General features: G+C 74.0%; 61 protein-coding genes (1 of these 61 running past the window's edge). 50 read left to right on the top strand and 11 right to left on the bottom strand.

What is annotated here, in order from left to right:
- Positions 1 to 96: 96 nt before the first annotated feature.
- Positions 97 to 558: a tRNA (cytidine(34)-2'-O)-methyltransferase gene (locus ACFTZA_RS14595; RefSeq protein WP_378196530.1), complete on the bottom strand. Its 462-nt coding sequence runs from the start codon at positions 556 to 558 to the stop codon at positions 97 to 99.
- A gap of 126 nt (positions 559 to 684) precedes the next feature.
- Between ACFTZA_RS14595 and ACFTZA_RS14600 the strand changes: the two genes are divergently transcribed.
- Positions 685 to 1,179 (top strand): hypothetical protein, encoded by a 495-nt coding sequence (locus ACFTZA_RS14600; protein WP_378196262.1) that lies wholly within the window; start codon positions 685 to 687, stop codon positions 1,177 to 1,179.
- Entirely contained in the window at positions 1,176 to 1,553 is a 378-nt protein-coding gene (locus ACFTZA_RS14605) for a YybH family protein (protein WP_378196265.1), read from the top strand. The genes ACFTZA_RS14600 and ACFTZA_RS14605 overlap by 4 nt, the downstream gene beginning before the upstream one ends.
- A 3-nt stretch (positions 1,554 to 1,556) precedes the next feature.
- Here ACFTZA_RS14605 and ACFTZA_RS14610 read toward each other — a convergent pair whose 3' ends face one another.
- Positions 1,557 to 2,882, bottom strand: coding sequence for an RNA polymerase sigma factor (locus tag ACFTZA_RS14610; protein ID WP_378196533.1), 1,326 nt, complete (start codon positions 2,880 to 2,882; stop codon positions 1,557 to 1,559).
- Positions 2,879 to 3,298: a YciI family protein gene (locus tag ACFTZA_RS14615; RefSeq protein WP_378196268.1), complete on the bottom strand. Its 420-nt coding sequence runs from the start codon at positions 3,296 to 3,298 to the stop codon at positions 2,879 to 2,881. The genes ACFTZA_RS14610 and ACFTZA_RS14615 overlap by 4 nt, the downstream gene beginning before the upstream one ends.
- Before the next feature lie 197 nt (positions 3,299 to 3,495).
- Between ACFTZA_RS14615 and ACFTZA_RS14620 the strand changes: the two genes are divergently transcribed.
- Entirely contained in the window at positions 3,496 to 4,170 is a 675-nt protein-coding gene (locus tag ACFTZA_RS14620; RefSeq protein WP_378196271.1) for a DUF6518 family protein, read from the top strand.
- A gap of 16 nt (positions 4,171 to 4,186) precedes the next feature.
- Here ACFTZA_RS14620 and ACFTZA_RS14625 read toward each other — a convergent pair whose 3' ends face one another.
- Together ACFTZA_RS14625 and ACFTZA_RS14630 are read right to left on the bottom strand one after the other, a co-directional pair.
- Positions 4,187 to 4,852: a class I SAM-dependent methyltransferase gene (locus ACFTZA_RS14625; protein WP_378196274.1), complete on the bottom strand. Its 666-nt coding sequence runs from the start codon at positions 4,850 to 4,852 to the stop codon at positions 4,187 to 4,189.
- A 55-nt stretch (positions 4,853 to 4,907) separates the two neighbouring features.
- Complete coding sequence (locus ACFTZA_RS14630; protein WP_378196277.1) at positions 4,908 to 6,854, bottom strand: phosphoenolpyruvate carboxykinase (GTP); 1,947 nt, start codon at positions 6,852 to 6,854, stop codon at positions 4,908 to 4,910.
- Between the two features lie 135 nt (positions 6,855 to 6,989).
- Between ACFTZA_RS14630 and ACFTZA_RS14635 the strand changes: the two genes are divergently transcribed.
- Positions 6,990 to 8,474, top strand: a complete 1,485-nt coding sequence (locus ACFTZA_RS14635) for a helix-turn-helix domain-containing protein (RefSeq protein ID WP_378196280.1) — start codon at positions 6,990 to 6,992, stop codon at positions 8,472 to 8,474.
- 55 nt (positions 8,475 to 8,529) lie between these two features.
- On the opposite strand, the gene ACFTZA_RS14640 is transcribed toward ACFTZA_RS14635, so the two are convergent.
- Complete coding sequence (locus ACFTZA_RS14640) at positions 8,530 to 9,600, bottom strand: hypothetical protein (protein ID WP_378196282.1); 1,071 nt, start codon at positions 9,598 to 9,600, stop codon at positions 8,530 to 8,532.
- A 188-nt stretch (positions 9,601 to 9,788) separates the two neighbouring features.
- Between ACFTZA_RS14640 and ACFTZA_RS14645 the strand changes: the two genes are divergently transcribed.
- The 14 genes from ACFTZA_RS14645 to ACFTZA_RS14710 all read left to right on the top strand — a co-directional run bounded on the left by ACFTZA_RS14645 (position 9,789) and on the right by ACFTZA_RS14710 (position 23,537).
- Positions 9,789 to 11,063: a hypothetical protein gene (locus ACFTZA_RS14645; protein ID WP_378196285.1), complete on the top strand. Its 1,275-nt coding sequence runs from the start codon at positions 9,789 to 9,791 to the stop codon at positions 11,061 to 11,063.
- 126 nt (positions 11,064 to 11,189) lie between these two features.
- Complete coding sequence (locus tag ACFTZA_RS14650; RefSeq protein WP_378196288.1) at positions 11,190 to 11,414, top strand: hypothetical protein; 225 nt, start codon at positions 11,190 to 11,192, stop codon at positions 11,412 to 11,414.
- Positions 11,411 to 11,686 (top strand): hypothetical protein, encoded by a 276-nt coding sequence (locus tag ACFTZA_RS14655; RefSeq protein ID WP_378196291.1) that lies wholly within the window; start codon positions 11,411 to 11,413, stop codon positions 11,684 to 11,686. The genes ACFTZA_RS14650 and ACFTZA_RS14655 overlap by 4 nt, the downstream gene beginning before the upstream one ends.
- A 181-nt stretch (positions 11,687 to 11,867) precedes the next feature.
- Positions 11,868 to 14,207 carry a chemotaxis protein CheA gene (locus ACFTZA_RS14660; protein WP_378196293.1) on the top strand — a complete coding sequence of 780 codons (2,340 nt, stop codon included), beginning with the start codon at positions 11,868 to 11,870 and terminating at the stop codon, positions 14,205 to 14,207.
- Positions 14,204 to 14,614, top strand: coding sequence for a chemotaxis protein CheW (locus tag ACFTZA_RS14665; protein ID WP_378196297.1), 411 nt, complete (start codon positions 14,204 to 14,206; stop codon positions 14,612 to 14,614). The genes ACFTZA_RS14660 and ACFTZA_RS14665 overlap by 4 nt, the downstream gene beginning before the upstream one ends.
- Before the next feature lie 53 nt (positions 14,615 to 14,667).
- A complete protein-coding gene (locus tag ACFTZA_RS14670; RefSeq protein WP_378196300.1) occupies positions 14,668 to 16,290 on the top strand; it encodes a methyl-accepting chemotaxis protein in 1,623 nt (540 codons plus the stop codon).
- A 140-nt stretch (positions 16,291 to 16,430) separates the two neighbouring features.
- Positions 16,431 to 18,026: a methyl-accepting chemotaxis protein gene (locus ACFTZA_RS14675; RefSeq protein WP_378196303.1), complete on the top strand. Its 1,596-nt coding sequence runs from the start codon at positions 16,431 to 16,433 to the stop codon at positions 18,024 to 18,026.
- A gap of 85 nt (positions 18,027 to 18,111) precedes the next feature.
- Positions 18,112 to 19,842 carry a methyl-accepting chemotaxis protein gene (locus tag ACFTZA_RS14680; protein WP_378196305.1) on the top strand — a complete coding sequence of 577 codons (1,731 nt, stop codon included), beginning with the start codon at positions 18,112 to 18,114 and terminating at the stop codon, positions 19,840 to 19,842.
- 82 nt (positions 19,843 to 19,924) lie between these two features.
- Positions 19,925 to 20,992, top strand: a complete 1,068-nt coding sequence (locus tag ACFTZA_RS14685; protein ID WP_378196308.1) for a chemotaxis response regulator protein-glutamate methylesterase — start codon at positions 19,925 to 19,927, stop codon at positions 20,990 to 20,992.
- The gene (locus ACFTZA_RS14690; protein ID WP_378196311.1) at positions 20,989 to 21,801 is read left to right on the top strand and encodes a CheR family methyltransferase; all 813 of its coding nucleotides are present in this window, start codon (positions 20,989 to 20,991) and stop codon (positions 21,799 to 21,801) included. Before ACFTZA_RS14685 ends, ACFTZA_RS14690 begins: the two co-directional genes overlap by 4 nt.
- Complete coding sequence (locus ACFTZA_RS14695) at positions 21,798 to 22,181, top strand: response regulator (protein ID WP_378196314.1); 384 nt, start codon at positions 21,798 to 21,800, stop codon at positions 22,179 to 22,181. Before ACFTZA_RS14690 ends, ACFTZA_RS14695 begins: the two co-directional genes overlap by 4 nt.
- Positions 22,178 to 22,648, top strand: coding sequence for a chemotaxis protein CheX (locus ACFTZA_RS14700; RefSeq protein ID WP_378196317.1), 471 nt, complete (start codon positions 22,178 to 22,180; stop codon positions 22,646 to 22,648). Before ACFTZA_RS14695 ends, ACFTZA_RS14700 begins: the two co-directional genes overlap by 4 nt.
- Complete coding sequence (locus ACFTZA_RS14705; RefSeq protein ID WP_378196320.1) at positions 22,645 to 23,007, top strand: response regulator; 363 nt, start codon at positions 22,645 to 22,647, stop codon at positions 23,005 to 23,007. The genes ACFTZA_RS14700 and ACFTZA_RS14705 overlap by 4 nt, the downstream gene beginning before the upstream one ends.
- A gap of 38 nt (positions 23,008 to 23,045) precedes the next feature.
- Positions 23,046 to 23,537 (top strand): hypothetical protein, encoded by a 492-nt coding sequence (locus ACFTZA_RS14710; protein ID WP_378196323.1) that lies wholly within the window; start codon positions 23,046 to 23,048, stop codon positions 23,535 to 23,537.
- 108 nt (positions 23,538 to 23,645) lie between these two features.
- Here the strand turns inward: ACFTZA_RS14710 and fliW are convergent, their stop codons facing one another.
- From fliW to ACFTZA_RS14730, 4 genes are read right to left on the bottom strand one after another with little or no spacing between them, the layout of a single operon-like run.
- Positions 23,646 to 24,011 carry a flagellar assembly protein FliW gene (fliW, locus tag ACFTZA_RS14715; RefSeq protein WP_378196325.1) on the bottom strand — a complete coding sequence of 122 codons (366 nt, stop codon included), beginning with the start codon at positions 24,009 to 24,011 and terminating at the stop codon, positions 23,646 to 23,648.
- Positions 24,011 to 24,886: a flagellar hook-associated protein FlgL gene (flgL, locus tag ACFTZA_RS14720; RefSeq protein WP_378196329.1), complete on the bottom strand. Its 876-nt coding sequence runs from the start codon at positions 24,884 to 24,886 to the stop codon at positions 24,011 to 24,013. The genes fliW and flgL overlap by 1 nt, the downstream gene beginning before the upstream one ends.
- Positions 24,887 to 24,916: 30 nt before the next feature.
- Positions 24,917 to 26,338 (bottom strand): flagellar hook-associated protein FlgK, encoded by a 1,422-nt coding sequence (gene flgK / locus ACFTZA_RS14725; RefSeq protein WP_378196332.1) that lies wholly within the window; start codon positions 26,336 to 26,338, stop codon positions 24,917 to 24,919.
- An 11-nt stretch (positions 26,339 to 26,349) separates the two neighbouring features.
- Positions 26,350 to 26,838, bottom strand: coding sequence for a flagellar protein FlgN (locus ACFTZA_RS14730; protein ID WP_378196334.1), 489 nt, complete (start codon positions 26,836 to 26,838; stop codon positions 26,350 to 26,352).
- 209 nt (positions 26,839 to 27,047) lie between these two features.
- On the opposite strand from ACFTZA_RS14730, the gene ACFTZA_RS14735 reads away from it, so the two are divergent.
- From ACFTZA_RS14735 to csrA, 32 genes are all read left to right on the top strand, one after another.
- Positions 27,048 to 27,848, top strand: a complete 801-nt coding sequence (locus ACFTZA_RS14735; RefSeq protein WP_378196337.1) for a sigma-70 family RNA polymerase sigma factor — start codon at positions 27,048 to 27,050, stop codon at positions 27,846 to 27,848.
- 138 nt (positions 27,849 to 27,986) lie between these two features.
- On the top strand, positions 27,987 to 28,850 hold the full coding sequence (locus tag ACFTZA_RS14740; protein ID WP_378196340.1) for a flagellin: 864 nt from the start codon (positions 27,987 to 27,989) through the stop codon (positions 28,848 to 28,850).
- Positions 28,851 to 28,987: 137 nt separating this feature from the next.
- Positions 28,988 to 29,848: a flagellin gene (locus ACFTZA_RS14745; RefSeq protein ID WP_378196343.1), complete on the top strand. Its 861-nt coding sequence runs from the start codon at positions 28,988 to 28,990 to the stop codon at positions 29,846 to 29,848.
- A gap of 193 nt (positions 29,849 to 30,041) precedes the next feature.
- Positions 30,042 to 30,878, top strand: a complete 837-nt coding sequence (locus tag ACFTZA_RS14750) for a flagellin (protein ID WP_378196346.1) — start codon at positions 30,042 to 30,044, stop codon at positions 30,876 to 30,878.
- A 138-nt stretch (positions 30,879 to 31,016) separates the two neighbouring features.
- The gene (fliD, locus tag ACFTZA_RS14755) at positions 31,017 to 32,390 is read left to right on the top strand and encodes a flagellar filament capping protein FliD (RefSeq protein ID WP_378196349.1); all 1,374 of its coding nucleotides are present in this window, start codon (positions 31,017 to 31,019) and stop codon (positions 32,388 to 32,390) included.
- A gap of 26 nt (positions 32,391 to 32,416) precedes the next feature.
- A complete protein-coding gene (gene fliS / locus ACFTZA_RS14760; RefSeq protein WP_378196352.1) occupies positions 32,417 to 32,839 on the top strand; it encodes a flagellar export chaperone FliS in 423 nt (140 codons plus the stop codon).
- Between the two features lie 4 nt (positions 32,840 to 32,843).
- Entirely contained in the window at positions 32,844 to 33,203 is a 360-nt protein-coding gene (locus tag ACFTZA_RS14765; RefSeq protein WP_378196355.1) for a hypothetical protein, read from the top strand.
- A gap of 205 nt (positions 33,204 to 33,408) precedes the next feature.
- The gene (locus ACFTZA_RS14770; protein WP_378196358.1) at positions 33,409 to 33,750 is read left to right on the top strand and encodes a flagellar basal body rod protein FlgB; all 342 of its coding nucleotides are present in this window, start codon (positions 33,409 to 33,411) and stop codon (positions 33,748 to 33,750) included.
- Between the two features lie 2 nt (positions 33,751 to 33,752).
- A complete protein-coding gene (locus ACFTZA_RS14775) occupies positions 33,753 to 34,145 on the top strand; it encodes a flagellar basal body rod protein FlgC (RefSeq protein WP_378196360.1) in 393 nt (130 codons plus the stop codon).
- 5 nt (positions 34,146 to 34,150) lie between these two features.
- Positions 34,151 to 34,489 carry a flagellar hook-basal body complex protein FliE gene (gene fliE, locus ACFTZA_RS14780; protein ID WP_378196364.1) on the top strand — a complete coding sequence of 113 codons (339 nt, stop codon included), beginning with the start codon at positions 34,151 to 34,153 and terminating at the stop codon, positions 34,487 to 34,489.
- Positions 34,490 to 34,491: 2 nt separating this feature from the next.
- Positions 34,492 to 36,102, top strand: coding sequence for a flagellar basal-body MS-ring/collar protein FliF (gene fliF, locus ACFTZA_RS14785; RefSeq protein ID WP_378196367.1), 1,611 nt, complete (start codon positions 34,492 to 34,494; stop codon positions 36,100 to 36,102).
- Positions 36,102 to 37,214, top strand: a complete 1,113-nt coding sequence (gene fliG, locus ACFTZA_RS14790) for a flagellar motor switch protein FliG (RefSeq protein ID WP_378196370.1) — start codon at positions 36,102 to 36,104, stop codon at positions 37,212 to 37,214. Before fliF ends, fliG begins: the two co-directional genes overlap by 1 nt.
- Positions 37,204 to 37,818: a FliH/SctL family protein gene (locus ACFTZA_RS14795; protein ID WP_378196373.1), complete on the top strand. Its 615-nt coding sequence runs from the start codon at positions 37,204 to 37,206 to the stop codon at positions 37,816 to 37,818. Before fliG ends, ACFTZA_RS14795 begins: the two co-directional genes overlap by 11 nt.
- Positions 37,815 to 39,164 carry a FliI/YscN family ATPase gene (locus ACFTZA_RS14800; protein WP_378196376.1) on the top strand — a complete coding sequence of 450 codons (1,350 nt, stop codon included), beginning with the start codon at positions 37,815 to 37,817 and terminating at the stop codon, positions 39,162 to 39,164. The genes ACFTZA_RS14795 and ACFTZA_RS14800 overlap by 4 nt, the downstream gene beginning before the upstream one ends.
- Complete coding sequence (locus ACFTZA_RS14805; RefSeq protein ID WP_378196379.1) at positions 39,164 to 39,598, top strand: flagellar FliJ family protein; 435 nt, start codon at positions 39,164 to 39,166, stop codon at positions 39,596 to 39,598. The genes ACFTZA_RS14800 and ACFTZA_RS14805 overlap by 1 nt, the downstream gene beginning before the upstream one ends.
- A gap of 2 nt (positions 39,599 to 39,600) precedes the next feature.
- Positions 39,601 to 40,281, top strand: coding sequence for a C40 family peptidase (locus ACFTZA_RS14810; RefSeq protein ID WP_378196536.1), 681 nt, complete (start codon positions 39,601 to 39,603; stop codon positions 40,279 to 40,281).
- 11 nt (positions 40,282 to 40,292) lie between these two features.
- Positions 40,293 to 41,909 (top strand): flagellar hook-length control protein FliK, encoded by a 1,617-nt coding sequence (locus ACFTZA_RS14815; RefSeq protein WP_378196382.1) that lies wholly within the window; start codon positions 40,293 to 40,295, stop codon positions 41,907 to 41,909.
- Positions 41,910 to 41,921: 12 nt separating this feature from the next.
- Positions 41,922 to 42,431, top strand: a complete 510-nt coding sequence (locus tag ACFTZA_RS14820; protein WP_378196385.1) for a flagellar hook assembly protein FlgD — start codon at positions 41,922 to 41,924, stop codon at positions 42,429 to 42,431.
- A 15-nt stretch (positions 42,432 to 42,446) separates the two neighbouring features.
- On the top strand, positions 42,447 to 43,634 hold the full coding sequence (locus tag ACFTZA_RS14825; RefSeq protein WP_378196388.1) for a flagellar hook protein FlgE: 1,188 nt from the start codon (positions 42,447 to 42,449) through the stop codon (positions 43,632 to 43,634).
- Between the two features lie 186 nt (positions 43,635 to 43,820).
- A complete protein-coding gene (locus tag ACFTZA_RS14830) occupies positions 43,821 to 44,135 on the top strand; it encodes a flagellar FlbD family protein (RefSeq protein ID WP_378196391.1) in 315 nt (104 codons plus the stop codon).
- Positions 44,136 to 44,141: 6 nt separating this feature from the next.
- A complete protein-coding gene (locus ACFTZA_RS14835) occupies positions 44,142 to 44,915 on the top strand; it encodes a motility protein A (protein ID WP_378196394.1) in 774 nt (257 codons plus the stop codon).
- Positions 44,915 to 45,871, top strand: coding sequence for a flagellar motor protein MotB (locus ACFTZA_RS14840; RefSeq protein ID WP_378196397.1), 957 nt, complete (start codon positions 44,915 to 44,917; stop codon positions 45,869 to 45,871). The genes ACFTZA_RS14835 and ACFTZA_RS14840 overlap by 1 nt, the downstream gene beginning before the upstream one ends.
- 103 nt (positions 45,872 to 45,974) lie before the next feature.
- Positions 45,975 to 46,874: a flagellar motor switch protein FliM gene (locus tag ACFTZA_RS14845; protein WP_378196400.1), complete on the top strand. Its 900-nt coding sequence runs from the start codon at positions 45,975 to 45,977 to the stop codon at positions 46,872 to 46,874.
- Between the two features lie 2 nt (positions 46,875 to 46,876).
- Positions 46,877 to 47,581 carry a FliM/FliN family flagellar motor switch protein gene (locus tag ACFTZA_RS14850; RefSeq protein ID WP_378196403.1) on the top strand — a complete coding sequence of 235 codons (705 nt, stop codon included), beginning with the start codon at positions 46,877 to 46,879 and terminating at the stop codon, positions 47,579 to 47,581.
- A 5-nt stretch (positions 47,582 to 47,586) separates the two neighbouring features.
- The gene (locus ACFTZA_RS14855) at positions 47,587 to 48,168 is read left to right on the top strand and encodes a FliO/MopB family protein (protein ID WP_378196407.1); all 582 of its coding nucleotides are present in this window, start codon (positions 47,587 to 47,589) and stop codon (positions 48,166 to 48,168) included.
- Positions 48,165 to 49,028, top strand: coding sequence for a flagellar type III secretion system pore protein FliP (gene fliP / locus ACFTZA_RS14860; protein WP_378196410.1), 864 nt, complete (start codon positions 48,165 to 48,167; stop codon positions 49,026 to 49,028). Before ACFTZA_RS14855 ends, fliP begins: the two co-directional genes overlap by 4 nt.
- Positions 49,029 to 49,031: 3 nt before the next feature.
- Positions 49,032 to 49,307 carry a flagellar biosynthesis protein FliQ gene (gene fliQ, locus ACFTZA_RS14865; protein ID WP_378196413.1) on the top strand — a complete coding sequence of 92 codons (276 nt, stop codon included), beginning with the start codon at positions 49,032 to 49,034 and terminating at the stop codon, positions 49,305 to 49,307.
- Between the two features lie 5 nt (positions 49,308 to 49,312).
- Positions 49,313 to 50,065, top strand: a complete 753-nt coding sequence (locus tag ACFTZA_RS14870; protein ID WP_378196416.1) for a flagellar biosynthetic protein FliR — start codon at positions 49,313 to 49,315, stop codon at positions 50,063 to 50,065.
- Positions 50,065 to 51,198, top strand: a complete 1,134-nt coding sequence (locus tag ACFTZA_RS14875; RefSeq protein WP_378196419.1) for a flagellar biosynthesis protein FlhB — start codon at positions 50,065 to 50,067, stop codon at positions 51,196 to 51,198. The genes ACFTZA_RS14870 and ACFTZA_RS14875 overlap by 1 nt, the downstream gene beginning before the upstream one ends.
- Before the next feature lie 124 nt (positions 51,199 to 51,322).
- Positions 51,323 to 53,371 (top strand): flagellar biosynthesis protein FlhA, encoded by a 2,049-nt coding sequence (locus tag ACFTZA_RS14880; protein WP_378196539.1) that lies wholly within the window; start codon positions 51,323 to 51,325, stop codon positions 53,369 to 53,371.
- A complete protein-coding gene (locus ACFTZA_RS14885; protein ID WP_378196422.1) occupies positions 53,343 to 54,182 on the top strand; it encodes a hypothetical protein in 840 nt (279 codons plus the stop codon). The genes ACFTZA_RS14880 and ACFTZA_RS14885 overlap by 29 nt, the downstream gene beginning before the upstream one ends.
- 67 nt (positions 54,183 to 54,249) lie before the next feature.
- Positions 54,250 to 54,483: a carbon storage regulator CsrA gene (gene csrA, locus ACFTZA_RS14890; protein WP_378196425.1), complete on the top strand. Its 234-nt coding sequence runs from the start codon at positions 54,250 to 54,252 to the stop codon at positions 54,481 to 54,483.
- A 10-nt stretch (positions 54,484 to 54,493) separates the two neighbouring features.
- Here the strand turns inward: csrA and ACFTZA_RS14895 are convergent, their stop codons facing one another.
- Positions 54,494 to 55,370 carry the 3' portion of a hypothetical protein gene (locus ACFTZA_RS14895; RefSeq protein WP_378196428.1) on the bottom strand. 410 nt of this gene lie beyond the right edge of the window, so 877 of the gene's 1,287 nt are visible here — the last part of the coding sequence; its start codon lies beyond the right edge, outside the window — the gene reads right to left on this strand; it ends in the stop codon at positions 54,494 to 54,496.

Genomic DNA, 55,370 nt, shown 5'->3' on the forward strand with positions numbered 1-55,370 from the left:
GGGGGTGGTGGCGGCCCCCCCCGGCTGCCCCCCACCAACCCCGTTCTCGCGCGCGGAAGGCCGTCGTCGCGCGGCCGGCCGTCCGGGAGGGGCGGCTCAGGCGCCGCCTGCGAACCCCGCCTGCCGCCACGTCTCGTAGACCGCGATCGACGCCGCGTTCGTGAGGTTGAGCGAGCGCCGGCCGGCAAGCATGGGGATCTTCAGCTGGTCCGTCACGCGCGCGTGGGCGAGGACCTCGTCCGGCAGCCCGGTGGGCTCGGGGCCGAAGAGCAGGACGTCGTCGGGGCGGTAGGCGACGTCGGTGTACGACGTCGTCGCGCGCGTGGTGAACGCGAAGACCCGCCCGGGCAGCGTCGCGAGCGCGGCATCGAGGTCGGCGTGCACCTCCACGGCGGCGAGGTCGTGGTAGTCGAGGCCGGCCCGGCGGAGCTTCGGCTCGTCGAGGTCGAAGCCGAGCGGCTCCACGAGGTGCAGGCGCGACCCGGTCACCGCGGCGAGGCGGATCGCGTTGCCGGTGTTCCCGGGGATGCGCGGCTCGAAGAACACGACGTGCGGCAGGGCCGACGCCGGGCGGTCGGCCGGGTCGGCGACGTGCGGGCGCCAGTCCGCGGCGGGGTCGGGTGGGAGGTTCACGGCATCGATTCTCTCCCACCGCGTCCGCGCCCGAGTCGGTAGTGTCGGTGCATGGCGAGCGATCCGCGGGACCGGGTCAGCACGACGCACGACGGGGCGCGCGACGTCGACCACGGGCACCTCGACCAGGTGCGCCAGGACGCCGGGGCGGCGCCGGTCGGCCTCGAGCACCTCGTCCTCGAGGTCCTCGCCTACGCCGACGAGGAGGCTGAGAGCCGCGGCGCGCGGGGCACCGCCGTCGTCACCGTCCACGACGACGGGTCGGTCTCCGTCGCGGACGACGGGCGCGGCACGGACACACGACGCGACGCCACCGGCCGCGTCGTGCGCAAGCAGGTCATGGCCACGCAGGACCTGCAGCTCACCGGTCGCGACGACGCCCCGGCACTCCCGGACGGGCGCCCGCGCTGCGGCATCTCGACGGTCGCCGCGCTGAGCACGTGGCTCGAGCACACGAACCGGCGCCGGGACGGCGCGTGGACGCAGGGGTACGAGCACGGCGTCCCGAGCTCGGACCTCGTGGACCGCACGGAGGCCCTGCGATGACGCGCGACGAGGTCATGGCGTGGGTGGGGGCGTACGTGTCGGCGTGGCGCGCGAGCGACCCGGACGCGGTGGCACGGCTCTTCACCGAGGACGCGACGTACCTCCGCTCGCCGTACGACGAGGAGCCGCTGCACGGGCACGACGCGATCCGCGGCTTCTGGACCGTGGACGAGGACGCGTCGTTCACCGCGACAGGGGAGCCGGTGGCCGTCGAGGCGGACTCCGCCGTCGTCCGGCTCGAGGTGCGCTACACCGCGCCGCGCGAGCAGGAGTACCGCGACCTGTGGCTCCTGCGGTTCGCTCCCGACGGTCGCGTGTCGCACTTCGAGGAGTGGGCGTACTGGCCCGGGAGGTCGTACAGCGCCGCGGACTGAGCCTCAGGGCCGCAGGGCCGCGGACTTGCGCCGCAGCAGGTCGCGCTCGCGCGGGTTCGGGCACAGGCGCACGGCGAGGTCGTACTCCGCGCGCGCCTCGTCGACCCGGCCGAGCCGGCCGAGCAGCTCGGCGCGCACGCTCGGCAGCAGGTGGAACCCGGACAGGCGGTCGGCCGCCACGAGCTCGTCGACGATGTCCAGCGCCTCCTGCGGCCCTTGCGCCATCGCGACGGCCACCGCGCGGTTGAGGTCGACCACGGGGGACGGCGCGACGCGGCCGAGCGCCTCGTAGAGCAGCACCACGCGCTCCCAGTCGGTCTCCGCGACGGACGGCGCGACGGCGTGGCACTCCGCGATCGCCGCCTGGAGCCCGTACGCACCCCGGCCGCGACCGTGGGCGTCGGCCCGGGCGAGCGCCGCACGACCGCGCCGGACCGCGGACCGGTCCCACCGGCGCCGGTCCTGGTCCGCGAGCAGGACGGGCTCGCCGTCGGGGCCGGTGCGGGCGGGGAAGCGCGCCGCGGTGAGCTCGAGCAGCGCGAGGAGCGCGTGCGCCTCCGGCTCGTCGGGGACGAGCCCGACGAGCACGCGCGCGAGCCGCAGCGCCTCGTGCGCGAGGTCGGGGCGCAGCCACTCGTCGCCCGACGTCGCGGTCGAGCCCTCCGTGAAGATCACGTACAGCACGGCGAGCACGCCGCCGAGGCGCTCGGGGCGCTCCTCGCGCGGGGGGACGGCGAACGGGACGCCCGCGGCGGCGAGCGTCTTCTTGGCCCGCGTGATCCGGGCCTGGACGGTCGCGGTCGGCACGAGGAACGCTCGCGCGATCTCGTCGCTGGACAGGCCGGCCACGACGCGCAGCGTCAGGGCGACCTGCGCCTCGCGCGAGAGCACCGGGTGGCACGCGACGAGCACGAGGGCGAGCACGTCGTCGTCGACCCGGTCGGGGTCCCACAGGATGTCGGCGTCGCCCGTGCCGGACGACGTGCCCGACGTCGCGCCCGCCGCGGTGCCGCCGTCGTCCAGGCCGCGGGCGAGGGCGGCGTACCGCTCGTCGAGCGCGGCGCGCCGCCGGAACGCGTCGATCGCGCGCCGGCGCCCCACGGCGAGCAGCCAGCCGGCAGGGCTGGCGGGGACGCCGTCGCGCGGCCAGGCCACGAGCGCCTCCGCGAGAGCCTCCTGCGCGACGTCCTCCGCGAGCGCGACGTCGCCCGTGTACCGGGCGAGGGCCCCCACGACGCGGGCGGACTCGATGCGCCACACCGCCTCGACGGCGCGGCGGCCGGGCTCTCCCGCCCGGCCGGCGCGCGCGGCCCGCGGGGGCGCGCTCACAGCTGGCCCGTCGACTCCCGCCACGCCTTCTCCTTGCGGATCCACTCGTTGTCCTGCGGGAACTCGTCGATCGTCGGCACGCGGCGGATCTCGATCTTGGTGCCCGGGACCGTCATCGGCATGCGCTTGGCCCACTCGACCGCCTCCTCCTGCGACGCGACGTCGAGCACGTAGTAGCCCCCGAACAGCTCCTTGGTCTCGCCGTACGGGCCGTCGGTGACCACGGGCGTCTCGGACGAGAAGTCGACCACCACGCCCTTGCTCGCGTCCTCCAGTCCCTCGGCGGCGAGGAGGACGCCCGCGCGGATCAGCTCGTCGTTGAAGCGCCCCATCGCGTCGAGCATCTCGTCGAACGAGACGTTCTCGAACACTGCGGCGGCCTCGTCGGTGCTGCGCATGATGAGCATGTACTTCATGGTTCGTCTCCCGTGTCGGCGGGTCGGTCCTCCGACCCTCTCACCCACAGGTCGAACAGGTAAGGGACGGATCGACATCGTCGGCGAGAGAGCTCCGCGGTGGTCCGGGCACGACCGTGCCGTCCACCTGGAGGAGGACACCGAACCCGTCCCGGGGAGGACGCCGGCGCACGGCCCGGCGGTGTTCGCTGGGTGTCGTGACCGCGACCTCGCCCCGCCGGACCGCTCCGGCCGCACGCCCCGCCCCGGTGCTCGCTCCCGTCCCCGCCCCCGTGCCCGCCCGCGTGCCGCTCGGGCGGGCCGCGGCCGTGCTCGCCGCGGCGCTGGCCCTCGGCGTGCTCACCGAGTGGCTGCAGGGGGTGCTCGTCGACCCGTGGGCCATGTGGGCCAACTCGGTCGCCGCGTGGGTCGCGGTCGCGTTCGCCGCCGGCGCCCTCGTGCGCCGGCCGGTGGCGGCGGTCGCGCTCGGCGTCGGCGCGGAGACGATGCTGATGGCCGGCTACTACGGCGCGCGCACGCTGCACGACGTGCCCTCGGACGCCCGCATCCTCGCGTTCTGGCTCGGCGGCGCGCTCGTCGGTGGCGCGGTCTTCGGCCTCGCCGGCGCGTGGTGGCGGTCCGACGTCGCCTGGCGCCAGGTCACGGGCGTCGCCCTGCTCGGCGGCGTGCTCGTGAGCGAGGGCCTGATGCGCTGGCAGATGTTCCCGTGGCAGGGCGCCTCCGGCGCCATCATGTGCGCGGTCGGCGTGGTCTGCGCGGTCGCGCTCGCCCGCAGCCCCCGCCAGCGGTGGCTGGTCCCGCTCGCCCTCGCGGCGACCGTGCCGCTCGGACTCCTCGGGACCGCGACCGCCAACAACATCCTCGGCGGCTGACGACGACGCCCGAGGGTCAGGCGCGGTGGAGCTCCGCGCGCCAGAGCCCGCGGCGGCCGGGAGGGTCCTCGAACGCGAGCTCGTCGACCGACACGGCCGACAGCCCGTCCGCGGCGAAGGCGTCGATCTCCGCCCGGGTCAGGAGCCAGGGCGGGCCGTCCTCGTCGTCCTCGTGGGCCACGGACTGGAGCACGAGCAGGGTCCCGCCCGGCGCCACGAGCGAGCGCACCCCGGCGGTGAGCTCCCCGCGCACGCTGCGGTTCACCGCCTGCACGGTGTAGATCTCGACGACCAGGTCGAACCCGCCGCGCCACGCGGGCGGCAGGTGCAGCAGGTCCGCGACGGCGTAGGTGACCGCCGAGCCGGGGTGACGGGCGCGCGCCGCAGCGACCGCGGAGGGCGAGACGTCGAACGCCGTCGTCGCCCATCCGAGCCGGGACAGGTGCTCGGCGTCGGCACCCAGCCCGCACCCCACCACGACGGCGGTCCGGCCGGCGGGGGAGAGGCCGCGGTCGTCGAGCCACGCGGCCAGCACCGGGTGCGGGTCGTCGTGGTCCCACGGCACGGCGACGTCGCCGCGCCCGGCGGCGGACCAGAGCTTCTCGAACCAGCCGGTCGGGTCGGACGGGTCGGCGTTGCCGAGCCGTCCGGCCTCGGCCTGCCAGCGGCGGCGCTCGACCATGACGTGGACCCTAGTGACGCGCGGGAACCGTCCACAAGGGTCGGCCGTCGCCCGGTCAGGCCCCGAGCCGCTCGCGCAGCCGGGCGAGCTGGTCCCGCAGCGCGTTCGGCACCCGGTCGCCGAACGTGTCGAAGAACTCCGCGGTCAGCGCGGTCTCCGCGAGCCACGGCTCGGGGGCGACCTCGAAGAGGGCGTCGAGCGCGCCGTCGGGCAGGTCGAGCCCGTCGGTGCGCAGCGAGCCAGGGGCCGGCAGGAGGCCGACGGCGCTCTTCACCGCGCCGCAGTCGGTCCGCACGCCGTGCGCGCGGTCGACCTGCGCGGCGATCCACGCGAGCACCCGCACGTTCTCGCCGAACCCGGGCCACAGGAACCGACCGTCCGCGTCCTTGCGGAACCAGTTCACCTGGAAGATCTTGGGCCGCTCGTCCGGCTCGATCGACGCGCCGACGCGCAGCCAGTGCGCCCAGTGGTCGGCCATGTTGTAGCCGCAGAACGGCAGCATGGCGAAAGGGTCGCGACGCAGCTCGCCGACGGTGCCCTCGGCCGCGGCGGTCCGCTCCGACGAGACCGTGGCGCCCATGAGCACCCCGTGCTCCCACCCGTACGCCTGTGCGACGAGCGGCACGTTCGACGCCCGGCGCCCGCCGAAGACGATCGCGTCGATCGGCACGCCGTCGGGGTCCTCCCACGTGTCGGCGATGGTCGGGCACTGCGCGGCGGCGACGGTGAAGCGCGAGTTCGGGTGCGCGGCCGGGCGGCCGGCCGCGCCGTCGGCCGGCGTCCAGTCCCGACCGGTCCAGTCGACCAGGTGGCTCGGCGGTTCGGAGGTCAGCCCCTCCCACCAGACGTCGCCGTCGTCGGTCAGCGCGACGTTGGTGAAGATCGTGTCCCGCGCGAACGTCTCGACGGCCGCCGGGTTCGTGTCCGGGCCCGTTCCCGGCGCGACGCCGAAGAAGCCCGCCTCCGGGTTGATGGCGCGCAGGCGCCCGTCGGGCCCGGTGCGCAGCCACGCGATGTCGTCGCCGATCGTCTCGACCGTCCAGCCGGGGAGCGTGGGGCGCAGCATCGCGAGGTTGGTCTTGCCGCACGCCGACGGGAACGCGGCGGCGAGGTGGTAGCGGCGACCCTCGGGCGACGTCACCCGGATCACGAGCATGTGCTCGGCGAGCCAGCCCTCGTCGCGCGCCATGGCGGACGCGATCCGCAGCGCGAAGCACTTCTTGCCGAGCAGCGCGTTGCCGCCGTAGCCCGACCCGTACGACCAGATCTCGCGGGTCTCGGGGAAGTGCGCGACGTACTTCGTCTCGTTGCAGGGCCATGCGACGTCGTCCACGCGCGTGGCCTCGGTGCCCCGACCGACGACGAGCGGCATCCCGACCGAGTGCACGGCCGGGACGAACGGCTCCCCGGCGTCGACGAGGTCCACGACCTCGCGGCCGACGCGCGTCATGACCCCCATGCTCACGACGACGTACGGCGAGTCCGTGACCTGGACGCCGACCTGCGAGAGGGGCCCGCCCACCGGGCCCATCGAGAACGGGACGACGTACATCGTCCGGCCGCGCATCGAGCCGGCGAACACGTCGCGCAGCTCGGCGCGCATCGCCTCGGGCTCGCGCCAGTTGTTCGTCGGGCCGGCGTCGGCCTCCTCGCGCGAGCAGATGAACGTGCGCGACTCGACGCGGGCGACGTCGCCCGGGTCCGACCGGGCGAGGTAGCTGCCCGGGCGCTTCTCGGGGTCGAGAGGGAGGAGCGTGCCGGCCTCGACCATGAGCCGGACCAGGCGCTGCTTCTCCTCGGCCGAGCCGTCGCACCACACGACCTCGTCCGGCTCGGTCAGCGCCGCGACGTCGTCCACCCAGGCGCGCGCGTCCTGGGGGCGACGGTCGGTTGCGGCTCGGCCACCGCCCGCCGGCGCAGCGACGTGCTCCGCGAGCTCGGTCTCGACGTCGTCGAGCAGCGCGGCGTGGCGGGTACGGCGGGGGTTCGCGGTCGCGGTCATGGGTCGGTCTCCCTGCGGGTGGTGGGCGAGCGGTCGGGCCGAGGTGGTCCGGCCCTTTCCAGCCTCGTGGCGCCGAGACCGCCTTTCCACCGTAGGAGCCGTGAAGAATCGCGCTTCTTGACGTACCGTGAAGCGATGGCGCCCCGGACGACGTCGGTCCCCGACGAGGACAGGCCCGCGGACCACGCGGACCTCATCACGTTGGGCCGCCGCGTGCGGCACTTCCGCACCGCGCGCGGCCTCACCCTCGACGCGCTCGGCGAAGCCGTCGGGACCGCGCCGAGCCTGCTGTCCATGGTGGAGAACGGCCGTCGCGAGCCGCGCCTGTCGCTCCTGCAGCAGATCGCCCGCGCGCTCGACGTGCCGGTGCCGGACCTGCTCACCGACGAGCCGCCGTCGCGCCGCGCCGCGCTGGAGATCGCGCTGGACCGCGCGCAGCGCGGCCCGCTGTTCGCCTCCCTCGGGCTGCCGTCCGTGCGGGCAGGCCAGAAGCTGCCGCTGCCGGTGCTCGAGAACCTCGTCGGCCTGCACACCGAGCTCCAGCGGCGTGCGACCGAGGCGATCGCGACGCCGGAGGAGGCGCGGCGGGCCAACACCGAGCTGCGCCTCGAGCGCCAGGCCCGCGACAACCACTACCCGGAGATCGAGGAGCTCGCGGAGTCGATGGCCCGCAAGGCCGGGTACACGGTCGGTGCGCTCACGCACCGGACGGTGTCGCGCATGGCCGAGCAGCTCGGGTTCACGATCTGGCACGTCGACGACCTGCCGCACTCCGCGCGCACCGTGACCGACCTGCGGCACGGCCGTATCTACCTGCCGCCGGCCTCGATCCCGGGCGGCCACGGGCTGCGCTCGCTCGCGCTGCAGGCGATCGCGCACCGCGTGCTCGGGCACGAGCGACCGCGCTCCTACGCGGAGTTCCTGCGTCAGCGCGTCGAGATCACGTACTTCGCGGCGTGCTGCCTCATCCCGCAGTCCGCCGCCGTCGACTTCCTCGAGCGGCGCAAGCGCGAGAAGGACCTCGCCGTCGAGGACCTGCGCGACGCGTTCGGCGTGACGCACGAGGCCGCGGCGCAGCGGTTCACGAACCTCGCGACGGTGCACCTCGGCATCCCGCTGCACTTCCTGCGCGTCGGGGACGACGGCGCGCTGTTCCGCGGCTACGCGAACGACGGCCTGCCCCTGCCCGCCGACGTGACCGGCGCCATCGAGGGCCAGATGGTGTGCCGGCGCTGGGCCGTGCGCGAGGCGCTCGCGCGGCGCGACCGCGCGACGGAGTCCTACCAGTACACCGACACCCCGGCGGGCACGTACTGGTGCTCGACCCAGACGGGGACGACGGCGACGGGGCAGTTCGCGCTCGCCGTCGGGGTGCCGTTCGCCTCGGCGAAGTGGTTCCGCGGCCGCGGCACGACGGTCCGGCGGCAGTCCGGCTGCCCCGACGAGGCGTGCTGCCGGCGCCCTGCCGCCGAGGCCGCCGCCCGCTGGCAGGACGCCGCGTGGCCGAGCGCCCGCATGCACCAGCACGTGCTCTCGGCGCTGCCGAGCGGCGCCTTCCCCGGCGTCGACGCGACCGAGGTCTACGCGTTCCTCGAGAAGCACGCGCCCGACGACGCGTGAGCGGGCGGGCGAGCGGCGCGCCGCACCGGGGGAGTGCCCACCCGCAGGAGTGCCCTCAGAGCGCTGCGGGCCCCGAGAGCGTCGCGACCTGACCGAGCACCTCGGCCGTCTCGATCTCCACGCGCAGCGCGACACGGTCGAGCCCGACGGCGGCGGTCTCCACGACCGAGCCGAGCAGCGCCCGCAGGTCGGCCACGGCCCCGAGCGCCCGCGCCGGCGTCGACGCCCGCTCGGCGCTCGCGGTGACGAGGCCGAGCGCGAGCCCGAGGTCCTCGGCGACGTCGTCGTGGGGTGACAGCAACGTGGACGCGACCCGCGCGAGCGTGCCCGCCCGGCGGCCCAGCTCGTGCGCCGGCAGGTGCGCGTCCGCGAGCTCCGCCGCCCGGTCGGACAGCTCGCGCGCGACGAGCGCCGACGACGCGTCCCGTAGGTCCTCCACGTAGGTCCGCGTCCCGTCCGCGCCCGCGAGCGGCCGGTGGGCGCGGTCGAGGGCCCACGTCGGGTCGCGGTCCTGCGCCCGCAGGTACCGGTCGAGGTCGACGGAGTCCAGGGCGTCGTCGTCCGCCCCCGCGAGCCAGGCCGTGACGCGGTCGAGGTCGTGCGGGTCGTCGACGTCCAGGCCGACCGTGGACAGGACGTCGAGCCACGTACCGGTCCGGGCGTCGAACAGCGGCACGAGGCTGTCGTCCTCAGGCCCGGCCGGGCGCACGAACCGCCCGTGGGCGTGGTCGTGCAGGAGCACCCAGCGACGGTCCTCGATGACGACGGGGCTCGACTCGGACAGCTCGAGGACCACGCGCAGCGTCCACTCGTCGTACGTCTCGCCCCACGCCTCGCCGGTCACCGGGTCGCGCAGGATGCTCGGCGCCCGCAGCCGACCCGGCAGCCACAGGAGCGGGTGCCACATCGCCTCGGGTCGCAGCGCCGGCCAGCGCCGGTGCCCTGCTGGTACGGTCCAGGGCATCGGGAGCGGGGTGGCCGACAGGGGCGAGAGCAGCACCTCGTCCTCGGCCAGGCCCGTGAAGGCGCGCCACATCTGCAGCCGCTCGACCGTGTCGAGCGCCGACGTGGGCAGCAGGAGATGCTCTCCCGGCCCGACGTCGAGCGTGCGGCGCCTGTGCTCCACGGATCGCCCTTTCTCCTGGTGCCGTCATTGTCGTGTCGGACGGGCCTATGCCGTTCCCGCGGTGACCAGCCTGCTCCGCTGCGCGACGCCCGGCCGGCCGCGGGACCACGCGCTGGTGTGACCGACGTCACAGTATTCTCCGGTCGCGAGCGGCCGATTTTCGTGATTCAGCCGCACACACGCTTGGCATGGAGATCGTGTCCGCCGCCACCGACAACGCCGTGGTCCGCCCGCTGCACGACCGTGCGAGCGACGAGCTCGACCGGACGACCACGGAGCTCGCGCTGCGCGTGCGCGCGGGGACCCTCGCCGAGCGCGAGGCCCGCATGAGGATCTACGAGGCGACGTTCCGGACCGGCATCGTCCGGTCGGAGACGCTGCGCTACTGCCACCGGCACAACATCGCGCGCTTCCTGCACGACGACATGGTCGAGGCCGCGGTGGACTTCTACACGCGCAAGATCCTCGACCTGCCCAGCGTCGACGGGGCGGAGGGCGACTCCACCGGCCGCAACGGCACGAAGTTCTTCGACCTCGAGGTGTTCGCCGACGGCGCGAGCGCGGCCGGTTCCATCCGCCAGGCGCTCGGCGACTACACGCTCATGCACCGTACGCTCCTGCGCAGCGTCCGCTCGGCGCGCAAGGTCGGGCAGATCGTCTCCACCGAGCTCCTCGAGGGCACGATCGACGCCGAGGGGCGCCTGGCGGGACTGGTCCACGAGCTGCCCGTCGTGCCCGACCCGGCCGCGGAGGTGCTCGACGCGGGCCGCAACGAGCGGCTCGACCGGCTCTACGACGCGCACGGCAGCGCCGCGGCGCGCCAGCGCGGCGTGCTGCGCACCCACATCGACGCGTCCGCCATCCGCGACGCCTTCGACCTGCCCGAGCTCGCACGTCCGCTCGACCCCGACGTGCGCGCCCGCATGCTGACCTGGGTCGAGGAGGACGCCGGGCTCGCCCTGCGCTCCGTCGTCGACCGGTTCGACCCGCAGCGGTGCCGCCGCGCCGAGGCGATCGGCCGGCTGTGGGCCGCGTTCGACGAGACCCAGCTCGAGACGGTCGCCGAGCACGAGTACGGCGCGAAGATCGCCGACCTGCTCGTCCGCGACGTCCTCGCCGACCGTGCCCGGCCGGGCCGTCCCGCCGTGTCCCGCACGCGCGTCGCCGTCAAGCGCGCCGTCGCCGGCTGCAAGCTCGACGGGGCCTGGGTCACGGACCTCACCGCCGTCTTCCTCGAGCACGAGCACGAGGCGCGCTCCGCCTGGGACCCCGACCGCGGGACCGGCGAGTCGACGCGTGACTCCGTGCGGTACCTGCGGACCCTGGCCGCGGCCGCGGCGCTGCCGGGGACCCCGCTCGGGCGCACGCCCGCGCAGGTGCGCGGCACGCTCGCGGAGCTCGTCGCCGACGCGCGCCAGAGCACGAGCGCCAAGCGGTCGGACGCCGTCCAGCAGGCCGTGTAGCGCCCTCCCGCACCGCCCACGGAGCGCCCCTCTCCCCGCCGTCCGCGCCGGGAGAGGGGCGCTCCGTCTGCATAGGGACACCGAACGTCGAGGGCCTCGTCGGACGAGGCCACGGAAGGAGACCCCATGGGCCCCGCCATCCCCGCACGTACGCGGGCGAAGACCGTCGCGGAGCGCTGCGCACCGCTCACCAAGGAGCTCGCGCGCCGGAGGTCCGGGAAGCCGCTGACGCCGGTCGACGTGCACGAGCAGATCGCGTCCCTCGTCGACGAGCTCGTGGTGCAGGGCATGACCCGGACCGAGGCCGCGGGCCTGGTCAACCGCGCGGCGCAGAAGGCCACCGCCGCGTGAAGGCGCTGCGGCGCCCCTGGGAGGTCGTCGACCTCGTCTGCCCGACCGTCGCGTCAGGTGCCGCACGCGCCGGGGACAGGGCTCCCGCCGCGCCGGTCCGTCCCGCCTGGCAGCACCGCTGCGACGCCTGCGGCGCGTGGGCCTGCGTCCACGTGCGCGTCGGCGACCACGGCGAGCTCCTGCTGTGCGCGGAGCACTTCCGCACCCACGAGAAGACCCTCGACGCGAGCGGGTACGCCGTCTCCTGGGGCGCCTCGGAGAACGGCGCGTAGGCCCCGGAAACCACCCGCTCGACCCCACCACGAACCCCACCGCCCCGCCGACAGTCCCCGGTGATCGCCCCCGCAAGGCGGGCGGTCGCCGGAGCACCAGGAGGGAGCTCCGGACCGCTCGCCGGAGCCGGCGACGGACATGATGCCAGTGATGGCAAGGGGGAGGGTTGCGTTGGACGAGATGGACGAGATCGTTCACGAATTCCTGGTGGAGTCCTACGAGAACCTCGACCAGCTCGACCAGGACCTCGTGGCGCTCGAGAGCGACCCGACGTCGCGCACGCTGCTGAGCAGCATCTTCCGCACGGTGCACACGATCAAGGGCACGAGCGGATTCCTCGGGTTCGGCAACCTGGAGCGCGTGTCCCACGTGGGCGAGTCGCTCCTGTCCGAGCTGCGCGACGGCAAGCGGGAGATGGACCAGCCCACGGCGGACGTCCTGCTCGCGCTGGTCGACACGCTGCGGGCGATCCTGGCCCGGGTCGAGTCGGGGTCGGGGGACGACCTCGACGTCGAGCCGATGGTGCAGCAGATCGTCGCGGTCCAGGACGGCACGTCGGCACCGTCCGTCGGACCCGTTCCGGACGGGACGCCGGACGGGACGCCGGACGAGACGCCGGACGCGGTCGAGGCGGCACCGGCGGCCGCCGCCGACGCGGCCCCCGCCGACGCGACGGCAGCGGTGCCGTCGACCGAGGTGCCGGTCGAGGTCGCACCGGAGCCCGTGCCCGCGGCAGCTGTGCCACCGGCACCTACCGTGCCTCCGGGCTCGACGGCGCCGCGCGCCGAGGAGACCGAGACGCACCAGCGCAACGCCGCCGAGGGCTCGATCCGCGTGGACGTCGACCTGCTCGACACCCTCATGCGCCAGGTCGGCGAGCTCGTGCTGGTGCGCAACCAGATCGACCGCATCGCGGGCGAGGGCGAGGACCAGGACACCAAGCGGTCCGCCCAGCGCCTGAGCCTCATCGCCTCGGAGCTGCAGGAGGGCGTCATGAAGACGCGCATGCAGCCGATCGAGCACCTGTGGTCGAAGATGCCGCGCGTCGTGCGCGACCTCGCGAAGATGCTCGGGCGCGACGTGCGCATCGAGATGGTCGGCGGGGACACCGAGCTCGACCGCTCGCTGCTCGAGGCCGTGAAGGACCCGCTGACGCACCTGGTGCGCAACGCCGTCGACCACGGGATCGAGCCGCCCGACGTGCGCGTCGCCGCCGGCAAGCGCGCCCAGGGTCTCGTGACGCTGCGCGCGTACCACTCGAACGGCCAGGTCGTCGTCGAGATCTCCGACGACGGCGCCGGCATCGACCACGACAAGGTCGGCCGGGCCGCGGTCTCCAAGGGGCTGCGCACCGCGGCCGACGTCGCGGCCATGTCGCCCCCCGAGCTGCTCGACCTGCTCTTCCTGCCCGGGTTCTCGACCGCCGCCAAGGTGACCAACGTGTCGGGCCGCGGCGTCGGCATGGACGTCGTGCGCACGAACATCGAGGCCATCGGCGGCTCGGTCGACGTCGAGTCCGTGGTCGGCACCGGCACGACGTGGCGCATGCGGATCCCGCTGACGCTGGCGATCATGCCGGCGCTCACGGTGACCTGCTGCGGTTCCGTCTACGCGATCCCGCAGGTGAGCCTCCTCGAGCTCGTGGCGCTGGGCGACCAGCACGGCGAGATCGAGCACGTCGGCACCGCCCCGGTCTTCCGCCTGCGCGGCACGCTGCTCCCGCTCATCTCGCTCGCCGAGGTGCTCGGGCTGGAGCAGGAGGACGAGGGCCGCGTGATCGCCGTCGTCGAGGCCGACGAGCAGCGCTTCGGCGTCATCGTCGACCGGGTCCTCAACATGGAGGAGATCGTCGTCAAGGCGATCGCCAGCCGCCTCAAGCAGATCGGCATGTACTCCGGGGCCACGGTCCTCGGGGACGGCGGCGTGGCGCTCATCCTTGACCTCCAGGCGATCGCGCGGCGCGTGCTGTCGGCGGAGGCCGCGAGCCTCGCCCGGGCGCACGTCCAGGACACCGCGGACGAGGTCGTGCTCAGCGAGCAGACCCTCGTCGTCGGGGCGGGGGACCGCCGCGTCGCGATCCCGCTGGAGGCGGTGACGCGGCTGGAGCGCATCCGGACCGACACCATCGAGCGGGTCGGTGCGCGGGAGGTGCTCCAGTACCGCGGTGCGCTGCTGCCGCTCGTGCGCCTCGACCAGCTCCTCGGTGCCGGCGGCGGACTGCCCGCCGACGAGATCGACGTCGTGGTCTACACCCGTGCGGGGCGCAGCATCGCGATGGCCGTCACGGAGATCGTCGACATCGTCGAGGACGACGCCCGTCGGCACAGCGACATCGACGACCACGGGCTCCTCGGCTCGACGGTCCTCAAGGACCGCGTCACCGAGCTGCTCGACGTCCGCAGCGCGGTCCAGGCCGCCGACCCGGACTTCTTCGACGACGTCGAGACGGGTGGCGCCGGGTTCGACGACCTCAACGACCCGCTGGCCGGTTCCGGCCTGACCCTGGCAGGTGCCCGATGACCACCCAGCTCGTGACGTTCACGCTCGACGACCGCCTGTGCGGCATCCCGGTCGACCGCGTGCAGGAGGTGCTCCCCGGCGGGACGCGCACGCGGGTCCCGCTGGCACCCGACGACGTCGCCGGTCTCGTCAACCTCCGCGGGCAGGTCGTGCTGTCGGTCGACCTCCGGCGCCGGCTGGGCATGCCCGCCCGGGGCGACGACCAGATGATGGTCGTCGTCTTCGTCGGCGACGAGACCGTGAGCCTGCTCGTCGACCAGATCGGCGACGTCCTCGAGGTCGACGCCGAGCAGTTCGAGGCACCGCCGCAGACGCTCACCGAGGAGCTGCAGGCCGTGATCCTCGGGGCGTACAAGCTGCCCCAGCGGCTGCTGCTCGCGCTCGACGTCGACGCCGCGGCGTCCTGAGCAGCGCCCCACCCCCTCTTCCGCAGTCTTTCCCGTTCCCAAGGAGTACCCCTATGTCCACCTACGAGACGACCCCCCGCACGGCCCCTCGCCGTCGCCGCCGCTTCGCGGACCTGTCGATCCGCACGAAGATCCTCGTGGCGGTCGGCGTGCTCGCCGCCGTCCTCGTCCTCGTCGTCGGGTTCGCGCTGAAGAGCCTGCACTCCGTCGCGGCGAGCACCCAGTCCGTCACCGACGTGGCGAACTCGCTCCTGCGCAGCAACGCGCTCGTCGACCACCACTCGCAGGAGGCGTGGCGCCTCACCTACCAGTACCCGCTGGTCGAGGGCGAGGCCCGCGCCAAGGTGGTCGCGCAGATGGACGCGACCGACGGCCTCGTGGCGGACCAGATCACGGCGATCGACGCGGTGCTCGAGGCCGCGGGCGTCGACGAGCCGAACTGGAACGAGTTCAAGGCCCGGTGGGCCGAGTGGGTCGCCTTCCGCGACGCGTCCCTCATGCCCGCCATCGACGCGGGCGGGGTGCCCGCGGACGTCCAGGCGGAGAACGACGAGATCATCGCCAACTACCGGGCCGCGCTCGGTGCGTCCAGCGCGGGCGTGTACGAGTACCTCGGGACCGTCGCCGGCGAGGCGGCGGACGAGGCGGCACGGACCGACCTCATCATGATCGCGCTCGCCGCGGGCGGGCTGGTGCTCTCCCTGCTGCTCGGCGTGCGGGTGGCGAACACCATCCGGCGCTCGGCGGGCACGGTGCAGCGCTCGATCGGTGCGCTGGCGGCGGGGGACCTGACGGTGCCCGCGGACGTGGACAGCCGTGACGAGCTCGGGCAGATGGCCGCGGCGCTCACGGCGGCGCAGACGAACCTGCGCGGCATCATCGGCGAGGTCGCCGGCACGTCGGAGGCGGTCGCCGCGGCGGCCGAGCAGCTGTCGGCCACGAGCCACCAGTTCTCGGAGAGCTCCGAGCAGACCGCGTCCCGCTCCGGCGCCGTGGCGTCGGCGGCGGAGCAGGTGTCGCAGAACGTGCAGACGGTGGCTGCGGGTGCGGAGCAGATGGGTGCGTCGATCCGGGAGATCGCGCAGAACTCGAACGAGGCGGCGAAGGTCGCGAACAAGGCGACCGATCGTGCGGCGGCGACGAACGAGACGGTGCAGAAGCTGGGGACGTCGTCGCAGGAGATCGGTGACGTGATCAAGGTGATCACCTCGATCGCGGAGCAGACGAACCTGCTGGCGCTGAACGCGACGATCGAGGCGGCGCGTGCGGGTGAGGCCGGGAAGGGCTTCGCGGTGGTGGCGTCCGAGGTCAAGGAGCTGGCGCAGGAGACGGCGAAGGCGACCGAGGACATCGCGCGCCGGGTCGAGGCGATCCAGGGCGACACGGCGAGCGCGGTGGACGCGATCGGGGAGATCGCGGACATCATCGGGCAGATCAACGACTACCAGCTGACGATCGCCTCGGCGGTCGAGGAGCAGACCGCGACGACGAACGAGATGTCGCGCGGTGTGCAGGAGTCGGCCACGGGCGCGAGCGAGATCGCGGACACGATCACCGGCATCGCGACCGCCGCGTCGTCCAACACCGCGGCGCTCGACCAGATCAACGGGGCCGTCGCCGAGCTCGCGCGCATGTCCGCCGAGCTCCGCGCCCGGGCCGCGCAGTTCGCGTACTGATCGCGAGCGCTTCCCCGACCAGGGCGGCGGCCCGCGGCCCCCACCGCCGGCCGCCGCCCGACCTCGGAGCCCAGCGCTCCCGGGACCACGCAGCAACCCACCGAAGGACCTCCACGCAGTACTGACCGAAGGACACCGTCATGAGCACCCGTACCCGCACACGTCGCCTGCGCGACCTGTCGATCCGCACCAAGGTCGTCTCCGCCGTCGGCGTGATGGCGATCGCCGCCGCGGCCATCGGCGTCATCGGAGCCGGCCAGGTGAACGCCCTCGCCGACGAGCAGGCACAGGTGTACCGGGAGCGCGTCGCGCCGATGGTCGACTTCGCCGCCGCCCACCGCATGTACCAGGGCGCACGGGCCCGTACCGCCGCGATGGGCCTGCTGTCTCCCGACCGGCTCGACCCCACGGTCGCGGAGATCGACACCTTCGCGACGGACGCGACGGACCTTCTCGACTCGCTGCGTCCCGTCGCGGCCGACCCGGCGGCGGTCGACGCGGCCGTGGCCGCGGTCACGGACTACAACGCGACGGTCCGGGGCGAGTGGCTCGGCGTCGTGCGCAGCGGGGACCGTGCCGTCATCGAGCGCTACTACGACGAGACGATGCAGCCGATGTCCGACATCGTCAACGACTCGCTCACGGCGCTCACCGAGCTGCAGGCCGCGGCGGCCGCCGAGGCGAACGAGGACGTCGCCCAGCTCGCGGCCAGCACGCAGCGGCTCATCCTCATCATCCTCGTCGCGGGCCTCGCCGTCGGGTTCGGGCTCGCCATCGTGGTCGTGCGCCGCATCATGCGCAACGTGCGCATCATCGGCTCGGCGGTCGACGCGCTCGGTGCGGGCGACCTCACCGTGCGCCCGGAGGCGGACTCGCAGGACGAGCTCGGCCGCATGACCGACAGCCTCGCCGGCTCGATCGCCTCGCTGCGGGCCACGATCGGCAGTGTGAACGAGGTGACCGCCGCGGTCGCGTCGAGCGCGGAGCAGCTGGCTGCCTCCACCACCCAGCTGGTCGCGACCACGGAGCAGTCGTCGGCGCAGTCGGGCGTGGTGGCGTCGGCGGCGGAGCAGGTGTCGCAGAACGTGCAGACGGTGGCTGCGGGTGCGGAGCAGATGGGTGCGTCGATCCGGGAGATCGCGCAGAACTCGAACGAGGCGGCGAAGGTCGCGAACAAGGCGACCGATCGTGCGGCGGCGACGAACGAGACGGTGCAGAAGCTGGGGACGTCGTCGCAGGAGATCGGTGACGTGATCAAGGTGATCACCTCGATCGCGGAGCAGACGAACCTGCTGGCGCTGAACGCGACGATCGAGGCGGCGCGTGCGGGTGAGGCCGGGAAGGGCTTCGCGGTGGTGGCGTCCGAGGTCAAGGAGCTGGCGCAGGAGACGGCGAAGGCGACCGAGGACATCGCGCGCCGGGTCGAGGCGATCCAGGGCGACACGGCGAGCGCGGTGGACGCGATCGGGGAGATCGCGGACATCATCGGGCAGATCAACGACTACCAGCTGACGATCGCCTCGGCGGTCGAGGAGCAGACCGCGACGACGAACGAGATGTCGCGCGGCGTGCAGGAGTCCGCCACGGGCGCCAGCGAGATCGCCGGGAGCATGACCGGCATCGCGACCGCCACGACGACCACCGCCGAGGTCCTCGGGGAGATCCGGGCCTCCGTCACCGAGCTCGCGCGCATGTCGACCGAGCTGCGCGCCCGGGCGTCGCAGTTCGCCTACTGATCGACCCGCCCCCGGCCAGGAGGGCCGGCGGGCGGTGCACGGAGACCCGCAGGGGGTCGACCGGACCAGGGAGAAGGAATCTCACGTGACTCAGCTGATGGACCCGCCGCACGCGCAGGGGTACGCCACCGCGTCGTCCAGCACGTTCCCCCCCACCGCGGCGGGGACCGGGGGCGGCGCACCCGGGGGAGGCCGCCGGGCCGAGGAGGAGCGGACGCCGTCGCAGGACGACGGCGGGCGGCGTCTGTGGGCCGACCGTCCGGTGCTCTTCAAGATCCTCACGTCGGTGCTCGTGATGGTCGCCGTCACCGGGGTCATCACCGCGGTCGCGCTCGGCTCGATGTCGCAGCTGCGGGCCGACGCCGCCGCGATGTACAGCGGGAACGTCACGCCGCTGCAGCAGCTCACCGAGATCCAGCGCGCCTACCAGGGTGACCGCGCACGCGTCATCCAGTACGGCATCGCCGACGCGGAGACCCGGGCCACGCTGGTCGACGAGCTGGTCGAGCGCAAGGTCGACCTGGACTCGCAGATCGAGGCGTACCGCGAGAACGCGGTGAGCCAGGCCGACGTCGACACGATGGTCGCCGCGCTCGACGCGTACTACGCCGCGGCGGAGGGCGTGCTGTTCCCCCTCGCGGACTCGGGCGACATGGCGGGCTTCGCGTCGCACTTCAACTTCACGATCCGCCCGCTGACGACGGACGTGATGGAGGCCATGCAGGTCGAGACAGCCTCGCAGGGCGTCCAGGCGGCCGAGCTCGCGGCCGAGACCGACGAGGTCGCCGCGCGGTCGTTCCTCCTGACGGTGCTCGTCGCGGTGGCGGGCGCCCTCGCGGCGACCGTCCTGTCCTACGTCGCCGCGCGCGGCATCGTCCGACGGATCACCGCCGTCTCGACGTCGCTGTCGGCCGTGGGCGACGGCGACCTGACCGTGCCGTCCGGCGTCACCGGCCGCGACGAGATCGGGCGCCTCGCCGTGGACCTCGAGCGCACCCAGGCGAACCTGCGGGAGCTCATCGCGGGCACGGTCGAGTCGGCGCAGACGGTGGCGGACGCCGCCGGGGCGCTGGGCGGGATGGCGACGCAGTCCTCGGCGAGCTCGGACGAGACCGCCGTGCAGGCCGGCGTCGTGGCGTCGGCGGCGGAGCAGGTGTCGCAGAACGTGCAGACGGTGGCTGCGGGTGCGGAGCAGATGGGTGCGTCGATCCGGGAGATCGCGCAGAACTCGAACGAGGCGGCGAAGGTCGCGAACGCGGCCACCGAGCAGGCCGCCGTCACCAACGAGACGGTGCGGCAGCTCGGCACGTCCTCGCAGGAGATCGGCAACGTCATCAAGGTCATCACCTCGATCGCGGAGCAGACCAACCTGCTGGCGCTGAACGCGACGATCGAGGCGGCACGGGCCGGTGAGGCCGGCAAGGGCTTCGCGGTCGTGGCGAGCGAGGTCAAGGAGCTCGCGCAGGAGACGGCGAAGGCGACCGAGGACATCGCGCGCCGCGTCGAGGCCATCCAGGGAGACACCGAGGGCGCCGTCGGCGCGATCGCCGAGATCACGCAGATCATCGGGCAGATCAACGACTACCAGCTGACGATCGCCTCGGCGGTCGAGGAGCAGAGCGCGACGACGAACGAGATGTCGCGCGGCGTGCAGGAGTCCGCCACGGGCGCCAGCGAGATCGCGGGGAACATCACCGGGATCGCGTCCGGGGCGCAGGAGAACGCCCGCACGATGGAGCAGATGAGCTCCGCCGTCGGCGAGCTCGCCCACGTCTCCGAGCAGCTGCGCGCGCAGGTCTCCCGGTTCCGGCTCTGACCGTCCCGACCGTGACCAGCACGCTCCCCACCCCCCGCACGGTGCGCCCGAGCGCCGTGCCCCGCACCGAAGGAGGCCGAGGATGATCCGTGTCCTCGTGGTCGACGACTCCGTCGTCATCCGGCGCCTCGTGTCGCAGACCCTCGACCGCGACGCCGACATCACCGTCGTCGGCACGGCGGCGGACGGCCGTCTCGCCCTGTCGAAGGTCGAGCAGCTCGACCCCGACGTGGTCACGCTCGACATCGAGATGCCGACGATGAACGGCATCGAGACGGTGCGCGCCCTGCGCGCCGCGGGTCGCCGGATGCCCGTCATCATGTTCTCCACGCTGACGGAGCGTGGCGCCTCGGCCACCCTCGACGCCCTGACGGCGGGCGCGACGGACTACGTCACCAAGCCCAGCGGTGCCGGCTCGGTGCAGACGGCGCTCGAGCGCGTCGGGCTCGAGCTCGTGCCCAAGATCAAGGCGCTCGTGCCGCGCGCGCTCCGGGCGACGGGGGCGCCGGCGGCGCCCCCGTCCTCGGCGGGTGCGGCCCGAGCCGGCGGACGCGCGGCTCCCGTGCGCCCGGTCCGCGCCCTCGTGGTGGGCTCGTCCACGGGCGGGCCCGAGGCGCTGCGCCAGGTCCTCGCGGGCCTGCGCGCGCCGCTGCCCGTGCCGATGCTGCTCGTCCAGCACATGCCGCCCGTCTTCACGCGCCAGCTCGCCGAGCGGCTCGACCGGGAGGGGGCGACGCGCGTCGTCGAGGCGGCCGGGGGAGAGGTGCTGCGTGCGGGGCACGCCTACCTCGCGCCCGGTGGCCGCCACCTCGAGGTCGTCCGCGAGGGCACGAGCCTCGTCACCCGGCTCACCGACGGACCGCCCGTGAACTTCACGCGCCCCGCCGTCGACGTGCTCTTCCGGTCCGCGGTGCGGGTGCTGGGAGGCGACCTGCTGGCCCTCGTCCTCACGGGGATGGGGTCGGACGGCCGGGACGGCTCCGGCGAGATCGCCCGCGCCGGCGGGCACGTCATCGCGCAGGACGAGCGGTCGTCCGTCGTCTGGGGCATGCCCGGCGCCGTGACGACCGCCGGCCACGCCCACCAGGTGCTGCCGCTCGGCGAGATCACGCGCGCCGTGGTGTCCGCGACGGAAGGAGCGCACGCATGACCGTATCCACCCAGTCCTTCTCGTACGTGAGCGACCTCGTCCGCAAGCACAGCGCGATCCAGCTCACGCCCGGCAAGGAGTACCTCGTCGAGTCCCGGCTGGGCCCGCTCGCCCGCGAGAAGGGGCTCCAGGGCCCCGACGCCGTCGACAGCTACGTGCAGCGGTACGTGCGCGGCGGGACGGCGACCGAGATCGTGCGTGTCGTCGAGGCGATGACGACCAACGAGACGTCCTGGTTCCGCGACACGTCGCCGTTCACGGCGCTCCGTCGCGTCATCGTCCCCGCGTGCGCCGGCGCCGACCTGTCCGTGTGGTCGGCCGCGTGCTCCACGGGCCAGGAGCCCTACAGCATCGCCATGGTCCTGCGCGAGGAGAAGGTGCCGCGGTTCCGCATCCTCGCGACCGACATCAACGCCCAGGTCGTCGACCGCGCCCGCACGGGACGGTACAGCCAGCTCGAGGTCAACCGGGGCCTGCCCGCCCCGATGCTGGTCGGCAACTTCACGCGCGTCGGAGCCGAGTGGGAGGTCGACGCCGGGCTGCGCCGGAGCATCACGTTCCAGCAGCACAACCTGCTCGACCCGCCGCCCGGCGCCGGCCAGTTCGACGTCGTGTTCCTGCGCAACGTCCTCATCTACTTCGACCTGCCCACCAAGCAGTCGATCCTCGCCCGGCTCCGTCGTCGGGTGCGCCCTGGTGGCTTCCTCGTCCTGGGAGCCGCCGAGACCACCGTCGGCGTGGACCCCTCGTGGGACCGGGTCGACGTGACGCAGGGCTCCATATACCGACTCCGAGGAGGCAGCTCATGAGAGCGCTGATCATCGACGACGCCCGTGTCATGCGTCGCATCGTCGCCACGACACTGCACGATCTCGGCTTCGAGACCGCCCAGGCGGCCGACGGCCGCGAGGCGCTCGACCAGCTCGAGGCGGGGGAGAGGTTCGACCTCGCCTGCGTCGACTGGAACATGCCGGTCATGGACGGGCTGGAGTTCGTGCAGGCCGTCCGCGCGAACCGCGAGTGGCGCGACCTCACGCTCATGATGGTCACCACCGAGTCGGAGCAGGGCCAGATCGTGCGCGCCCTGGCTGCCGGTGCCCACGAGTACCTCATCAAGCCGTTCACCCCCGACGCCCTCATGGCGAAGCTCGACATGCTCGGGCTCCTACCGACGAAGGAACTCGCATGATCGACACCCACGTCACGCTCGCGGAGAGCGTCGTCCCGATCACCCAGGACCTGTTCACGGCGATGATCGACGGCGAGCCAGGCCTGCTCACGCCCGCGGACGCCATCACCGTGCCGATGGTCGACCCGGTCCACGCCTGGGTCGACATCGTCGGCCCGGCGCACTACCGCGCGCTCGTCGTCACGCCCCGCGCCACGGCGGACCGTCTCGCCCGCGCCCTGCTCCAGATGACCCCCGACGAGGACGTGTCCCTCGAGGACGTCGAGGACGCCCTCGGCGAGGTGGCGAACGTCGTGGGCGGCAACCTCAAGGGGATGCTGCCCGAGGGGTCCTCGCTGACCCTGCCCGTCGTCGACGTCACCGGCCCGACGGCCTCGCGCCCCGCCGACCACGAGCAGCCGCTGCTCTGGCGCGGCGACCCCCTCGTCATCTCCCTGTGGACCCCGAAGAACGGAGAAGAGCTGTGAAGGTCCTCGTCGCCGACGACAGCCGTGTCATGCGGCAGATCGTCGTCCGTACCCTGCGTCAGGCCGGCTTCAGCGCCTGGGACGTCGTCCAGGCCGGAGACGGCGCGGAGGCGCTCGCCATGGCCCAGGCCGAGAACCCCGACCTGGTGCTGTCCGACTGGAACATGCCGGAGATGAACGGCATCGACGTCCTGCGCTCGCTGCGCGCCGCCGGCTCGACGGTCCCGTTCGGGTTCGTCACGTCGGAGGGCTCCCCGCAGATGCGCGAGCTCGCCGACGCCGAGGGCGCGCTGTTCCTCATCGCGAAGCCGTTCGACGCCGACACGTTCGAGACGGCCCTGCGGCCGCACTTCCGCTGACCCACCCGCCCCACCCGCCCACCCGGAGGAGCACTCCTGTGATCACCGCGACGCCCCTGCCCCAGCTCAAGGAGCTGCGCGACCTGTACGGGGGCCTGGTCGGCCGTGACTGCACGGTCGAGCGCGTCAACGACCTCATGACGCCCGAGACGAAGCCCGGCGTGATCGTCGCCACCTACGTGAGCAACCGCGCGCAGGTGGAGGCGGTCGTCGCCGTCGACGTCTCCCTCGGCGCCTACCTGGGCGCCGCCATCGGCCTCATGCCGCCCGCCCCGGCGAAGGACGCCGTCGCCGACGGTGCGCTGAGCGACGTCCTGCTCGAGAACGTGGGGGAGGTCCTCAACGTCACCGCGGCGCTGTTCAACGCCGAGGGCGCGCCCCACCTCAAGCTCGCCGAGGTGTTCGACTCGACCCGCGGCGCCCTGCCGGGCGGGCCGGTGTCGTTCCTGCGCAGCACCGGCCGTCGGGTCGACGCCTCGGTCGAGATCGCCGGCTACGGCGGGGGAGCGCTGACCGTCGTCCTGCGCTGACCGCCCGTACGAGAACGGCTCGCCTCGTGGTCACGAGGCGAGCCGTTCTTTTCGTGTCCGCGTCCTCGCCGGGTGCCCGGGGAGGAGGTGCGGAGAGGGGTAGGTGGATCAGGCGGGGACGAGGGTCCGGCGCAGGTCGAGGTCCTGGCCCTCGAGGATCGTCTGGATCGCGGCACCCGTCCCGGGGTGCACGAGGACGGGAGCCACGAGGTTGACGCTCACGGAGCCGCCACGGGCGCTCGCCACGACGAGCAGCACGGGGTCTTCCTCGTCCGCGCCGATGCGCTCGAGGTCGGCCGCGGGGATGGCGGGCGCGTAGTCCGGCACCCAGCGGCTCGGGTCGAGCACGAGCATCTCGACGCCCGGGGCGTCGAGCGCGGCGAGCGTGTAGACGCCCTCGTCGGTCTCGGCGAGCAGCTCGTAGCGTCGGGCGTCGAGGCCCGGGGGCGGGGTCACGAAGGTGATGGTGGTCATCAGCGGATGTAGTCCAGGAGAGAGGGCTGCAGAAGGCTCGCGCCGATGCTCAGGGTCGCCTGGTAGGCGACCTGCTTGAGCTGCAGGTCGATGGCCAGCTCGGCGATGTCGGCGTCCTCGAGGGACGCGCGGTGGGACTCCAGGCCGACCTGGGACCCGAGGTTGGTGTCCGCGGCGCGCTCCAGCTGCTTCTGCCGGGCACCCACGGTGGTGTGCTGCGTCAGGACGGCGTCGAGACGCGCGTCGACGGCGGCGAGGTGGCCGCCGCTCCCCGTGCCGGCCCGCAGGTCGGCCGCCACGGTGTCCAGCAGCGCGAACACCGAGGTGGCGCCCTCGCCGAAGACGGCGGGGCCGTCGATGTCCACGCGGACGGTCGTGTCGGTACCGATGCGCCGCTCGACGCCCGTCCCGGCGCCGCCCGTGAAGGTGTAGTCGTCGCGGAAGGCGACGCCCTCGTCGGACGTGCCCGCGAACACGGTGCGGCCGAGGTACGTCGCGTTGGACTGGCGCATCAGCTCGTCGCGCAGCTCGACGATCTCCGAGGCGATCGCCTCGCGGGCGTCGTCCGACGCGGTGTCGGACGCGCCCTGGAGCACGAGGTCGCGCACGCGCTGGACGACGTCCGTCACGGTCGTGAGGGTCGTGTCGAGCGTCGCGAGCCAGCCCTCGCCGTTCGTGATGTTGCGCTCGTACTGCTTCTCCGTCGCGAGCTGGTTGCGGACGCCGAGGGCGTCGGCCGCGGACGACGGGTCGCTCGACGCGCGCGTGAGCTTGCGTCCCGAGGTGCCCTGCTCCTGCAGCTCGGCGATCCGGGCCAGGTTGGACTGCAGGCTCCTCGTCACGTACGACGACTGCATCTGGTTGGTGATGCGCACGGTTCTCCCCTCGCGGGCCGTTCGGCCGGGTTACAGGCCGACGCGGCCGGTGCGGTTGATGAGCTGGTCGAGCATCTCGTCGACGGCGGTGAGGACGCGCGCCGCGCCCTGGTAGGCGTGCTGGTACTGCATGAGGTTCACCGTCTCCTCGTCGAGCGAGACGGCGGAGTGCGACAGCAGGTCGTTGAACGCCGCCGTCGACGCCGTGGTCGCGAGCGTCGCGTCCTGGGTCGCCGAGGCCGAGCGCACGGCGAGCTGCGTGACGTGCGCCGCCCAGGCGGCGTCGGGGCCGTCGTTCGCGACGCCGAGACCGGCGATCGCGTCGGCGACGGAGCCGTCGAGCGCGCCCCCGCCCGCGGCAGCGGTCGCGACCCCGCCGGGCGTGGTGACGGCGACCTGGAGGCCCGCGGCCGCGGGCTTGCCCGCCTGGAACGTGAAAAAGCTGCCGCCGGGGGCGCCCGACGGCGTGGTCGCCGTCGCGTGCAGCGCGTTGACCTGGTTCGCGATCGTGGTGGCGAGCGTGTCGTAGCCGGCGGCGGCCTGGGCGTGGATGCCGCCGGAGGTGGCCGGCGCCATCGCCGAGAGGTGGCCCGCGAGCTCGCCGCCCTCGAGCGCGACGGCCGCACCGGGACGGTGCGCCCACTCGAGGCGGACGGGGTCGCCGGCGGTGCCGTCGAGCGACGCCGAGCCGGCCAGGCGGACCTCGTTCACGCGGTTGCCGTCGACGAGGAAGTTGCCGCCGACGAGCACGTTGACCGTGCCGTCCGCGTTGTCGCTCGTCCGGGCCCCGGCGAGACGGGCCAGCTCGCTCGTGAGCTGGTTGCGCCGGTCGACGAGCTCGTTGACCGAGCCGCCCTGCCCGGCCGCGTTGAGGATCTGGGTGTTCAGCGCGGCGATCTTGTCGGCAGCGGTGTTGACCTCCGCGACGAGTGAGCCGGCGGTCGTCCGCGACTGGTCCCACGCCGTCTCGACGCGACCGCGGCCCTCCGCGAGCCGGCCGACGATCGCGTTCGCCTCCTCGATGACCACCCAGGCCTGCGCGTCCTCGCCCGGCGAGTTCGCGACGTCCTGCCACGCGCCCCAGAAGGACTGGAGCGCGGCGGACAGGCCGTTGTCGGACGGCTCGCCGTGAATGTCCTCCACCGCCCGGTACGCGTCGGCGCGCACCGACGCATAGCCGTCGTTCGACGCGGTCTGGCGGACCCGCGCCTCGAGGAAGAGGTCCCCGAGCCGCGCGACGCCGTCGACGCTCACGCCCTGGCCGTTGCGCGTCTGCTGGGCGAGGCGGCCGAGACCCATCTCGCCGAGCGGCGCCACGGCGGACTGCTGGACGCGCTGGCGCGTGTAGCCGTCCGTGTTGACGTTGGACACGTTCTGGCCGGTGACGTCCATGCCCGCCTGGGCGGCGCTCAGCCCCCGGAAGGCGGTGTTGAGGATGGCGAACGAGCTCACGGGGCGACTCCCTACAGGACCGTGTCGAAGAGGTGGGCGACGGCGGACTGCGACGTGGCGGTGCCGGTGGCGTCGTAGGTGCGCGCCTCGCCGCCGAGCGTCGCGAGCGTCTCCTGCGTCGACCGCGCGGCGTGGTTGACGAACTGCGTGTTGGCGTCGCGCACGGTCTTGATGCGCACCGTCAGCTCGGTGAGGCCGGTGAGGTGCCCTTCGAAGATCTCGCGCCAGGGGCCGCCGGACGGCGCGGCGGCGACGATCTCGCGCAGGGGCACGTCCGGCTCGAGGCCCCACGACGTCGCGACCGACTCGGACGCGACGGTGCGCACCAGCGTCGCCTCGCGCACCTTCTCCATGACGGTCTCGACCTCACGGTTGGCGTGCGCGAGCCAGCGCGTGCGTCCTGCGGTGAGGAGCAGCTGCTCCTCCTCGAGCTTGAACAGCAGCATCTCGAGCAGCTCGCGCTCTCGCCACAGCAGGGTCGACAGCTCCTGAGGGCCCAACGTGCCTCTCCCTTCCGTGCGCGACGACGGCGGGCACAGGCCCGCTCGGTGAGCACTGTCGGCCGCCCGGAGGCCGATGTGGGGCGCAGATCGCGACTGATCTGCGCGCCGCGCGCATGGAGGCACCAGACGCGGTCGCCGCCGCGTGCCCCGACAGCGTCCTCCTCGGTGCCGCACCGAGGTCGTGCCCAGCAGAAAGGAGCTCCGGCGTGAACCTCTCCGAGCGCAACGCACTCGTCGTGGACAACCTCGCCCTCGTGGGCTTCCTCGTCTCGGACCTGTGCGCTCGCGCGGACCACCTCTCGCGCGAGGACCTCGCGTCCGTGGGTGCGATCGCGCTCACCACCGCGGCCGGCACCTACGACCCCTCGCGCGGGGTGCCCTTCGGGGCCTACGCCCGCCGTCGCATCGTCGGGGCGCTCGCCGACGAGCTGCGCTCCCAGGACTGGGCGCCGCGCTCGGCGCGCAAGCGCATCAAGGAGCTGACGGCGGTGGAGCAGGCGCTCACCGCGTCGCTGGGGCGCGAGCCCACCGACGCCCAGCTCGCCGAGGCGATGGGCGTCTCGGTGGCGGACGTGCGCTCCATCCGCGACGACGCGGGCCGCTCGATCGTCGCCATGGAGGACGCGACCTACGAGCACGTGGTGCTCGACGGTCCCGGCCCGGAGGAGCAGGTGCTCGCGGTCGAGGAGCGGCACGTCGTGCGGGAGGCGGTCGCCGCCCTGCCGTCGCAGCTGCGCTACATCGTCGAGCAGGTCTACTTCGTGGGGCGCAGCGTGGGCGAGCTCGCCGAGGAGCTCGGCATCGGCCACTCGACGGTCTCGCACGCGCGCATCGAGGCCGTCCGGCTCCTGCGCGAAGGCCTCCAGGCGCACTACCCGGACCGGGAGCCGCCCGCGGTGGCCGCGCCGTTGTCCGCCCGTCGGCGCGAGTACCTCGCCGAGGTGGGCGAGCGGGTCGCGGGCGGCGCCACGCGGCGCGGCGCGTGGGACGTCCCGGCCGCCTCCTGACGACCGCCCGTCCGCGCACGCTCGTCCGGGCCGCGCGCCCACCACGGCGCCCCGCGAGCCGACAGTGTTCCGTGACGGGCCGTCGTCGGCCCCGGGTCACCCGGCCCGACCGGGCCGAGGACGAAGGGATGAGGGAACGTGGGCTTCTCGATCGTGACGAACGTGGCGGCGAACGCCGGCTACCGCCAGCTCTCGGTGACCCACCGCGCGAAGGACGAGTCCGCGGAGCGGCTCGCCTCGGGCCTGCGGATCAACGAGGCCGCCGACGACAGCGCCGGGCTCACGACCGCGGAAGGGCTCCGCGCCCAGGCCAACGGCAGCGCGGTGGCGCAGCGCAACGCGGCGGACGCCGTCGCCATGCTGCAGACCGCCGACGGCGCGCTCGACGGCATCCACGACCTCCTGCACCGCATGCGCGACCTCGCGCTCCAGGCGGCGTCGGACACGAACGGCCCGGACGCCCGTGCGGCGCTCGAGGCCGAGCTGGGAGCGCTCGCCGAGGAGGTGAGCCGTGCCCACAACGAGTCGAGCTTCAACGGTGACCTCCTCCTGCACAGCGAACCGACGGTGACGTTCCAGGTGGGTTCCGAGGGGGACGCGGCGTCGACGATCGCGGTCCAGCTCCCGCGCGTGACGTGGGCCGTGACGTCGGTGCTCGTCGCTGGCACCGGCGCGCTCTCGGTGAGCCTCACGGGAGCCGGCGACCCGGACGCGGCGCACGAGACGTCGCGGGCGGCGGTCGAGGCCGTCGACCGGGCCATCGCCCGCGTGTCCGAGGAGCGCTCGCGCATGGGCGCGACGATCAACCGGCTCGAGCGCGCGGCCCACGTCGCGAGCGGGACGGCTCAGAACCTGCGGGCCGCCGAGTCCGCGATCCGCGACGCGGACATCGCGAAGGAGGTGCGCGACGACGCCCGGCTCGGGCTCCTCGCGCAGGCCGGCACCGCGATGCTCGCGCAGGCGAACCAGGCCCCGTCGAGCGTCCTGCAGCTCCTCGGCTGAGCCCTGCGCCGGGTGAAAAGGCAGGTCGTCCGGGGTTCGGCGCCCACTGACCGGGCGGTGCTGCCGAGAGTGCTCGGTGACCGGCCCACGGATGGGCTGGGGGATCATCCGACCGCCCGTCTCACGGAGGACGTCTCATGGGCTTCAGCGTCAACACCAACGTCTCGGCACTCAACACGTACCGGAACCTCACCAACACCCAGGCCAGCCAGAGCAAGTCGCTCGAGAAGCTGTCCTCGGGTCTGCGGATCAACCGCGCGGCCGACGACGCCGCGGGCCTGTCGATCGCCGAGGGCCTCAAGGCCCAGGTGAACGGCTACGCGGTCGCGGCGCGCAACGCGCAGGACGGCATCTCGGTCGTGCAGACCGCCGAGGGCGCGCTGGGCGAGGCCCAGTCGATCCTGCAGCGCATGCGTGACCTGTCGGTGCAGGCGGCCAACGACACGAACAACGACGACGCGCGCACCGCGATCAAGTCCGAGATCGACGAGCTCGCGAACGAGCTCGGCCGCATCGTCGACTCGACGAACTTCAACGGCATCGACCTGCTGACCGCGGCGGCCACGGACCTCACGGTCCAAGTGGGCGCCGAGGGCTCGGCCGGCGGTGGCAACACCATCACCGTCGACCTCACCACGAACAACCTGTCGACGATCCTGGGCGCGGGCGTCTTCACCACGGGCACCCCCGGTGCCACGGTGACCGTCGACACGGCCGCCAACGCGCAGGCGGCCATCGAGACGCTCGACACCGCGCTGACCGCCGTCTCGACGGCGCGCTCGGGCCTGGGTGCGACGCAGAACCGTCTCGAGTACGCGATCTCCAACATCAACGTCGCGGCCGAGAACCTGACGGCGGCCGAGTCGCGCATCCGCGACGTCGACATGGCCAAGGAGATGATGAACTACTCGCGCACGAACATCCTGGCGCAGGCCGGCACGGCGATGCTCGCGCAGGCGAACCAGTCGACCGCGGGCGTGCTCCAGCTCCTCGGCTGACGCGTCCCGCCGGGCACGGACGGCGTCGCACCTCACCGGTGCGGCGCCGTTCGTCGTCCCCGCCCGTGGGGGCGGCGACGCGCTGCCCGAAGTCGGGGGCCACGAGCGGGCGGCGCCTGCCGACAGTGCTCGGTGACCGGCCCACGGATGGGCTGGGGGATCATCCGACCGCCCGTCTCACGGAGGACGTCTCATGGGCTTCAGCGTCAACACCAACGTCTCGGCACTCAACACGTACCGGAACCTCACCAACACCCAGGACAGCCAGAGCAAGTCGCTCGAGAAGCTGTCCTCGGGTCTGCGGATCAACCGCGCGGCCGACGACGCCGCGGGCCTGTCGATCGCCGAGGGCCTGCGTGCGCAGGTCAACGGCTACGCGGTCGCGGCGCGCAACGCGCAGGACGGCATCTCGGTCGTGCAGACCGCCGAGGGCGCCCTCGGCGAGGCCCAGTCGATCCTGCAGCGCATGCGCGACCTGTCGGTGCAGGCGGCCAACGACACGAACAACGCCGACGCACGCACCGCGATCCAGTCCGAGATCGACGAGCTCGCGGACGAGCTCACCCGCATCGTCGAGTCGACGAACTTCAACGGCATCGACCTGCTGACCGCGGCGGCCACGGACCTCACGGTCCAGGTGGGCGCCGAGGGCACCGCCGCCGGCGGCAACACGATCACGGTCGACCTGACCACGAACGACCTCGAGACGATCCTCACGCCGCTGGTGCTGGACGTCGAGACGGACGCGGCGAGCGCACAGGCCGCGATCGAGCTCGTCGACACCGCGCTGACCGCCGTCTCGACGGCGCGCTCGGGCCTGGGTGCGACGCAGAACCGTCTCGAGTACGCGATCTCCAACATCAACGTCGCGGCCGAGAACCTGACGGCGGCCGAGTCGCGCATCCGCGACGTCGACATGGCCAAGGAGATGATGAACTACTCGCGCACGAACATCCTGGCGCAGGCCGGCACGGCGATGCTCGCGCAGGCGAACCAGTCCACCGCGGGCGTGCTCCAGCTCCTCGGCTGACCCTGACCACCCGGCGGGCGGCCCGGACCGACCTCCCCGCCGCCCGTCGGGTGCCGTCCGCCGCCCCGCCGCGCACGCCGCGGCGCCCGAGCCGGCACCTCCCTCGAACCCCACCCCGCGCACCTGGAGGCGACCCCCGTGAGCATCTCCTTCTCCGGTCTGTCGAGCAACCTCAACACCGGCGCCATCGTGGACCAGCTCATCCAGGTGGAGTCCATCCCGCAGCTTCAGCTGCAGTCCAAGGTCAAGGCGCAGCGCAGCGAGATCACCGCGCTGCAGGACCTCAACACGCGCATCGCCGCCCTGGCGAAGACCGCGAAGGAGCTGGCGAAGAGCGACGCCCTGGCGAAGTTCACGGCCACGAGTTCGTCCGACGCCGTCACCGTCACGGCCGGCGAGGGCGCCAGCGCGGGCAGCCTCGACGTGGTCGTCGACCGGGTGGCGGCCGCGCAGAAGTCCGTCACCGCCGCGATGGCCACGGCGTCGGGCACCGCGTTCACGCTGACCGACGCCGACGGGAACCACACCGAGATCACCGCCGCGTCGACCTCGCTCGACGACGTCGTCGCCGCGGTCAACGCCGCGGACGGCGGCGTGCGCGCCGTCAAGGTCGCGGCCGGGACCGACGCGGGCACGGGCCAGACGCTGTACCGCCTCCAGCTCACCGCCACCGAGACCGGCGCCGCGAGCGCGTTCTCGTTCCACGCCGGCACCGCCGCCGAGGTGGACGCCGGCACGGCGACCGACCTCCTCGCCGCCCCCGGTGCCGCGACGGTCACGGCCGCCGCCGACTCCTCCGTCCGCCTGTGGGCAGGGACCGCCGCGGAGCAGACCGTGACGTCCGCGTCCGCAACCTTCGCCGACCTGCTGCCCGGCGTGGACGTCACCGTCTCCAAGGCGTCGACCGACCCCGTCACCGTGACGGTCGGCGACGACGCCGACGCGCGCGCCGCCACGGTGCAGGGTCTCGTGGACGCCGTGTCCGCCATCCTGTCGCGCATCACCGCGCAGACCAAGGTGACGATCGGCTCCGACGGCAGCACGTCGGGCGCCACGCTCGCCGGCGAGTCGGTCGTGCGCTCCGCGCGCCAGACGCTGCTCGACGCGATGACCTACCCCGTGGACGGCACGTCCCTCGCGGCGATCGGCATCGAGATCACGCGCTACGGGGACATCACGTTCGACGCCGAGAAGCTCGGGACGGCCCTCGCGGAGGACCCGGACGCCGCCACCACGCTCTTCTCCCAGGTCGCCACCCGCGTGCAGGACGCCGCCGAGACCCTGTCCGACAAGTACGACGGCCTGCTCACGACCTCCATCCAGAACCGCGAGACGACCGCGAAGCGCCTGGACGACCAGATCGCCGGGTGGGACCTGCGCCTCGAGCAGCGACGCGCCCGCCTCACGTCGCAGTTCGTCGCGATGGAGGTGCAGCTCGCGAAGCTGGACTCGCAGCAGCAGTGGCTGACCGGGCAGCTCGCGGCGCTGACCCCGCAGCAGCGTACGAACTGACCCGTTCCGTCACCCCAGGAGCACCCGTGAACCCCCTCGTCCACAGCGCCTACGGGCGCGACGCCGTCCTCACCGCGTCCCCGGCGCGCCTGCTCACCATGCTCTACGACCGCCTCGTGCTCGACCTCCGTCGGGCGGAGACGGCGCAAGGGGAGGAGCGGTGGTCCGTCGCGTCCGAGCAGCTCCTGCACGCCCAGGCGATCGTCGCCGAGCTCATGGGCTCGCTCGACACCACGGTGTGGGACGGTGCCGAGGACCTCATGGCCCTCTACCTGTACATGCACGAGGCGCTCGTGGCCGCGAACGTGCACCGCGACATCGCCCGCACGCACGAGGTGATCGAGCTCGTCGTCCCGCTGCAGGAGACGTGGCGGCAGGCGGCGGAGCAGCTTCCCGCCGGTCACGGTCGCGCGTCGCTCGGCCCCGGTTCGGTGTCCGGTGTCGCCTGAGGCCGTGGAGCCGTCCGACCTCCCGCCCGGCCCGACGTCGGACGCAGGACGGAGCGGCGCCGTTGCGGCGACGGCGGCGTGGGAGCGTGTGCTCGACGAGCTCGAGACCATGGCCGGGGACGCCGGCGAGCACGCGGGGGAGTCCGCCGTGGCCCGCCTCCTCGCGTGGGAGCCGCCGCAGGGCCTGGGCCCGCTGCCGCCGTCGCTCGTCGAGCGCGCGCTCGACGTGGTCGCCCGGCTGGGCGGGGCGGTCGGGGGCCTGCACGCCGCGATGGCGAGCAACCGGCGCCACGTCCGCGCGCTCGGTGCCGTGCCGCCCGCCCACGACCCCACGGCCGCGGCCTACCTCGACGTGAGCGCCTGACGCGGCACGACGCACGCGGGCTCACCGTGAGGACGCCTGCATAGGGCCCCGCGTGAGCACACGACGCGCCGGGGGGCACGCGGTCCGCAGGACGTCGGGTGACGCACGGCGGCCGGACGGTCGCCGACAGTCCAGGGTGAGCACGGACCGCTCGCCACGCAGGCCATCGGACGGCCGACACCGACGACGTGGGGATGCCGCGCCCGTGTTCGACTCCGTCACCTCTCTCGCGCTCCAGAGCGCCCTCGACGGGCTGTCCGCCCGCCAGCGCGCGATCGCCGAGAACGTCGCCAACATCAACACCCCCGGCTACACCGCCCGGCGCGTGCAGTTCGAGGAGGCCCTCGCCGTCTCGGTCCGCGAGGGCGACGGCCGTGCCGCCTTCACCGAGGCGCGCTCGCTCGAGCCCACGCAGCTCAACGGCTCGAACGTCAACCTCGACACCGAGACGGTCTCCAACGTCGACACCGTGCTGCGGTACCAGTTCGCCACGCAGGCCGTCGGCGGCGAGGCGAACGCCCTGCGCGCGGCGATGAGGACGGCCTGACCATGACCTTCGACGCGCTCGGCATCGCCGGAACCGGCCTCACGCTGCACCGCAAGTGGCTCGACGCGGTCTCCGACAACCTCTCCAACGTGAACACGGTGCGCGCCACCGACGACGTCGCGTTCCAGGCGCGGTACGTCCTCGCGGTCGAGGGCGGCGACGACAACCCCGGCGCCTACGTCGCGGGAGCCGCGTGGGGCGACGCGGAGGGACGGCTCACGTACGAGCCGAACCATCCGCTGGCCGACGCCGACGGGTACGTGCGCTACCCCGACATCGACCTCTCCGAGCAGATGGGCCACCTGATCATGGCCCAGCGCGGCTACCAGGCCAGCGCCGCGGTGGTCGACCGCGCCAAGACCGCGTACGAAGCAGCCCTGCAGATCGGGAAGTGAGCCCCATGCCTCTCTCCTCCGTGGAGCCCACGACCGCGACCGGCTACCTCGCCGGCGTCACGACGGCCGACCTCGCCGGTGCGGTGCCCGTCGCCCGCGCCGAGCAGGTCGGTGCCGCGGGCGCGACGGCGTTCGCCGACGTGCTCGGCGGCGCGGTCGACAGCACCCAGCAGCTGCAGGCGACGTCCAACGAGCTCGCCGTCGCCGCCGTCACCGGGGACCTGGAGGACGTCCACCGGGCGACCATCGCCTCCACCCGCGCCCAGACGACCCTCGAGCTCGTCGCGGCCGTGCGCAACAAGGCCGTCGACGCGTTCACCGAGATCATGAGGATGCAGGCCTGACGATGCCCGAGAAGATCAAGTCGTCGTTCGGCCGCGCGTTCGGGGCGGTCCGCGACTTCACCGTCGCGCAGCGCACGCTCGCGCTGCTCGCGCTGGCGATCCTCGTCGTCGCCGTCGTGGCGCTCGTGTCCTGGGCGTCGCGCCCGACGTACACGCCCCTGTTCTCGGGGCTGTCGAGCGCGGACGCGTCGGCCGTCGTGGACCAGCTGCGCTCGCAGGGCGTGCCGTACCAGCTGACCGACGGCGGCTCGACGGTGCTCGTGCCCGACGAGCAGGTGTACGAGCAGCGCCTGACCGCCGCGACCGCGGGCCTGCCCGCCGACGAGCCGACGGGCGGCTACAGCCTCCTCGACGAGATGGGCGTCACGTCGAGCGAGTTCCAGCAGGACGTCACGTACAAGCGCGCGCTCGAGGGCGAGCTCGCCCGCACGATCTCCGCGATGGACGTCGTCGACACCGCCTCGGTGCAGCTCGCGATCCCCGAGGAGACGGTGTTCGCCGCCGAGCAGGGCACGCCGACGGCGTCGGTGTTCGTCGCCCCGGCCCGCGGCGCGAGCTTCACGACCGACCAGGTGAACGCCATCGTGCACCTCGTCTCGGCGTCGATCGACGGCATGGCGCCGACCGACGTGGCCGTGATCGACGCGAACGGCGAGGTGCTCTCCGAGGTCGGCGTGGGCACGCGGTCCACCGGCCAGCAGGCGAGCGAGTACGAGCAGAAGGTCACGCAGCAGGTGCAGGCCATGCTCGACCAGGTCGTCGGCGCGGGGAACTCCACCGTCGCGGTCACGGCCGAGATGGAGCTGTCCAGCTCCGAGCGGCTCGAGGAGACCTTCGGCACGCCCGAGGAGGCGCCCGTCCTCAACGAGGCGACCACGACGGAGGAGTACACCGGCGCCGGCGCCGGTGCGGCGGGCGTGCTGGGGCCCGACAACATCGCGGTGCCGGGTGGCGGCGGGGGCGACTCCACGTACCGGTCGGAGGACACGACCCGCAACAACGCGATCGACAAGGTCACCGAGACGACGACGACCCCGGCGGGCGTGCTCACCCGGCAGACGGTGTCGGTCGCGCTCGACGCCGAGGCCGCGGGTGCCATGAACATCAACGCGATCAACGGCCTCGTGGCCGCCGCGGCAGGCATCGACCCCGAGCGCGGCGACGCCGTCGAGGTCCAGGTGCTGCCGTTCGACACCACGGCGGCCGAGCAGGCGCAGGCCGCGCTCACCGCGGCGGAGGAGGCCGCGGCGGCCGAGCGGCAGGCGCAGCTGCTGCGCACGGCGGCGGTCGTCGCCGGGGTGCTGCTCGCGGCCCTGGTGATCCTCGCCCTGTGGCGCCGCTCGCGCCGGCGTCGTGAGCGCCGGGAGACGGTCGACATCGGCGACCTCGAGCTCATGGGTGCGCAGGACGAGTTCCTCGGCCTGCCCGGCGGGGACGGCGACGCCGAGCTCGAGGCCGTGCCCGAGAGGCCGCAGATCCAGCCCCCGACGCCGCGGTTCTCGAGCGTCGACCAGCGTCGCGCCGAGGTGGACGCGCTCGCCGGGGCCGACCCGGACAAGACCGCGGAGTACCTGCGGGTGCTCCTCGCCGAGGACCGGGCGGGGGTGTCCTGATGAGCGTGGCCACCGCGGAGCCGGCGACCGCGCCGGCACCCGACGCCGCGACGCTGCCGGTGGCGGCGCCCACGCCGGCGCCGTCGGCCGAGGCCGTGCGCAAGGTCGCCGCGATGAGCGGGGTGCAGAAGGTCGCGCTCGTCCTCATGCAGATGAGCCAGGAGCGCGCTGCGACGATCATGTCGCTGTTCTCGGAGGAGGAGGCCGGCGAGGTCGCGGCGGAGATCATGCGCACGCAGGTCGTGGACGCCGACCTGGCGATCGCGGCCCTCGACGAGTTCTACGACATGGCGCTGTCCGGCAACCCGCGCCCGCGCGGCGGCAAGGACTTCGCGGTCGGGCTGCTCGAGGCGTCGCTGGGCGCCGACCGGGCCGCCGACGTCGTCGACCGGCTCGTGTCCAGCATGCAGGGCAAGGCCTTCGAGTACCTCGACGGCACCGACCCCGGCCAGATCGTGTCCCTGCTCGACGGCGAGCACCCGCAGACCGTCGCGCTCGTCCTCGCGCACCTCGGCTCGGGCGCGGCGTCCTCGGTCCTGGCGAACCTCGCGGACGAGTACCGCACCGACGTCGCGCAGGCGCTCGCCACCATGGGCACCGCGTCGCCCGAGGCGGTCAAGCTCGTCTCCGAGCAGTTCCGCACGCGCATGGGCGCGAGCATCACCCCGCGGCAGCCGGTCGAGATCATCGGCGGCGTCCAGCCGCTCGTCGACATCATCAACCGCTCGGACGCGGCGACGGAGAAGGCGGTGCTCGAGGGGCTCGAGGCCCGCGACCCGCAGCTCGCCGAGGAGGTCCGCTCGCGGATGCTCACGTTCGAGGACATCGCCTCGTTCGAGGCGCGCGACGTCCAGGTCATCCTGCGCGGCGTCGAGATGGCCGTCCTGGCGCTCGCGATGAAGGGGACGTCGAACCGGGTCGTCGAGACGATCACGAAGAACATCTCCGAGCGCAACCGCGCGCTGCTCGACGACGAGATCAAGGGTCTCGGCGGCGTGCGCATGAGCCAGGTCGAGGAGGCGCGGGCCGAGATCGTCCGCATCATCCGCGACCTGGAGGCCGGCGAGAAGATCACCATCCACCGCACGGACGGAGACGAGCTTGTCTACTGACACCCGGTTCGTGCCGCAGGCCGTCCCCGTCCTGCCCAGCGCACGGCTGCAGGAGGTGGAGGCGTCGGCCTCCGCGCGCGGGTACGCCGCCGGGTACGCCGCCGGCGCCCGCGCGGCCCAGCAGGACGCCGCCCGCGCGCGCGCCGAGCTCGAGGCGGAGCACGCCCGGCGGGTCGCCGAGCAGGCGGCGCGGACCGAGCGCGCTCTCGCCGTGCTCCGCGAGGCGGCCCGCGCGCTCGGCGAGCGCACCGTCCCGGTGGTCGCCGAGGCCCAGGACGCCACCGTCCGCGGCGCGCTCGACCTCGCCGAGTCGATCGTCGGGTTCCAGCTCGCGGACCGCTCGCGGGCGGCGCAGGCCGCGCTCGAGCGCGTGACCGCGTCGGCCGAGGGCGCGGTCGTCGCGGTCCGGCTGCACCCGGACGACGTGGACCTGCTCGCCGAGACGGGCGTGGCCGACGCGCTGCTCGTGCCGGACCCGGCGCTGCGGCGGGGCGACGCCGTCGCCGACCTGGAGCACGGCTTCCTCGACGCCCGCGTCCGTACCGCCGTGGAACGTGCCCGCGCCGCGCTCGCGGACCCGGGCACGACCGGGGGAGGGGCATGAGCGTCGCGACGCCCCAGGCGCCCGCCGCCGCGAGGGCCGGCCTCCTCGGGCCGCTCCTCGCCGCCGCGCGGCCCGAGCGCGTGGGTGTCGTGACGTCCGCGGTCGGCCTCAGCCTGGAGGTCGCGGGTCTCCGGTGCGCGATCGGCGACCTGGTCCGCGTCGGCGACGGCGCGCACGGCGTGGACGCCGAGGTCGTGGCGACGTCGGACGGGCGCGCCCGCTGCATGCCGCTGGGCCGGGTCACGGGGGTGGGCGCCGGCGACCCGGTGCGCGCGCAGGGTGCCGGCACGCTCGTCCCGACCGGGCGCGGCCTCACGGGCCGCGTGATCGACGCGCTCGGGCGGCCCGTCGACGGCAAGGGGCCGCTCACCGTGTCCGCCCGCGTCCCGGTCGACCACGACGCGCCGCGCGCGATGGACCGTGCCCGGATCACGACGCCGCTCCAGACGGGCGTGCGCGTGCTCGACACGCTCACGACCATCGGTCGCGGCCAGCGCATCGGCCTGTTCGCCGGGTCGGGCGTCGGCAAGTCGTCGCTGCTGTCGATGATCACCCGCGGCACGGACGCGGAGGTGTCCGTCATCGCCCTCGTCGGCGAGCGTGGCCGCGAGGTGCGCGAGTTCCTCGAGGACGACCTCGGCCCCGAGGGGCTGGCCCGCTCGGTCGTCGTGGTGGCGACCTCCGACGAGCCGGCGATGATGCGCAAGCGGGCCGCGTTCACCGCCACCCGGATCGCCGAGTCGTTCCGCGACGCCGGCTCCCACGTGGTGCTCATGATGGACTCCCTCACGCGCGTGTCCATGGCGCAGCGCGAGATCGGGCTGTCCGTCGGCGAGCCTCCCGCGACGCGCGGCTACCCGCCGTCGACGTTCTCCCTCATGGCGGGCCTCCTGGAGCGCGCGGGCACCGGTCCCACCGGCTCCATCACGGGCGTCTACACCGTGCTCGTCGACGGTGACGACCACAACGAGCCGATCGCCGACCAGGCGCGCTCGGTCCTGGACGGGCACGTGGTGCTCGACCGCGCGATCGCCGTCGCGGGCCACTACCCGGCCGTCGACGCGGTCGGCTCGGTCTCGCGCGTCGCCTCGCGCGTGACCACGCCGGAGCAGCGGTCCGTCGCGCTCACGCTGCGCGCGGTGCTCGCGGCGCGGCGCGCGGCCCAGGACATGATCGACATCGGGGCGTACAAGAAGGGCTCGAACCCGCTGGTCGACGCGGCGCTGGAGCACGAGGGCGCGATCGACGCCTTCCTGCGCCAGGCCATGACGGACCAGACACCGGCCGACGAGTCGTGGTCGCGTCTGACGCGCCTCGCCCAGGCCCTGACCGCAGGGGAGGCGTGATGGCCGGCAGGTTCCGGCTCGCGGGCGTGCTGCGCCTGCGCAAGCTCGAGGAGGACCAGGCGCGGATGCGTCTCGTCGAGGCGGACGCCGACCTCACGCAGACGCTCGACCGCGTCGGCGGGCTGGCCGCGTACGTCGACGCGTCGCCCGCCCTGGCGAGCAGCAACGCGTCGCTCGCCGCGATCGCGGCCTCGCGCGCGGCGTCGAGCTCCCTGTTCGCGGTGCTGGAGGCCGAGTCGCGCCTGCGCGTGCAGGAGGTCGACGAGGCGCGGGCCGAGCTGCAGCGCGCGCGCACGGCCTCCCTGGGGCTCGAGAAGCTCCAGGAGCGGCACGACGACGACACGGCGCGCGCCGAGGGCCGCGCCGAGCAGGCCACGCTCGACGAGGTCGCCTCGTCCACGGTCCGCCCGCCCGAGAGGACGGCCGGTCCGTGAGCATGATCCAGGCCCTCGCCCGCGTCGACGAGATCCGCTCGGGCTTCGCCTCGCTCCAGGAGCCCGCCGTCGCGCGGTCCACCGCGTCCGCGGGCGCGACCGCCGCGGGGGCGGCGACCGGCGCCGCCGACTTCGCCTCCGTCCTGGCGTCCGTCACGGGCACGACGGGTGCCGGGTCCGCCGACCTGACCACCGGTCTGCTGTCGGCGCTCCCCGGCGCGCAGGCCGGCACCGACGACCTCGCGAGTCGGCTGTGGTCCGCGCTCGCGCCGGGCTCCGGGGCCGCCCCTGCCACGGCGACCGCGCCCGCCACCACCGGGGGCGGCACCGTCGGGGCGGCCGTCGTCGAGACGGCGCGCGAGTACCTCGGGGTGCCGTACGTGTGGGGCGGGGAGAGCCTCGCCGAGGGCGGGCTCGACTGCTCCGGCCTGGTCCAGCTCGTGCTGGGCCGGCACGGTGTCGACGTGCCGCGCGTCGCGGCCGACCAGATGCGCGTGGGCACGGAGGTGGCGTCGCTCGCCGAGGCACGGGCCGGCGACCTCGTCGTGCAGCGCGGTGGCAAGCACATCGGCATCTACGTCGGCGACGGCCGGATGATCCACGCCCCGCGACCCGGGGAGACCGTCGAGATCACGCCCGTGACCGACGCCTCCGTCACGACCATCCGCCGCGTCGTCGGCTGAGGAGCACAGCGATGACCATCAGCACCCTGCCGCTGCCCGTGGCGTCCCGGCCGGCTCCCGGCCCGGGCACCACCCGGACGGGCGGCGCCGACGACTTCGGCCGCACGCTCGCGGCGGTCGCCGGCGAGGGCTCGCGCCCGGGGCCGTCGGGGCCGTCACGGGACGCCTCCCGGGCGCCGGGCGCCGGCGACGGGTCCGCGCGCCCCGCGGGCGACGCCGGCCCCGCGGCCGTCGAGGACGGCACCGGCACGGGCAGCGTCGGCACCGACGGCAGCGTCGGCACCGAGGGGACTCACGGGACTCACGGCACCACCGACGGCACGCCCGGCGGCGCGGACGACGCCGCCGCGCGGGCCGCCGCCGACGCGGCGCTCGTGACCGCGGGGGAGACCGTCGTCCCGGCGGGTGGTGCACCCGCAGCGCTCCCGGACGGTGTCGTGGGCACCGTCGTCGACGGCCCGACCGCCGAGGCCGCCGGCGTGCCTGCGACCGCTGTCGAGGCCGCGGACGCCGCCGACGCCGCGGTGGCGCCTGCCGACGACGCCGCCGACACCGCGGGCACGCCCGGCAGGGCCGGAGCGGCGACGCCCCCGGCGGCGACCGGGACCACCGCGGGAGCACCTGCGCCCGGCGCCCCGGCGACCGTCGCGGTCGCCGCGGCCGCGACGCAGGGCGGCCCGGGGGCCGGTACGACGTCGGCCGCCGCGACCACCGGCGCTTCCCCGACCCGTGCGGCGACCGGCGCCACCGCGGGGACCGGCGCCGCGGCGGGCGCCGCAGCGCCCGGCACGGGTGCGTCCGGGTCGGCCGCCGTCACCGCCACGGGGCCCGGCACGGCGGCTGCGGGTCCGGCGTCGACGGGTGCCGCAGGTGCCGGCACGACCGCCTCCGGCGCGGCGGCGACCGGCGCGGCTCCGGCGGCGGCTGCGGTGCCCGTCGCGCCGCAGGCCGCGCCGCCCGCCGAGGCGCCGGCGTCCTCGTCCGCACCGGTGCCGGCGTCCGCGCCGGCCGAGATCCTGGTCGCGCCGCCCGCCGAGGGCGCGCCCGACCTGCCCGTCGTGACCGTCCCCGCGGTCCCGACGACGCCGGTGGCCGTCGCAGCGCAGGGGGCTGCGACGGCCCCGGCCTCACCTCCGGCGGCGCCGTCGCTGCACGCCCAGGTGTCCGGGCCGGTCTTCCAGCTGGTGGACGCGGGCGACGGCGACCACGTGCTGACGCTGTCGGTGACGCCCGAGAACCTCGGGCCCGTCACCGTGCGGGCGCACATCACCGGCGGCGAGCTGCGGATCGAGCTCTTCGCACCCCACGACACCGGTCGCGAGGCGCTGCGCGCGCTCGTGGCCGACCTGCGTCGCGACCTGGCCGGCCTCGCCCCGTCCGCGAGCCTCTCGGTCTCGACCTCGGACGCGCCGCCCGCCGCGGGCGACGGCGACGCCGGCTCGTCGGACGGCCGCGGTGCCGCGCTCGGCGACGGGCGCGACGACGGCAGCGGTGACGGGCGCGACGCACGGGCGTCGACCCCCGGCACCGGGCACCGGTCCGCGTGGTCGTCCGCCGTCACCCCCACCGAACCGACAGCCGGCGACGGCACGTCGGGCGCCACCGTGCGCCTCGACGTCCTCGTCTGAGGAAGGAGCGACGTGCCCGTCGACCCCGTGCCCACGGCGACATCCAGCGCGATGTACGCCACCCCGCCCGTCCGCGCGCCCAAGCAGGACTACGACGGCGAGCTCTTCATGGAGCTGCTCGTCACCCAGCTGCGCAACCAGGACCCGTCCGCCTCGATGGACACGAGCGAGATCGTCAGCCAGACGACGTCGCTCGCCATGATGGAGGCGCTCAACACGATGAGCGACCTCGTGAAGCAGGTCGACCTCCGCCAGCAGGAGGCGTTCGCGCTGCAGATGCGCTCCACCGCCGCCGACCTCCTCGGCAACCAGGTCTCCTACCTCGACGACAAGGGCGTCGAGCACACCGGGACCGCCACCGCGGTGTCGTTCCACGACTCCGTCCCGACCGTGACGATCGGCGGGGTGACGGTCGACCTCGACCAGGTCTCCGCCGTCACCCGCACGGCGACCGACCCCTCCGGCACCCCGGCACCGACGGACGGCGCCACCTCGACCCCTGGCCGCGGCGACGCCGCCTGACCGAAAGGACCCCTCGTGCTCCGCTCCCTCAACACCGGAATCTCCGGCCTGCGCGCCCACCAGAACATGCTGGACGTCACGGGCAACAACATCGCGAACGTCAACACGACGGGCTTCAAGTCCTCGCGCACCCAGTTCCAGGACACGCTGTCGCAGCTCGTCGCCGCGGGTGTCGCCCCCGACCAGGAGGTCGGCGGGGCCAACCCGGCGCAGATCGGCCTCGGCGTCACGACGGCGGCCATCACCACCCAGTTCACGCAGGGCGCGGCGCAGACGACGGGCGTGCCGACGGACCTCATGATCAACGGCGACGGGTTCTTCGTGGTCGAGCGCGGCGGCCAGCCGTTCTACACGCGCAACGGTGCGTTCAACTTCGACCCGATGGGGCGCCTCGTCAACGCGAACGGCGACTTCGTCCAGGGGTGGACCGCGCAGGACGGCGTCGTCGACACCGACAGCCCGCTCGGCAACCTCACGATCCCGGTCGGGGACGTCATCCCCGCCGAGCCCACCACGTCGGTCTCGTTCGGCGGCAACCTGCCGACGGACGCCGCCGCCGGCACGGAGCTCGTGCGCGACGTCGAGGTGTTCGACGCGCTCGGGGCCTCCACGATGGTCTCGCTCCGGTTCACCACCACGGGCGGCGGCGCCTGGTCGGTGAGCGCGGAGGACACGGCGACCGGCGCGGCCCTCGCCGGCCCGCAGGCCCTGACGTTCACCGACGGCGCGCTGACGGGCGGCGGCACGTTCGCGCTGCCCGGCGGCGTGACCGTGGACCTCGCCGCGGTCACGTCGTACGCGAAGCTGTCGAACGTCGCGGTCGCGAGCAAGGACGGCGGGGCGGCCGGTTCGCTGACGTCCTACTCGGTCTCGGGCGACGGCTCGATCGTGGGGCGCTACTCCAACGGCCGCACCGAGGTGCTCGGCCAGGTCGCTCTCGCGACGTTCACGAACGCCCCGGGCCTGGAGAAGGCGGGCGACTCGCTCTACGCCGCGACGCAGTACTCGGGCGACGTCGTCGTCGGTGCCGCGGGCGACCAGGGGATCGGCTCGCTCACCGCGGGCGCGCTCGAGATGTCGAACGTGGACCTGTCGCAGGAGTTCACGAACCTCATCGTCTCGCAGCGCGGCTTCCAGGCGAACTCGCGCGTCATCACCACCTCGGACGAGGTGCTCCAGGAGCTGGTGAACCTCAAGCGCTGACCCCGTCCCGCGGGGCCCGCGCACCGGCCGCCGACGCCTCGCCGCACGAGGCGCCGGCGGCCGGTCCCGTCCCGGGACCGTCTCACCCCCACCAGAGCGGGTGGCGTGCCGAGAGTGCACGTCGGGGAGCGCTGCTCCTCGCCCGACCGACCTCCGAACCCGACCTCCCGACCCGAAGGTGGAACCGTGATCGTCCTCACGCGCTTCAACTCCGAGCGCATCGCGGTCAACGCGGACCTCGTGGCCCGTGTCGACACCAGCCCGGACACCCGGGTGACGATGATCGACGGCTCGCGGTACATCGTGACCGAGTCGATGGCGGACGTGATCCGGCTGATCGAGGAGTACAAGGCACGCGTGCTCGCCCTCGCGCGCTCCGTCCCCGACCTCGCGGACCGGGCGCCGCTCGAGCTCGTGCGCAGAGCACCCCGAGACTCCACCGACCCCGACGACGGCCGCCCGGTCGACGTGACCCCGCTCCCCGCCCCGCGGACGAAGTAGGCACCCATGGACCCCGCAACCCTCATCGGCATCCTCGTCGCGTTCGCCTCGCTCGTCGCGATGGTGTACCTCGAGGGCGCCCACATCACGTCGATCCTGCTGCCCGCCCCGATCATCCTCGTGTTCGGCGCGAGCATCTTCGTCGCAATCGCGTCCGGCACCCTCAAGGACTCGCTCGTGGCGCTCAAGGCGCTGCCGCGCGCGTTCACGGGCAAGGTCGCGAAGCCCGCCGACGCGATCGAGGAGGTCGTGCGCGCCGCCGAGACGGTGCAGAACGACGGAGGGCTCCTCGCCCTCGAGGCGGAGTCGCAGAAGACGGACGACCCGTTCCAGCGCAGCGCCCTGCAGTCGCTGGCCGACGGCGCGGACGCGGACCAGCTGCGCACGCTGCTCGAGGAGCGCATCGACACCAAGGCGCGCGAGGACGCCGTCGCGTACGACTTCTACAACGCGATCGGCGGGTACGCGCCGACGATCGGCATCGTCGGCACCGTCGTGTCCCTCACCCACGTGCTCGAGAACCTGTCCGAGCCGTCGGAGCTCGGCCACATGATCGCCGCGGCGTTCATCGCGACCCTCTGGGGCATCCTCTCGGCCAACTTCATCTGGCTGCCCATCGGCGCGAAGCTCAAGCGGCTGTCCGACCTGGAGGTCGAGCGGCTCAACGTCCTGCTCGAGGGCTACATGTCGATCCAGGCAGGTTCCCGGCCGCGCGTCATCGACGAGCGCCTGCGGACGATGGTGCCCCGCTGGTCGCTGCCCGCGGACAAGGCGGCCTGATGGCCCGGCGCGGTGCGAAGGGCCACGGCGGGGGCGGCGGCGGTGGCGGCGGCCACGACACCGGCGGCAGCGGCCGCTGGATGGTCTCGTACATGGACATGGTCACCGTCCTCATGTGCCTGTTCATCGTCCTGTTCGCCATCAGCTCCGTCGACCAGGCCAAGTACCAGGAGCTCAAGTCGTCCCTCGCGGCCGGCTTCGGCACGGTCGAGGACGGCGTCGTGGTCGAGCAGGTCATCGAGAACCCGGCCGACGAGCCCGTCGAGGAGGGTGTCGAGTCCGAGCTCGAGACCGACCTGGAGCGCGCGATCGCCGAGGTCGCCGACCTCACCGCCCTGCGCGACGCGATGGCGCGCGACCTCGCCGCCCACGGCGAGTCGGACTCGGTGCGGTTCGAGATCGACGAGCGCGGGCTCACGGTGCGCCTCGTCTCCGCCGACACCTTCTTCTCCACGGGCCGCGCGGACCTCACCGCCGAGGCCCGGACGGTGCTCGACGTGGTCGGGCCCGTCCTGGCTCCCACGTCCCACCAGATCCAGGTCGAGGGGAACGCGGACCAGCGCGCGCACGTCGGGACGCGCTACGCGACCAACTGGGAGCTGTCGACGGGTCGCGCCACGGCCGTGCTGCGGCACCTCGTCGAGCAGGACGGCATCGCGGCGCAGCGCATCGCGGCCGTCGGGTTCGGCTCCGCACGGCCGATCGCCGAGGGCACCAGCCCCGAGGCGCTCGCGATGAACCGTCGCGTCGACATCATGGTGCTCTCGGCGCAGCCCGAGGCCGTGCGCGCCCTCATTCCCGGCGTCCTCAGCGGCGCGCTGAGCGCCGCCGACGCGGCGCAGGGCGTGGCGGGCGCAGCAGGCACGGCGGGTGCAGCGGGTACGGCGGGCACGGAGGCCGGCGACGGCGCCGAGGCGGCCGCGGCACGAGGCGGTCCGGCACCCGCGGAGGACTGAGGCGGTACGGCACCCGGCGCGCGCCGACCCCACGCCCGCACGCGTCCCCGCCGCCGGGCGGCGACGCGCAGGCTCCGCCGCGCCCCGGCGCATAGGACGCGACGTGAGCACGACGACACCCGTCCGCGTCCGTAGACCCGGCTCCCGGCGCAAGGTCGAGGTCTACGACTTCCGGCGGCCGACGACGCTCGTGCGCGAGCACTACCGCATCCTCGAGATGGCGTTCGAGAGCTTCGCGCGCCAGTGGGGCACCCAGCTCACGGCACGGATCCGCGTCGTCTCCCAGGTCGGGCTCACGTCCGTGACGATGCGGACCTACGACGACTACGTCGCCGACCTGCCGATGACCACGACCGTCGTCGTGTGCGAGATCGACGGCGTCGCCCCGCGCGCCGTGCTCGAGTTCCCGCACACCGACGCGCTCACGTGGATCGCCCACATGCTCGGCGCGGGCTCCTACATCCCGGAGATCGACCGGAAGTTCACGGACGTCGAGCGGACGCTCATGACGTCGCTGGTCACCGAGACGCTGCGCGACCTGCGCCACTCGCTCGGGCGGCTGCTCGAGAACCCGCTGAAGATCGCCTCGATCCAGCACAACTCCCAGTTCGCGCAGGCCGCCCCCACCGCGGAGCTCATGATCGTCGCGGAGTTCGGCCTGCGCGTGGGGGAGCGGTCGTGCCGTGCCACGCTCGCGCTGCCGTCCGTCGCCCTGCTGCCCAACATGGGCGAGGCGAACCCCGCCGACGACCCGTCCGACGCCAGCACGCGCACCCGACAGCACCTCGCGCGCTCGCTCGTCGACGTCAGCGTCGAGCTGTCCGCCGCCTCGATGACCGCGAGCGAGGTGATCGACCTCGCCGTGGGCGACGTGATCCGCCTGCCGCACCCCCGCAACCGCCCGCTCGACGTCGTCGTCGACGGCCACGTCCTGGCCCGCGGCGCCGTGGGCTCGTCGGGGTCCCGACTCGCCTGCCGCATCGTCACCACCGAGGAGAACTGACCATGACCACCGCCAGCACGGTCGACAGCACCGCCGCCCAGGTCGCCACGGAGGCCGCCCGCGCGCTCGTCGGGCTGGTCCCGACGAGCACGCCGCTCACGGCCGCCCTCTCCGGGGGTGCTCCGGTGGGGCCGCAGGCCGCCCAGGCGGTCGTCGCCTCGTACGTGGGCGCGTCGAGCACGGACATGGCTCTCGCCCTCATCGACCAGGACTCGCTCGCCGGCGCGTCGGAGGCGGCCACGCTCGACGTGACCGACGTGCTCCGCCCGGCCCTCGAGGCCGCCGGCGCGACGACGGGCGTCGGCGTCCTCGGCGAGCTGCACGTCGGTGACGCGACCGACCTCTTCGAGGACGAGCAGTCCGTGGTCTTCGAGCTCTCCACGAGCGGGGGTGCGACGGCGGGGTGGTTCGTCGTCCGCACCCGGACGCCGATGCGCGGCCTCCCCGACGAGGCGATGACCGGCGACCGGCTCGCGCGCATCTCCGGCGTCGAGATGAACGTCGCGGTCATCGTCGGCCACACCCGCATGCCGGTGCGCGACGTGCTCAACCTCGAGCCGGGCGCGGTCGTCGAGCTCGACCGCTCGGCCGGCGCGCCCGCCGACGTGCAGCTCAACGGGCGCACGATCGCCAAGGGCGAGGTGGTCGTCGTCGACGGCGGCGACTACGGGGTGCGCATCACCAAGATCCTCGACGCGGACGACTGATCGGCGTGGACGTCACCACCGTCGTGCGGGTCGTCTTCTCGCTGGCCGTCGTCTTCGGCCTGCTGTGGGTGTCGTACCGGGTCGCCGGCCGGGGCTCGCGCTCCGCGTCCGCGGGCCGCGGGGAGCAGCTCACGGTCGTCGCCCGCCAGGGGCTCACGCAGAAGAGCGCCGCCGTCCTGCTCGAGGCGGGCGGCAAGCGGTACCTGCTGGGCGTCACCGAGGCGTCCGTGACGGTGATCGACGGCCCGACGTCGCCGACCCCGGGCGCGTCGCCGTCGCTCCCGGCGACGGCGACGTCCGCGGACGCGCCCCGCGTCCCGTCCGCGGGTGCGGAGCCGGGGACGAGCACGGGGCCGGGCTCGGCGGACAGCTTCGACGACATCGTCACGGCGGCGGAGCGGTGGCTCGCCGAGGAGACGGACCGGCCCAACCCGTGGCCGGAGCTGCCGCCCCGGCACGAGGCGCCGACCCGCGCCGCCGCGCGCACGGCCGCCGCGGCCGTGACCGCACCGACCCCGCTCGAGACGTTCCTCGCGCGCGACACCTGGCGCAGGGCGGCGCAGGCCGTGCTGGGCGCCCGGCGATGACCGCGACCACCTGCCGGGACCGGTGCCCGCCCGGCCGCTCCGGCGTCGCGCCGCGCGCCGTGGTGCTCGTGCTGCTGGTGCTGCTCGTCGCCGTCGCGACGGTCCTGCTCGCGCCCGCCGCCGGTGCGGCGCCGGTCGACCCGGACGCCCCCGCGGCGCCGGTCGCGCCGACGGACCCGCAGGACGCGGGCAGCAGCATCTCGGTCGAGATCAACGGTCCCAACGGCGAGCCGTCGTCGTCCCTCGTCACGCTCGTCGGGATCACGCTGCTCTCGCTCGCGCCGACGCTGCTGCTCATGATGACGGCGTTCACCAAGATCTTCGTCGTCCTCGCGCTGACCCGGAACGCGCTCGGCACGGCGACGGTGCCGCCGAACATGGTCCTCGCGGGACTCGCCCTGTTCCTCACGCTGTTCGTCATGGCGCCCGTGGTCGGCGAGATCAACGACGCCGCGGTGCAGCCCTACCTCGACGGCAGCACGACGTTCAGCCAGGCGCTGGAGGCGGGCGGCGCGCCGCTGCGCGAGTTCATGCTCGCGCACACGCGCGAGGAGGACCTCGCGCTCATGACCCGGGCCGCCGACCTCCAGAACCCCGCCACCCCGGCCGACGTGCCGTTCACCACGCTCGTGCCGGCGTTCGTCATCTCGGAGCTGCGGGCCGCGTTCATCATCGGCTTCGTCGTCTTCGTGCCGTTCCTCGTCATCGACCTCGTGGTCTCGGCCGCCCTCATGAGCATGGGCATGATGATGCTGCCGCCCACCATGATCTCGCTGCCCTTCAAGCTGCTGCTCTTCGTCCTCGTCGACGGCTGGGGGCTCATCACGACCTCGCTCATCGGCACCTACGGGGTGGGGTGAGCCGTGGACACCACCGCCGTCCTCGACATCGCCATGCAGGCGATGGTCCTCGCCGCGAAGCTCGCGGCGCCCGTGCTCCTGACCGCGCTCGTCGTCGGCTTCGTCGTCTCGCTCGTGCAGTCGGTCACGCAGATCCAGGAGATCACCCTGTCGTTCGTGCCCAAGGCGATCGCGGCCGCCGTCGCGCTCCTGCTGTGCGGCAACTGGATGATCGGCGAGCTCGTGACCTTCACGCACGCCATGTTCGACCTCATCCCGACGCTGCTGAACGGCGGCTGACGGGCGTGGAGCTCGCCGTCGACCAGGCGTGGCTCGAGGCGACGATGCTCGCGGGCGTGCGCATCGCCGCCTTCATGGTCCTGGCGCCGCCGTTCTCGCACAACGCCGTCCCGCGCCAGGTGCGCGCGATCCTCGCCGTCTCGCTCGGGCTCGCCGTCTCCGCGCAGGTCTCGCCCGCCTACGAGCCCGTCGGCACCGGCCGGTTCGTCGGGTACCTCGTCGCGGAGGCGCTCACGGGCGCGGTGCTCGGTGCCCTCGTCATGATCGTCTTCTCCGCGATCACGGCCGCCGGGTCGCACCTCGACCTGTTCGGCGGCTTCTCCCTCGCGATGGCGTTCGACCCCCAGACCAACGTCAACGGCGCGCAGTTCACGCGGCTCTTCGCCCTCGCGACGGTCGTGCTCATGTTCACGTCGGACGCCTACCAGCTCGTCGTGCTCGGCCTCGCGCGGTCCTACGACGCCGTCCCCGTGGGGTCCTTCGTCGCGATCCCCGCGGAGTCGTTCATCGAGGTCTTCACCGGGGCCTTCCTCGCCGGCCTGCAGATCGCCGGGCCCATCATCGTCGTGCTGTTCCTCGCCGACGTCGGTCTCGGCCTCGTCAACCGCGTCGCCCCGGCGCTCAACGCCTTCGCGATGGGCTTCCCGCTGAAGATCTTCCTCACGCTCTCGCTCGTGGGGACGGTGCTCGTCGTGCTGCCGCACGTCGTCTCGACGCTCACCGGGCACGCGCTCGCACGGATGTCAGGGGTGGGCTGATGGCCGACACCACCGAGGAGAGGACCGAGAAGGCCTCCGAGAAGCGGATGAAGGAGGTCCGCTCCAAGGGGCAGCTCAGCAAGTCCCAGGACCTCACCGCCTGGGTCGGCGTCGCCGCCGCGGCGGCCGTCGTCCCGCTCGTGCTGGGCACCGCCTCGGACGCGGCGACCGAGCAGGTGCTGTCCGTGCGCTCGGTCATCGAGAACCCCGAGCCGGCCGTCGCGCTGCAGCTGCTGCAGGAGGGGCTCGGCTCCCTCGTCCGCACGACGGCGCCGCTGCTCGCCGCGACCGCGCTCGCCGTGCTCGTCGCCTCCGTGGCCCAGGGCGGCCTGCACCTGAAGAAGATGCGCGGCGAGTTCAACCAGTTCAACCCGGTCAGCGGGCTCAAGCAGACGTTCGGGCCGCAGGCGCTGTGGAACGGGGCCAAGGCGCTCCTGAAGACGACCGTCGTCGGCGTGGTGCTGTACGTCGTCGTACGGTCGCTCATGCCGGTGCTGCTCTCGGCGGGCGGCCTGCCCGTCGCGTCGCTGCTCGAGGCCGCCGGCTCGGGCGTGCGCGCGCTCCTGCTGTGGGCGATCGCCGCGGGCGTGGCCCTCGCGCTGCTCGACGTGCTCGTCGTGGCGCGGCGCAACCGCAAGAAGACGCGCATGACCAAGAAGGAGCTCAAGGACGAGCACAAGAACAGCGACGGCGACCCGCTCGTGAGGTCCCAGCGCCGGTCCATGGCCCGGGCCATGTCGCGCAACCGCATGATCGCCTCGGTGTCGGACGCCGACGTCGTCGTGGTCAACCCCACGCACGTCGCCGTCGCGCTGCGCTACGAGCCCGGGCGCTCGGCCCCGCGCGTCGTCGCCAAGGGCGCCGACCACGTCGCCGCGCGCATCCGCGAGAAGGCCGAGGAGTGCCGCGTACCGATGGTCCGCGACGTCACCCTGGCGCGCGCGCTGCACAAGGCCTGCGACGTCGGGCAGGAGGTGCCGGTCGAGCTCTACATGGCGGTCGCGCGCGTCCTCGCCTTCGTCATGGCGCTCGCGCGCCGGGGTGCGGCGGCCTCGTCGGTCCCGCACCGCATGACACGGCCTGCGATCGCGCCGGGGGAGTGGCCCCCGGCGGAGGAGGCGCAGGCGGCATGACGCCGAGCCCGTGCCGGAGCCTGCTGCCCGAGCACGGTGGCGCATAGGGCGTCACGGCGACACCCGCGGCGTCGCCCAGGACCCGGAAGGACCAGCGTCCCGCGTGCGTAACAAGTCCCTGACCATGATCGCCGTGCCGCTCGGCGTCGTCGGCATCGTGCTGCTGCTCGTCGTGCCGGTCCCGGCCGCGATGCTCGACGTGCTCATCATCGTCAACATCCTGCTGTCGCTCGTGATCCTGCTGACGTCGATGTTCGTGAAGAAGCCGCTCGACTTCTCGGTCTTCCCGTCGCTGCTCCTCGTCGCGACGCTGTTCCGGCTGGGGCTCAACGTCGCCTCGACGCGCCTCGTGCTCGGGGACGGCTACGCGGGCGAGGTGATCGGCGCGTTCGGCCACATCGTCGTCGACGGCAACTTCGTCATCGGCATGGTCGTGTTCCTCATCCTCGTCGTCATCCAGTTCCTCGTCATCACCAAGGGTGCCGAGCGCGTCGCGGAGGTGGGCGCGCGCTTCACGCTCGACGCGATGCCCGGCAAGCAGATGGCGATCGACGCCGACCTCAACGCCGGGCTCATCAGCGAGAAGGACGCCAGGGCGCGGCGCGCGGAGATCTCCGCGGAGGCCGACTTCTACGGCGCGATGGACGGCGCGTCGAAGTTCGTCAAGGGGGACGCGATCGCGGGCATCGTCATCACCCTCATCAACCTGGTGGGCGGCATCGTCATCGGCGTCGTGATGCACGGGCTGCCCGTCATGGAGTCGGTCGACACCTACTCGATCCTCACCATCGGCGACGGCCTCGTCACGCAGGTCCCGGCGCTGCTCATGGCGGTCGCCACGGGCATGATCGTGACGCGCTCGAACGCCGACGAGGGCGACGTCGGGTCGCAGGCCTCGAGCCAGCTCGTGCAGTCCAGCCAGGCGGTCGCGATCGCCGGCGCCGCGGCGCTCGCCATGTCGTTCATCGAGGGCATGCCGCGGCTGCCGTTCCTCGTGCTGGGCGTCGGTCTGCTCGTCGCCGCGCAGCAGATCCGCGCGAGCCACCGCCGCAGCGAGCTCGCGCGCGCCGCGGCCGAGCAGCTCGAGCGGAACGAGGCGCAGGCGCCCGACAGCAACGAGAACCTCATCGAGCAGATGCGCGTGCACGCGCTCGAGATCCTCCTCGCCCCCGACCTCGTCGACCTCGTCACCGGCGCCCACGACGACCTCCTCGGCCGCGTGCGCGCGCTGCGCCGCAAGATCGCGATGGAGCTCGGCGTCGTCGTCCCGCCCGTGCGGACGCGCGACTCGATCGAGCTCCCCGCCTCGACCTACGCCGTGCGCATCGCCGGCGTGGAGGCCGGGCGCGGCCAGGCGCCGTCCGGCAAGGTGCTCGCCCTGGGCGACGGCCTGGCGAACCTGCCCGGGCAGACCACGGTCGACCCGGTCTTCGGCATGGAGGGCAAGTGGGTGCCCGTCGAGATGCGGCACAGCGCGGAGATGGCGGGCGCGACCGTGATCGACCGCGTCTCCGTGCTCGTCACGCACCTGTCCGCGATCATCACCGCCAACGCCGCCCGCCTGCTCTCGCGCGAGGACGTGAGGGTGCTCACGGACGAGGTCAAGCGCACCAACCCCTCCGCCGTCGACGAGCTCACGCCGTCGCTGCTGTCGCTCGCCGAGATCCAGCGCGTGCTGCAGGGCCTGCTGGAGGAGCAGGTCGCCGTCAACGACCTGCCGCGCATCTACGAGGCGCTCGCGCTCGCCGCGAAGCGGTCCACCGAACCCGAGCACCTGGTCGAGTCCGCCCGGGCCGCGCTCGGACCCGCGATCCCGGCCGGCCACACCGTGGGCGGCACGATCCGCGTCGTGACGATCGCGCCGGCGCTCGAGCAGGCGCTGCTCGCGGGGCGTCAGCCGGGCGGGGAGAACGGGTCGACCATCGTCGTGGACCCCGCCCGCCTCGACGCGTTCCGCACGTCGGTGGCCGAGCGGGTGACGGCGGCGCGCCGGTCGGGCGACGACGTCGTCCTCGTGTGCGCCCCGTCCCTGCGGCCCGCCGTCCGCCGGCTCACCGCGACGCAGCTGCCCGACCTGCCCGTGCTGTCGTACACGGAGGTCGTCGCGGGCAACGCCCTCGTGGAGACGGTGGGGGTGGTGAACGATGCCCAGGCGATTGCGGCTCGAGGGTGAGTCCCTGCAGTCGATCCTCGACGAGGCGCGACGCACCCACGGCCCCGAGGCCCGGATCGTCTCCGCCGAGCGCGTCATCACGGGGGGCATCAAGGGCCTGTTCGGCCGCCAGCACTTCGAGGCCGTCGTCGAGGTGACGAGCGCCCCGTCCGCGCCCGCGACCGCGTCCGCCGTGCGCTTCCCGGCCTCGCGCCGGGCCGGCATCGCGGCCCTGCTCGACGACGCCGACGACGCCGACCGGCTGCACCCGTCGCGCGCCGAGGACCTCGAGGTCTCGACCGGTGGCGAGGAGTTCGCCGCGCTGCTCGACGAGCTCGTCGCGGAGACCGCCCTGGTCGCCCCGCCCGCACCGGCCACGGCCGACGGCCCCTCGACCGCCCCGGGCGACCTCGTGGCGCTCGTCGGGCTGGGCCACGACGCCGTCCCGGTCGCCCGTGCCATGGCCGGGAGCCTCGCCCTCCTCGTCGCGGGCGCCGGTCTCGCCGACGCCGGCGACGCACCGCGCGTGGACGGTCGGCGCGGGGCCACGGAGGCGCGTGCCCGCGGGGTCCGCGCGGGCACGGCGACCGCCGTCGCGGTCGGCGTGGGCGTGGACCCCGCGGACGCCCGCGCGGTCCTCGACGAGCTCGGGCCCGAGGAGGTGTGGGTCGTCGTGGACGCGTCGCGCAAGCCCGCCGACACCGCGGCCTGGGTGGGCGCGGTGCGCCGCCTGGCGGACGTGCGTGCCATGGTCGTGGTGGGGCAGGAGCTCACGCTCACGCCGGAGACCGTGGAGGCGCTCGGGCTGCCGGTCGGCTGGGACGCACGCTGAGCGGAGCCCGGCTGCATAGGTGCACGAGGACAGGTCAGGAAGACCACGGAACGTCAGGAGGACGTCGATGCTGGTGCTGGGTCGGAAGGTGGGCGAGCGGATCCTCATCGGCGACGACGTCGTGGTCACCGTCGTGTCCGTGAGCAAGGACGGCGTGCGCGTGGGCATCGAGGCCCCCCGGGACGTGCGCATCCACCGGGCCGAGATCGTCGACCAGGTCGCGGAGGACAACCGCGCTGCGTCCGCGACGGACGCCGGCGCGGACGTCCGTGCGCTGCTCGGCCTGCGCCGCGCGTCCTGAGCACGACGGCTCAGAAGCCGCCCCAGCCTCCGTACCAGTCGTCGCGGGTGCGGCGCCAGTCCTCGCGCGCCTGCTCCCAGTCGGACCGGGCGCGCTCCCAGCGGTCGCGGACCCGCTCCCAGTCCTCGCGGACCCTGTCCCAGTCCTGCTGGTCGTCCGCGCCCCGGCCGGGTGCGGCGGGGGTGCCGGACGGCGGGGCGGGCGTCGGCGGCGGTGTCGCGCCACCGGGGCCGCCGGCGGGCGGCGCGGCGGGCGGCGGGGCCGGGACCGGGCCGGGTGCCGGGGGCTCGGGGGCCGGGGCGGGTGCCACGGTCTCGGGTGCCGGCGCCGGTGCCGGCTCCGGCTGGGTGGTCACGGGCGGCTCCGGGCTGGGTTCCGGCGCGGGGACGACCTGCGGCACCTCGGCCACGGGCTCCTGCGAGCCCGTCGACGGCTCCACGCCGTCGAGGTCGAAGGGCTTCCAGCCGAACGGCTGGAGCTGGAGCCGGTCGAGCTCGAACTCTCCCGCCGTGCCGTCCGGCGCGCTGTCGTCGGCGGGCGCGATGGCGGCACCGAAGATGAGCGTGACGCTGGACAGCGCGGCCGCGGCGCCGAACCGGACCGAGCGCGTGGCGTTGCTGCTGCGCACGGTGCGGACGCCCTGCACGCCCTGCACGTCCTGCAGGGCGGCACGCCGCGTCCCGCGGCGCACGCGGTCGGCCGGAGGCACGACCCGCGGGGCGGCCTGGGGGACGGGCGGGAAGACCATCCCCGGCAGGGCGACGCGGTGACCGGTGCCCGCCACCGGGCGGCGGACCGGTTCCGCGGCCGTGTCGCGGACGGCGCGGACCGGGGTCTGCCGGGCCTGCGTGGCGGCCCGCGTCGCGCGCGTGATCGCGCCGTCGGTG

This window comes from Cellulosimicrobium sp. NPDC057127 (assembly GCF_042670945.1).
In the GTDB taxonomy this organism is placed as follows: domain Bacteria; phylum Actinomycetota; class Actinomycetes; order Actinomycetales; family Cellulomonadaceae; genus Cellulosimicrobium.

What these genes read in the sequence shown, in the direction of transcription:
- fliF (WP_378196367.1), top strand. Translation starts at nt 34,492, where the DNA reads ATGCCCGAGAAGATCAAGTCGTCGTTCGGCCGCGCGTTCGGGGCGGTC.
- ACFTZA_RS14660 (WP_378196293.1), top strand. Translation starts at nt 11,868, where the DNA reads ATGGACGAGATCGTTCACGAATTCCTGGTGGAGTCCTACGAGAACCTC.
- ACFTZA_RS14670 (WP_378196300.1), top strand. Translation starts at nt 14,668, where the DNA reads ATGTCCACCTACGAGACGACCCCCCGCACGGCCCCTCGCCGTCGCCGC.
- ACFTZA_RS14775 (WP_378196360.1), top strand. Translation starts at nt 33,753, where the DNA reads ATGACCTTCGACGCGCTCGGCATCGCCGGAACCGGCCTCACGCTGCAC.
- ACFTZA_RS14880 (WP_378196539.1), top strand. Translation starts at nt 51,323, where the DNA reads ATGATCGCCGTGCCGCTCGGCGTCGTCGGCATCGTGCTGCTGCTCGTC.
- ACFTZA_RS14805 (WP_378196379.1), top strand. Translation starts at nt 39,164, where the DNA reads ATGGCCGGCAGGTTCCGGCTCGCGGGCGTGCTGCGCCTGCGCAAGCTC.
- ACFTZA_RS14885 (WP_378196422.1), top strand. Translation starts at nt 53,343, where the DNA reads ATGCCCAGGCGATTGCGGCTCGAGGGTGAGTCCCTGCAGTCGATCCTC.
- ACFTZA_RS14840 (WP_378196397.1), top strand. Translation starts at nt 44,915, where the DNA reads ATGGCCCGGCGCGGTGCGAAGGGCCACGGCGGGGGCGGCGGCGGTGGC.
- ACFTZA_RS14745 (WP_378196343.1), top strand. Translation starts at nt 28,988, where the DNA reads ATGGGCTTCAGCGTCAACACCAACGTCTCGGCACTCAACACGTACCGG.
- ACFTZA_RS14635 (WP_378196280.1), top strand. Translation starts at nt 6,990, where the DNA reads ATGGCGCCCCGGACGACGTCGGTCCCCGACGAGGACAGGCCCGCGGAC.
- ACFTZA_RS14800 (WP_378196376.1), top strand. Translation starts at nt 37,815, where the DNA reads ATGAGCGTCGCGACGCCCCAGGCGCCCGCCGCCGCGAGGGCCGGCCTC.
- csrA (WP_378196425.1), top strand. Translation starts at nt 54,250, where the DNA reads ATGCTGGTGCTGGGTCGGAAGGTGGGCGAGCGGATCCTCATCGGCGAC.
- fliW (WP_378196325.1), bottom strand. Translation starts at nt 24,011, where the DNA reads ATGACCACCATCACCTTCGTGACCCCGCCCCCGGGCCTCGACGCCCGA.
- ACFTZA_RS14815 (WP_378196382.1), top strand. Translation starts at nt 40,293, where the DNA reads ATGACCATCAGCACCCTGCCGCTGCCCGTGGCGTCCCGGCCGGCTCCC.
- ACFTZA_RS14615 (WP_378196268.1), bottom strand. Translation starts at nt 3,298, where the DNA reads ATGAAGTACATGCTCATCATGCGCAGCACCGACGAGGCCGCCGCAGTG.
- ACFTZA_RS14850 (WP_378196403.1), top strand. Translation starts at nt 46,877, where the DNA reads ATGACCACCGCCAGCACGGTCGACAGCACCGCCGCCCAGGTCGCCACG.
- ACFTZA_RS14835 (WP_378196394.1), top strand. Translation starts at nt 44,142, where the DNA reads ATGGACCCCGCAACCCTCATCGGCATCCTCGTCGCGTTCGCCTCGCTC.
- ACFTZA_RS14650 (WP_378196288.1), top strand. Translation starts at nt 11,190, where the DNA reads ATGGGCCCCGCCATCCCCGCACGTACGCGGGCGAAGACCGTCGCGGAG.
- ACFTZA_RS14695 (WP_378196314.1), top strand. Translation starts at nt 21,798, where the DNA reads ATGAGAGCGCTGATCATCGACGACGCCCGTGTCATGCGTCGCATCGTC.
- ACFTZA_RS14600 (WP_378196262.1), top strand. Translation starts at nt 685, where the DNA reads ATGGCGAGCGATCCGCGGGACCGGGTCAGCACGACGCACGACGGGGCG.
- fliP (WP_378196410.1), top strand. Translation starts at nt 48,165, where the DNA reads ATGACCGCGACCACCTGCCGGGACCGGTGCCCGCCCGGCCGCTCCGGC.
- ACFTZA_RS14645 (WP_378196285.1), top strand. Translation starts at nt 9,789, where the DNA reads ATGGAGATCGTGTCCGCCGCCACCGACAACGCCGTGGTCCGCCCGCTG.
- ACFTZA_RS14625 (WP_378196274.1), bottom strand. Translation starts at nt 4,852, where the DNA reads ATGGTCGAGCGCCGCCGCTGGCAGGCCGAGGCCGGACGGCTCGGCAAC.
- ACFTZA_RS14665 (WP_378196297.1), top strand. Translation starts at nt 14,204, where the DNA reads ATGACCACCCAGCTCGTGACGTTCACGCTCGACGACCGCCTGTGCGGC.
- ACFTZA_RS14630 (WP_378196277.1), bottom strand. Translation starts at nt 6,854, where the DNA reads ATGACCGCGACCGCGAACCCCCGCCGTACCCGCCACGCCGCGCTGCTC.
- fliE (WP_378196364.1), top strand. Translation starts at nt 34,151, where the DNA reads ATGCCTCTCTCCTCCGTGGAGCCCACGACCGCGACCGGCTACCTCGCC.
- ACFTZA_RS14675 (WP_378196303.1), top strand. Translation starts at nt 16,431, where the DNA reads ATGAGCACCCGTACCCGCACACGTCGCCTGCGCGACCTGTCGATCCGC.
- ACFTZA_RS14750 (WP_378196346.1), top strand. Translation starts at nt 30,042, where the DNA reads ATGGGCTTCAGCGTCAACACCAACGTCTCGGCACTCAACACGTACCGG.
- ACFTZA_RS14700 (WP_378196317.1), top strand. Translation starts at nt 22,178, where the DNA reads ATGATCGACACCCACGTCACGCTCGCGGAGAGCGTCGTCCCGATCACC.
- fliG (WP_378196370.1), top strand. Translation starts at nt 36,102, where the DNA reads ATGAGCGTGGCCACCGCGGAGCCGGCGACCGCGCCGGCACCCGACGCC.
- ACFTZA_RS14875 (WP_378196419.1), top strand. Translation starts at nt 50,065, where the DNA reads ATGGCCGACACCACCGAGGAGAGGACCGAGAAGGCCTCCGAGAAGCGG.
- ACFTZA_RS14810 (WP_378196536.1), top strand. Translation starts at nt 39,601, where the DNA reads ATGATCCAGGCCCTCGCCCGCGTCGACGAGATCCGCTCGGGCTTCGCC.
- ACFTZA_RS14605 (WP_378196265.1), top strand. Translation starts at nt 1,176, where the DNA reads ATGACGCGCGACGAGGTCATGGCGTGGGTGGGGGCGTACGTGTCGGCG.
- ACFTZA_RS14690 (WP_378196311.1), top strand. Translation starts at nt 20,989, where the DNA reads ATGACCGTATCCACCCAGTCCTTCTCGTACGTGAGCGACCTCGTCCGC.
- ACFTZA_RS14685 (WP_378196308.1), top strand. Translation starts at nt 19,925, where the DNA reads ATGATCCGTGTCCTCGTGGTCGACGACTCCGTCGTCATCCGGCGCCTC.